At 66.1% G+C, this 55563-nt stretch carries 56 protein-coding genes (2 of these 56 running past the window's edge); 31 read left to right on the forward strand and 25 right to left on the reverse strand.

Going from position 1 to position 55563, the window contains the following annotated elements:
- The 3 genes from PRN20_RS17130 to PRN20_RS17140 form a co-directional block, all read left to right on the forward strand.
- Positions 1-529 carry the 3' portion of a ThuA domain-containing protein gene (locus PRN20_RS17130; protein WP_273958817.1) on the forward strand. Its footprint begins 242 nt before the window's first position, so the window shows 529 of its 771 coding nt (coding positions 243-771); its start codon lies beyond the left edge, outside the window; it ends in the stop codon at positions 527-529.
- A gap of 66 nt (positions 530-595) precedes the next feature.
- Entirely contained in the window at positions 596-1642 is a 1047-nt protein-coding gene (locus PRN20_RS17135; RefSeq protein ID WP_273958819.1) for a Gfo/Idh/MocA family protein, read from the forward strand.
- Between the two features lie 65 nt (positions 1643-1707).
- A complete protein-coding gene (locus PRN20_RS17140; RefSeq protein WP_273958820.1) occupies positions 1708-2757 on the forward strand; it encodes a Gfo/Idh/MocA family protein in 1050 nt (349 codons plus the stop codon).
- A 783-nt stretch (positions 2758-3540) separates the two neighbouring features.
- Here the strand turns inward: PRN20_RS17140 and PRN20_RS17145 are convergent.
- The 4 genes from PRN20_RS17145 to PRN20_RS17160 all read right to left on the reverse strand — a co-directional run bounded on the left by PRN20_RS17145 (position 3541) and on the right by PRN20_RS17160 (position 8497).
- Entirely contained in the window at positions 3541-5046 is a 1506-nt protein-coding gene (locus tag PRN20_RS17145) for a DEAD/DEAH box helicase (protein WP_273958822.1), read from the reverse strand.
- 968 nt (positions 5047-6014) lie between these two features.
- Positions 6015-6812, reverse strand: a complete 798-nt coding sequence (locus tag PRN20_RS17150) for a molybdopterin-dependent oxidoreductase (protein ID WP_273958824.1) — start codon at positions 6810-6812, stop codon at positions 6015-6017.
- Positions 6809-7687, reverse strand: a complete 879-nt coding sequence (locus PRN20_RS17155) for a cytochrome b/b6 domain-containing protein (RefSeq protein WP_273958825.1) — start codon at positions 7685-7687, stop codon at positions 6809-6811. Before PRN20_RS17155 ends, PRN20_RS17150 begins: the two co-directional genes overlap by 4 nt.
- Positions 7688-7843: 156 nt before the next feature.
- On the reverse strand, positions 7844-8497 hold the full coding sequence (locus PRN20_RS17160) for a ThuA domain-containing protein (protein WP_273958826.1): 654 nt from the start codon (positions 8495-8497) through the stop codon (positions 7844-7846).
- Between the two features lie 232 nt (positions 8498-8729).
- On the opposite strand from PRN20_RS17160, the gene PRN20_RS17165 reads away from it, so the two are divergent.
- The gene (locus PRN20_RS17165; RefSeq protein ID WP_273958827.1) at positions 8730-10586 is read left to right on the forward strand and encodes a bifunctional metallophosphatase/5'-nucleotidase; all 1857 of its coding nucleotides are present in this window, start codon (positions 8730-8732) and stop codon (positions 10584-10586) included.
- 107 nt (positions 10587-10693) lie between these two features.
- On the opposite strand, the gene PRN20_RS17170 is transcribed toward PRN20_RS17165, so the two are convergent.
- The 3 genes from PRN20_RS17170 to PRN20_RS17180 all read right to left on the reverse strand — a co-directional run bounded on the left by PRN20_RS17170 (position 10694) and on the right by PRN20_RS17180 (position 12275).
- Complete coding sequence (locus PRN20_RS17170; RefSeq protein WP_273958828.1) at positions 10694-11209, reverse strand: GNAT family N-acetyltransferase; 516 nt, start codon at positions 11207-11209, stop codon at positions 10694-10696.
- Between the two features lie 4 nt (positions 11210-11213).
- On the reverse strand, positions 11214-11465 hold the full coding sequence (locus PRN20_RS17175) for a GlsB/YeaQ/YmgE family stress response membrane protein (RefSeq protein ID WP_273958829.1): 252 nt from the start codon (positions 11463-11465) through the stop codon (positions 11214-11216).
- 96 nt (positions 11466-11561) lie between these two features.
- A complete protein-coding gene (locus tag PRN20_RS17180; RefSeq protein WP_273958830.1) occupies positions 11562-12275 on the reverse strand; it encodes an intradiol ring-cleavage dioxygenase in 714 nt (237 codons plus the stop codon).
- A gap of 350 nt (positions 12276-12625) precedes the next feature.
- Here PRN20_RS17180 and PRN20_RS17185 point away from each other — a divergent pair, with 350 nt between their 5' ends.
- Positions 12626-12754, forward strand: coding sequence for a hypothetical protein (locus PRN20_RS17185; protein ID WP_273958831.1), 129 nt, complete (start codon positions 12626-12628; stop codon positions 12752-12754).
- On the opposite strand, the gene PRN20_RS17190 is transcribed toward PRN20_RS17185, so the two are convergent.
- From PRN20_RS17190 to PRN20_RS17205, 4 genes are all read right to left on the reverse strand, one after another.
- Complete coding sequence (locus PRN20_RS17190; RefSeq protein ID WP_273958832.1) at positions 12747-13370, reverse strand: nucleoside deaminase; 624 nt, start codon at positions 13368-13370, stop codon at positions 12747-12749. The genes PRN20_RS17185 and PRN20_RS17190 overlap by 8 nt on opposite strands.
- Before the next feature lie 54 nt (positions 13371-13424).
- On the reverse strand, positions 13425-14213 hold the full coding sequence (locus PRN20_RS17195) for an META domain-containing protein (protein ID WP_273958833.1): 789 nt from the start codon (positions 14211-14213) through the stop codon (positions 13425-13427).
- An 89-nt stretch (positions 14214-14302) separates the two neighbouring features.
- Complete coding sequence (locus PRN20_RS17200; protein ID WP_273958834.1) at positions 14303-14806, reverse strand: ureidoglycolate lyase; 504 nt, start codon at positions 14804-14806, stop codon at positions 14303-14305.
- 86 nt (positions 14807-14892) lie between these two features.
- Positions 14893-15327, reverse strand: coding sequence for a cupin domain-containing protein (locus tag PRN20_RS17205; RefSeq protein WP_273959050.1), 435 nt, complete (start codon positions 15325-15327; stop codon positions 14893-14895).
- Between the two features lie 146 nt (positions 15328-15473).
- On the opposite strand from PRN20_RS17205, the gene PRN20_RS17210 reads away from it, so the two are divergent.
- Positions 15474-15803, forward strand: coding sequence for a hypothetical protein (locus PRN20_RS17210; protein ID WP_273958835.1), 330 nt, complete (start codon positions 15474-15476; stop codon positions 15801-15803).
- Between the two features lie 24 nt (positions 15804-15827).
- Here the strand turns inward: PRN20_RS17210 and PRN20_RS17215 are convergent, their stop codons facing one another.
- Positions 15828-16649: a bifunctional allantoicase/(S)-ureidoglycine aminohydrolase gene (locus PRN20_RS17215; protein ID WP_273958836.1), complete on the reverse strand. Its 822-nt coding sequence runs from the start codon at positions 16647-16649 to the stop codon at positions 15828-15830.
- Positions 16650-16721: 72 nt separating this feature from the next.
- Positions 16722-17054: an ArsR/SmtB family transcription factor gene (locus PRN20_RS17220; RefSeq protein ID WP_273958837.1), complete on the reverse strand. Its 333-nt coding sequence runs from the start codon at positions 17052-17054 to the stop codon at positions 16722-16724.
- Between the two features lie 49 nt (positions 17055-17103).
- On the opposite strand from PRN20_RS17220, the gene PRN20_RS17225 reads away from it, so the two are divergent.
- From PRN20_RS17225 to PRN20_RS17240, 4 genes are all read left to right on the forward strand, one after another.
- Positions 17104-17562 (forward strand): SRPBCC family protein, encoded by a 459-nt coding sequence (locus PRN20_RS17225; protein WP_273958838.1) that lies wholly within the window; start codon positions 17104-17106, stop codon positions 17560-17562.
- 69 nt (positions 17563-17631) lie between these two features.
- The gene (locus tag PRN20_RS17230; RefSeq protein WP_273958839.1) at positions 17632-17826 is read left to right on the forward strand and encodes a hypothetical protein; all 195 of its coding nucleotides are present in this window, start codon (positions 17632-17634) and stop codon (positions 17824-17826) included.
- A gap of 3 nt (positions 17827-17829) precedes the next feature.
- Complete coding sequence (locus PRN20_RS17235) at positions 17830-18042, forward strand: hypothetical protein (protein ID WP_273958840.1); 213 nt, start codon at positions 17830-17832, stop codon at positions 18040-18042.
- Positions 18043-18136: 94 nt separating this feature from the next.
- Positions 18137-18490 (forward strand): putative quinol monooxygenase, encoded by a 354-nt coding sequence (locus PRN20_RS17240; protein ID WP_273958841.1) that lies wholly within the window; start codon positions 18137-18139, stop codon positions 18488-18490.
- A 175-nt stretch (positions 18491-18665) separates the two neighbouring features.
- Here the strand turns inward: PRN20_RS17240 and rsgA are convergent, their stop codons facing one another.
- From rsgA to puuE, 7 genes are all read right to left on the reverse strand, one after another.
- The gene (rsgA, locus tag PRN20_RS17245) at positions 18666-19739 is read right to left on the reverse strand and encodes a ribosome small subunit-dependent GTPase A (protein ID WP_273958842.1); all 1074 of its coding nucleotides are present in this window, start codon (positions 19737-19739) and stop codon (positions 18666-18668) included.
- Positions 19740-20050: 311 nt separating this feature from the next.
- Positions 20051-20767: a DNA alkylation repair protein gene (locus PRN20_RS17250; protein ID WP_273958843.1), complete on the reverse strand. Its 717-nt coding sequence runs from the start codon at positions 20765-20767 to the stop codon at positions 20051-20053.
- A 4-nt stretch (positions 20768-20771) separates the two neighbouring features.
- On the reverse strand, positions 20772-21344 hold the full coding sequence (locus tag PRN20_RS17255; protein ID WP_273958844.1) for an SRPBCC family protein: 573 nt from the start codon (positions 21342-21344) through the stop codon (positions 20772-20774).
- Positions 21345-21432: 88 nt separating this feature from the next.
- A complete protein-coding gene (locus PRN20_RS17260) occupies positions 21433-21894 on the reverse strand; it encodes a VOC family protein (RefSeq protein WP_273958845.1) in 462 nt (153 codons plus the stop codon).
- Between the two features lie 102 nt (positions 21895-21996).
- Positions 21997-22479: an SRPBCC family protein gene (locus tag PRN20_RS17265; protein WP_273958846.1), complete on the reverse strand. Its 483-nt coding sequence runs from the start codon at positions 22477-22479 to the stop codon at positions 21997-21999.
- 11 nt (positions 22480-22490) lie between these two features.
- Positions 22491-22847 (reverse strand): ArsR/SmtB family transcription factor, encoded by a 357-nt coding sequence (locus PRN20_RS17270; RefSeq protein WP_273958847.1) that lies wholly within the window; start codon positions 22845-22847, stop codon positions 22491-22493.
- A 220-nt stretch (positions 22848-23067) separates the two neighbouring features.
- Positions 23068-24483, reverse strand: a complete 1416-nt coding sequence (gene puuE, locus PRN20_RS17275; protein WP_273958848.1) for an allantoinase PuuE — start codon at positions 24481-24483, stop codon at positions 23068-23070.
- A gap of 209 nt (positions 24484-24692) precedes the next feature.
- Between puuE and uraH the strand changes: the two genes are divergently transcribed.
- The 13 genes from uraH (at position 24693) to PRN20_RS17340 (ending at position 40456) form a co-directional block, all read left to right on the forward strand.
- Positions 24693-25049: a hydroxyisourate hydrolase gene (gene uraH / locus PRN20_RS17280; RefSeq protein ID WP_273958849.1), complete on the forward strand. Its 357-nt coding sequence runs from the start codon at positions 24693-24695 to the stop codon at positions 25047-25049.
- The gene (gene xdhA / locus PRN20_RS17285) at positions 25046-26512 is read left to right on the forward strand and encodes a xanthine dehydrogenase small subunit (RefSeq protein ID WP_443112589.1); all 1467 of its coding nucleotides are present in this window, start codon (positions 25046-25048) and stop codon (positions 26510-26512) included. Before uraH ends, xdhA begins: the two co-directional genes overlap by 4 nt.
- Positions 26509-28836, forward strand: coding sequence for a xanthine dehydrogenase molybdopterin binding subunit (gene xdhB / locus PRN20_RS17290; protein ID WP_273958851.1), 2328 nt, complete (start codon positions 26509-26511; stop codon positions 28834-28836). Before xdhA ends, xdhB begins: the two co-directional genes overlap by 4 nt.
- 147 nt (positions 28837-28983) lie before the next feature.
- Positions 28984-29856: a xanthine dehydrogenase accessory protein XdhC gene (gene xdhC / locus PRN20_RS17295; protein ID WP_273958852.1), complete on the forward strand. Its 873-nt coding sequence runs from the start codon at positions 28984-28986 to the stop codon at positions 29854-29856.
- The gene (locus PRN20_RS17300) at positions 29846-31408 is read left to right on the forward strand and encodes an ABC transporter ATP-binding protein (protein ID WP_273958853.1); all 1563 of its coding nucleotides are present in this window, start codon (positions 29846-29848) and stop codon (positions 31406-31408) included. Before xdhC ends, PRN20_RS17300 begins: the two co-directional genes overlap by 11 nt.
- The gene (locus tag PRN20_RS17305; RefSeq protein ID WP_273958854.1) at positions 31392-32474 is read left to right on the forward strand and encodes an ABC transporter permease; all 1083 of its coding nucleotides are present in this window, start codon (positions 31392-31394) and stop codon (positions 32472-32474) included. The genes PRN20_RS17300 and PRN20_RS17305 overlap by 17 nt, the downstream gene beginning before the upstream one ends.
- The gene (locus PRN20_RS17310; protein WP_273958855.1) at positions 32471-33400 is read left to right on the forward strand and encodes an ABC transporter permease; all 930 of its coding nucleotides are present in this window, start codon (positions 32471-32473) and stop codon (positions 33398-33400) included. Before PRN20_RS17305 ends, PRN20_RS17310 begins: the two co-directional genes overlap by 4 nt.
- Positions 33401-33449: 49 nt before the next feature.
- Positions 33450-34532: a BMP family ABC transporter substrate-binding protein gene (locus PRN20_RS17315; protein WP_273958856.1), complete on the forward strand. Its 1083-nt coding sequence runs from the start codon at positions 33450-33452 to the stop codon at positions 34530-34532.
- 201 nt (positions 34533-34733) lie between these two features.
- Positions 34734-35954, forward strand: a complete 1221-nt coding sequence (locus tag PRN20_RS17320) for a urate hydroxylase PuuD (RefSeq protein ID WP_273958857.1) — start codon at positions 34734-34736, stop codon at positions 35952-35954.
- A 2-nt stretch (positions 35955-35956) separates the two neighbouring features.
- Complete coding sequence (guaD, locus tag PRN20_RS17325) at positions 35957-37249, forward strand: guanine deaminase (RefSeq protein WP_443112590.1); 1293 nt, start codon at positions 35957-35959, stop codon at positions 37247-37249.
- 179 nt (positions 37250-37428) lie between these two features.
- Complete coding sequence (locus PRN20_RS17330; RefSeq protein ID WP_273958859.1) at positions 37429-39588, forward strand: malate synthase G; 2160 nt, start codon at positions 37429-37431, stop codon at positions 39586-39588.
- Between the two features lie 125 nt (positions 39589-39713).
- Positions 39714-40031 carry a hypothetical protein gene (locus PRN20_RS17335; RefSeq protein WP_273958860.1) on the forward strand — a complete coding sequence of 106 codons (318 nt, stop codon included), beginning with the start codon at positions 39714-39716 and terminating at the stop codon, positions 40029-40031.
- A 110-nt stretch (positions 40032-40141) separates the two neighbouring features.
- Positions 40142-40456: a hypothetical protein gene (locus tag PRN20_RS17340; RefSeq protein ID WP_273958861.1), complete on the forward strand. Its 315-nt coding sequence runs from the start codon at positions 40142-40144 to the stop codon at positions 40454-40456.
- Position 40457: 1 nt separating this feature from the next.
- Here the strand turns inward: PRN20_RS17340 and PRN20_RS17345 are convergent, their stop codons facing one another.
- Positions 40458-42101 carry a CocE/NonD family hydrolase gene (locus PRN20_RS17345; protein ID WP_273958862.1) on the reverse strand — a complete coding sequence of 548 codons (1644 nt, stop codon included), beginning with the start codon at positions 42099-42101 and terminating at the stop codon, positions 40458-40460.
- Entirely contained in the window at positions 42098-43810 is a 1713-nt protein-coding gene (gene ade / locus PRN20_RS17350; protein WP_273958863.1) for an adenine deaminase, read from the reverse strand. The genes PRN20_RS17345 and ade overlap by 4 nt, the downstream gene beginning before the upstream one ends.
- Positions 43811-43931: 121 nt before the next feature.
- Between ade and PRN20_RS17355 the strand changes: the two genes are divergently transcribed.
- Together PRN20_RS17355 and PRN20_RS17360 are read left to right on the forward strand one after the other, a co-directional pair.
- Positions 43932-44108 carry a hypothetical protein gene (locus PRN20_RS17355; protein ID WP_273958864.1) on the forward strand — a complete coding sequence of 59 codons (177 nt, stop codon included), beginning with the start codon at positions 43932-43934 and terminating at the stop codon, positions 44106-44108.
- Positions 44109-44122: 14 nt separating this feature from the next.
- Positions 44123-45112, forward strand: a complete 990-nt coding sequence (locus tag PRN20_RS17360) for a DNA topoisomerase IB (RefSeq protein ID WP_273958865.1) — start codon at positions 44123-44125, stop codon at positions 45110-45112.
- A 2-nt stretch (positions 45113-45114) separates the two neighbouring features.
- Here PRN20_RS17360 and PRN20_RS17365 read toward each other — a convergent pair whose 3' ends face one another.
- From PRN20_RS17365 to PRN20_RS17375, 3 genes are all read right to left on the reverse strand, one after another.
- Complete coding sequence (locus tag PRN20_RS17365) at positions 45115-46560, reverse strand: diguanylate cyclase domain-containing protein (protein WP_273958866.1); 1446 nt, start codon at positions 46558-46560, stop codon at positions 45115-45117.
- A gap of 88 nt (positions 46561-46648) precedes the next feature.
- On the reverse strand, positions 46649-48841 hold the full coding sequence (locus tag PRN20_RS17370) for a putative bifunctional diguanylate cyclase/phosphodiesterase (protein WP_273958867.1): 2193 nt from the start codon (positions 48839-48841) through the stop codon (positions 46649-46651).
- A gap of 79 nt (positions 48842-48920) precedes the next feature.
- Positions 48921-50165 (reverse strand): ROK family transcriptional regulator, encoded by a 1245-nt coding sequence (locus PRN20_RS17375; RefSeq protein WP_273958868.1) that lies wholly within the window; start codon positions 50163-50165, stop codon positions 48921-48923.
- Positions 50166-50485: 320 nt separating this feature from the next.
- Between PRN20_RS17375 and PRN20_RS17380 the strand changes: the two genes are divergently transcribed.
- From PRN20_RS17380 to PRN20_RS17405, 6 genes are all read left to right on the forward strand, one after another.
- Positions 50486-51505 (forward strand): sugar ABC transporter substrate-binding protein, encoded by a 1020-nt coding sequence (locus PRN20_RS17380; protein WP_273958869.1) that lies wholly within the window; start codon positions 50486-50488, stop codon positions 51503-51505.
- A 95-nt stretch (positions 51506-51600) separates the two neighbouring features.
- Positions 51601-52716: an ABC transporter permease gene (locus PRN20_RS17385; RefSeq protein ID WP_273958870.1), complete on the forward strand. Its 1116-nt coding sequence runs from the start codon at positions 51601-51603 to the stop codon at positions 52714-52716.
- Positions 52713-53576: an ATP-binding cassette domain-containing protein gene (locus tag PRN20_RS17390; RefSeq protein WP_273958871.1), complete on the forward strand. Its 864-nt coding sequence runs from the start codon at positions 52713-52715 to the stop codon at positions 53574-53576. Before PRN20_RS17385 ends, PRN20_RS17390 begins: the two co-directional genes overlap by 4 nt.
- A complete protein-coding gene (locus PRN20_RS17395) occupies positions 53573-54622 on the forward strand; it encodes an NAD(P)-dependent alcohol dehydrogenase (protein WP_273958872.1) in 1050 nt (349 codons plus the stop codon). The genes PRN20_RS17390 and PRN20_RS17395 overlap by 4 nt, the downstream gene beginning before the upstream one ends.
- On the forward strand, positions 54622-54927 hold the full coding sequence (locus PRN20_RS17400) for a hypothetical protein (RefSeq protein ID WP_273958873.1): 306 nt from the start codon (positions 54622-54624) through the stop codon (positions 54925-54927). Before PRN20_RS17395 ends, PRN20_RS17400 begins: the two co-directional genes overlap by 1 nt.
- An 11-nt stretch (positions 54928-54938) precedes the next feature.
- On the forward strand, positions 54939-55563 hold the 5' portion of the coding sequence (locus tag PRN20_RS17405; RefSeq protein ID WP_273958874.1) for an SDR family NAD(P)-dependent oxidoreductase. 158 nt of this gene lie beyond the right edge of the window; 625 of the gene's 783 nt are visible here — the first part of the coding sequence; its start codon is at positions 54939-54941; its stop codon lies off the right edge, out of view.

Raw genomic sequence — 55563 nt, forward strand, 5'->3', positions numbered from 1 at the left:
GATCGTCGAGCGCGTGGTGCAGCGCGTGTGGGAAGGCATGGGCCTGATCGTGCTCCACTCGGGCCACCATTCGAAGGTGTTCAAGCGCCTGATGGGCACGCCGGCGAACCTGCACTGGCGCGAGGCCGGTGAGCGTGAGCGCATCTGGGTGGTGAACCCGGGTCACCCGATCGCCAAGGGTCTGCCAGCCTATTTCGAGCTCGAGACCGAAGAGATGTACGGCGAGCCCTTCTCGGTGCCGGAGCCGCTCGAGACCGTGTTCGTCTCGTGGTTCCAGGGTGGCGAAGTGTTCCGCTCGGGCCTCACCTATCGCCGTGGCGCTGGCAACATCTTCTACTTCCGCCCCGGCCACGAGACCTATCCGACCTATCACGACAAGACGGTCGGCCAGGTGCTACGCAACGCGGTGAACTGGGCCTACAACGCAGAGAACCACAGCCACCTGCTGAAGGCTCCGAACCGCCCGGTCGAGAAGTCGATCGAGCCTCTGGTCGAGCGCGGCGCCAAGCTGACGCACCATCCGAAGTGATCTAGTATCCCGGGGCCGCCGACCAGGTGGCCCCATTCCCTACTGCCTCACGGACAACTGACAGAAATGCGCCTGCTCATTCTCGGCACCGGCCGGATGGCCAACAGCCATGCCAAGGCCTTCCAGACCATCGAGGGCGTCGAGATGGTGGGCGCGGTGGATACGATCCCCGAGAACCTCGCGACGTTCTGCGACACCTACGGGATCAAGAACCGCTTCGCCTCGATCGAGGAGGCGTTGGCCTGGGGCGAGTTCGATGCGGTGGACAACATCACGCCGGACTCGATCCACCACGGCACGACACTGAAGGCTCTCGCTGCCGGCAAGCACGTGTTCTGCGAGAAGCCGCTGGCGCCGAACCATGCGCTAGCCATGGAGATGGTGGAGGCTGCCGAGAAGTCGGGCCTCATCAACATGGTGAACCTCACCTACCGGAACGTTGCCGAACTCCACAAGGCGCGGGAGCTGATCGCTTCGGGGGTGATCGGCGAGGTCAAGCACATCGAGGCGAGCTACCTGCAGCACTGGCTGGCACTGCGCGATTTCAACGATCCGGCGAGCCTGTCGGGCACGTGGCTGTGGCGGCTGAGCAAGGGGCACGGGTCGAACGGGACTGTGGGTGATATCGGCATCCACATTCTCGACTTCACCACCTTCGCCATCGGCCAGCCGATCGTTGCGATGAACAGCCGGCTGCAGACGTTCACGAAGGTGCCGGGCGACAAGATCGGCGAGTATGTGCTCGACGCCAATGACAGCTTCATCATCTCGGCAGAATTCGGCAACGGCGCCATCGGGACGATTCACTCGTCGCGCTGGGCCTCGGGCCATTCCAACGACCAGCGGCTGCGCGTCTACGGCAACAAGGGCGGGCTGGAGCTGAGCCACGGCCATTGGGGCTCGCTGCTGCGCGTGTGCGCCGGCGAGGACGTCGCGACCTCGACCTGGCGCGAAGTGAAGGCCGAGCCGGTCAAGACCAACTACCAGCGCTTCGTCGAGGCGGTGCAGACGGGCCAGCAGCAGGACCCGGATTTCCGCCATGCGGCGGGGCTGCAGAAGATCCTCGATCTGGCGCTGATCGCCGATCTCGATCGCAAGGAACACCTGGTCTAGCCGGGCGCGGCCGGACCCATGAACGACAGGGCGTCTCCCCGCCCGAGCATTGAAGGAAGAACACGATGCGTATGCTTATCCTCGGCACCGGCGGCATGGCCGCGCAGCACGCCAAGCACTTCGCCGCCATCGACGGCGTGAAGGTAGTGGCCGGCGTGGACGTCGATCCCAACCGGCTCGAGAAGTTCAACACCACCCACAACATTCCCAACGGCTTCGCGTCGCTCGATGCGGCGCTGGCCTGGGGCGCGTTCGATGCGGTGGCGAACGTGACGCCGGACTCGGTGCACCACACGACCTCGATTGCGGCGCTGAAGGCCGGCAAGCACGTGTTCTGCGAGAAGCCGCTGGCGACCGACGCCAGCAAGGCGTTCGAGATGGTGGACGTGGCCGAGAAATCCGGCCTGATCAACATGGTCAACCTCACCTACCGGAACGTGGCGCAGTTGCAGCGGGCCCGTGAGATCGTGCTGTCGGGCGCGATCGGCACGGTTCGCCATGTCGAGGCGAGCTACCTGCAGAGCTGGCTGGTGTCGAAGGCGTGGGGCGACTGGCGGACGGAGTCGCAGTGGCTGTGGCGCCTCTCCAAGAAGCACGGCTCGAACGGCGTGCTCGGCGACATCGGCGTGCACATCCTCGATTTCGCTTCGTACGGCTCGGGCCTCGACGTCGACCACGTGTTCGCGCGTTTGAAGACCTTCGACAAGGCGCCGGGCAACAAGATCGGCGAGTACGACCTCGATGCCAATGACAGCTTCACCATGGCGGTCGACTTCGACAATGGCGCGCTGGGCGTGATCCATGCCAGCCGCTGGGCGACCGGCCACATGAACGAGCTGCGCCTGCGCGTCTATGGCGACAAGGGCGGCGTCGAGGTGCAGCACCGGCACGACTGGTCCAAGCTCCGCGTCGCGACGGGCGAGGACGTCGAGACCGGCACCTGGAAGGAAGTGGAAGTGCCGGCGGTGCCGACGAACTACCAGCGCTTCGCCGAGGCTGTGAAGACCGGCAAGATGCAGGAGCCGAGCTTCCGCCACGCCGCCGAGCTGCAGAAGGTGCTCGATCTCGCGACGGTGTCCGAGCTCGAGCGCAAGGAACTTGCGGTCGCGGAGTAAGCGGCTGCGGTGCAGGCCGCGCCATCGCGTGGGTCCCCGGGTCAAGCCCGGGGATGACGGTGGGTGGAGTGGCGAGGACGGTGCGAGGCTGATGCAAGTCTGCGGGCAATATGCGCGGTGCTCGCAACATTCGCGCCGTTATTCGCGGGCTTGACGCGGACCCATCTCTCCGCCGGTGTTGGCTGCGCGTTGGGTCGCTGCTTTCGCAGCGATGACAGCCGGTGGGTGTGGCGCGGTTTTGCGTGCGCCAAGCACCGTACACCAAGCAAACTGATGCATCCGACAGCCACGCGGCTCCGGAGCTCTCTCAAAGAGCGCATCTCCCCTTGTTGGAGAGATGAAGCGGGACCGGCGAGGCGATCGCCCTCGCGGTGCGAACCGGCTCAGACTTGGGCCTGGATGATGCGACCATCACCACCCGGCCTGCTGCACAAACCACTCGCCACGATCTCGCTTTGGTGCAGCGGATGGGGGGAGGATAGGCCGGGTGGTCGTGCGTGGGGATAAGTCTGTGGGTGAGGCGTGCGTGCTGCGGGGAGTGAGCGTGTGGCGCACCCCCTCTTCACCTCCCCCGTCCAGGGGGAGGTGAAGAGGGTGGCCCGCCGCGTAGCTCGTGCGGGTGGAGAGATGGGTCCGCGGGTCGAGCCCGCGGATGACGGAGCTTCTGCTGCTCCTGCCGCGGTTGTGGCCCGCCTCGCAACTAACACCGGCCAAGCCCCTCATCACCGTCATCCCCGGGCTTGACCCGGGGACCGATGCGATGGCGCGGCACGTAGCGGCAGGTCAGACCGCGGCTTCGGTGCGGCGCGTCTTGGCGGCGTCTTTCTGCTTCTTGTTCCAGCGCGGCTTGTCGGACTTGGCGGGGGCTGCGCCGGTGGGCCTTTCCCACCAGCCGGGGGCGGTGGCTGCGGCACCACCGTTGCGGGAAACGTTGCCGCCCTTGTTCTCGCCACCACGGACCTGCTGGGCGTTAACGCCGCGGCTGGGCTGGTTGCCGCCCCGGCCTTCAATGATCGCGGCCTTGCGGGCGCCGGAGAAGTGCTTGCCGGCATTGGCGTGCTTGCGCGGGGCGTCGGCGCGCCGCGGCTGCTGTTGCTGCTTGCTGGCACGCTGGATCGGCTGCTTAACCACCTCGGAGGCCGGGATGGCTTCGCCGCCGGCGCCCTTGAGCTCGCCCGAGATGGGGAGCGTGCGGCGGATCAGGCGCTCGACGTCGCGCAGCTTCGAACGCTCGGTGCCGTCGCAGAGCGTGATGGCTGCGCCGGACGCGCCGTTTCGGCCGGTGCGGCCGATGCGGTGCACGTAGTTCTCGGCGTCGTCGGGCAGCTCGAAGTTGATCACGTGCGTGATGTTCTGCACGTCGATGCCGCGGGCGGCGATGTCGGTGGCGACGAGCAGGCGCACCTCACCCGAGGAGAAGCCCTTGAGGGCAGCCTGGCGGGCATTGTTCGACTTGTTGCCGTGGATGGCCGCGGCGTTGTGGCCGTCGATGACGAGGTTCTTGGCGACGCGGTCGGCGCCGTGCTTGGTGCGCGAGAAGATGATGACGCGGCTGAGGGCCGGGTCCTTCAACAGGTCGTTGAGGACGGTGCGCTTTTCCTTGGCGCCGGCGAGGATGACGCGCTGGTCGATGGTGCCGACGGTCTGGGCCGGCGGATTGGCCTCGACGCGGACCGGATCGTTGAGCAGGCCCTTGGCGAGATCGGCGATCTCGGGCGCCATGGTGGCGGAGAACATCGCGGTCTGGCGGCGCGGGCCGATGGCGGCGGCGATCTGCTTGACGGCGTTGATGAAGCCCATGTCGAGCATGCGGTCGGCTTCATCGAGCACGAGCCAGCGTGTCTCGGTCAGGCGAAGCTTCTTGTCGTCGATGAGATCCTTGAGGCGGCCGGGCGTGGCGATCACCACGTCGACGCCGCGGGCGATCTTCTGGATCTGGCCACCGCGCGAGGCGCCGCCCAGGACCAGGACGGTCGAGATCTTGGCACCGGCGAGCTTGTGCAGCACTTCGTCGATCTGCACCGCGAGTTCACGGGTGGGAGCGAGGATGAGCGCACGGGTCGTCATCGGGTTGGGCCGGCCCTTGAGCTCGGCGAGGCCGGCGAGGATCGGCAGGCCGAAAGCCGCGGTCTTGCCCGAGCCGGTCTGGGCGATGCCCATGATGTCGCGGCGCTCGAGCTGGGGCGGAATGGCCTTGGCCTGGATCGGCGTCGGCGTGTCGAACCCGGCAGCGGTAAGCGCGCTCACAAGCTGCGCAGAGAGGCCGAGTTCGGAGAATGAGGTTGTCAAATCAGCGTTCTTTCAATGGCGTGCCGGCCAAACGACACGCGTGGCGCGCCGCGGACCCCACGGGTCGGGCGCAGATCAATCGATGCAATGGCGACGGGATTGCCGCACGGTTGCGCTCTGTTCCCGGTGTTCCCGCTCGAGGCGGGGGACGTTTCCGGGGCACTTCGCCGCTCACCGTTCTTGGCCAGTAAGAAGAGAAGTCCATCGCCGCATTGGGGCGAATGGGGTGGGATATGGGGGAAATCGGCGGATTTGGCAAGTGCGGGGCAGGTATGCATGGCGTTCTCCAGGCGCAGGACTGATTGCCCGACAGCCACCTGGCCCCGGGTTTTGCAGCAGTCGGGCGGGGACCGGCGCGGTTTCCGGCCACGCGGGTAGTCCGCAGATGAACGGCCGTCGCCGCGCCGGTGCCAAGCGAGGTGGAGTTGGACCTGAGGGGACCAAGAAGCGTGCCCCCATCGCTCCTCTCGTCTGCATTGCTGCATCGGAGCCGGGATGGGCGGCCGGGTGTCAGCCCCAAAAGCCCGCCATGGGACGACTCCCATGACCCTCGATATCCGCCACCGTTCGTTCGTCGCGAGCGCCGCCCCGTGGAGGACGAGCGGGATAATACGATGGCGGCAGGGGTAGGAGGACAAGATTGGTGCGAGCGGCCGGGGCACGGGGGAGGCGAGCGTCGGATGGGTCCCCGGGTCAAGCCCGGGGATGACGGTGGATGGAAGGACGATGAAAGGGTGAAGGGCGCCGGGGATGGTAGATCGACAGGGGTGGCTGCGGCGGTGCTGGCGGTCTAGTAGGCGGTCCAGCCGCCGGAAGTTGCAACCGCAGTCAGGGCAATTCCCTTCAGAACGTCCCTGCGCTCCATTTGCCGCGCTCCGGATGTGTCGGGATCACGTCGCTCCAGGCCCAGCGCTGTCAACGGATGCCCTCGACAGTCGGGATCGTTCGATGGGGTTTCGAACGAACGACTAGATGCCGCCGTACCAGTCGTAGCCGTGGTCTTCCCAGTAGCCGCCCTGGCCGAGGCCGTATGGGGTGAGGCTGTCGGTGAGCTCGATGGTGTGGACGTATTTGGGCTGCTTGTAGCCGAGGGCGCGTTCGATGCGGATGCGGATGGGGGCGCCGTTCTCGACGGGGAGAGGGGTGTTGTTGAGGCCGTAGGCGGCGATGGTCTGGGGGTGGAAGGCGTCGATGAGGTCGGAACTCGTGTAGTAGGGCTCGGGGGCGGAGAGGCCGCCGCCCATCATGTCGTAGCAGTGATAGACGACGAACTTCGCGGCCGGCTTCACTTTTGCCTCGTCGAGCAGGCGGCTGAGCGGCACGCCGGTCCACTTGGCGATGCAGCTCCAGCCCTCGACGCAATCGTGGCGGGTGATCTGGGTGCGCGACGGCATGTTGGCGAGTTCGGTGAGCGAATACTCCTTGGGCGTCTCGACGAGGCCGGTGATGCGGAGGCGGTAGGCCTGCCAGTTGCCGGCGATGAGGTCGCGGTAAAGCTCGACGTTCTGGCGTGGGTCGGTGGAGCCGTTGGGGCGCTGGCCCTGGCGGATTTCGCTCTCGGAGAATTCCCGGGCCATGGCCTGCTGGCCGACGAGGGCGCGCTGGGCGGCGTAGGTCAGCGAGTTGGCGCGCTCGAGAAAATCGCGCACCGGGTCGTTGCGCTGGCCGAGGAAATCGAACTGGTCGCAGCCGCTGAGGATCAGCGAGGCGCCGGAGGCGGCGCCGAGGCCGAGGAGCCGGCGGCGGTTGAGGATGAGGCGGCTCATTCGGCCTTCCCCTTCGTAGGTGCGTCAGGCTTCGTGCCGGGGCTGGTGCGGTAATAGCCTGTTATCATGGAGCGCAGCTCGTTGATGGGACCGGCGAGAACGACCATGGCGACATGGGCGACGAAGAACAGGACCAGCAGCACCATGACGACGAAGTGGATGGTGCGCGCGGTCTGGCGGCCGCCGAAGAGATCGACCAGCCAGGGCCAGCCGGCATTCATGGTCGGGGACATGGTGAGCCCGGTGAGGATGATCAGCGGGAAGAGCACGAAGAATACGCCGAAATAGGCGAGCTTCTGCAAGGGGTTGTAGGTGCGCCCGTGGTGGAAGCGGAAGCGGATGTGGTCCCAGATGTCGCGCGGCAGGTCGCGCAGGTCGCGCGGCTTCAGGATGACATCGCGCCAGAGGTGGCCGTTGAGGAGGCTGGCGACGAGCCAGACAGCGAGGGTGCCGACGAGCACCCAGGCGAAGAAGAAGTGGACGACGCGGCCGGTGGCGAGATCGCGGAAAGAGGGGATGGTGGCCCAACCGGGGAAGCCGACGAAATTGGTCCGGCCGCGCAGCTCGCTCATGCCGAGGACGCCCGTGGTGTCGAACTTCTGGCCGAAGATGGTGGTGAAGCCGCGCGGGCCGGCGTCGGTGTTCTCGGCGCCGATGCGGAGGACGGCATTGTCGTAGGCGAAGCCGGATTCCTGGCCGATGTAGAGGGCAGGGTGGGCGTTCCAGATCTGCAGGCCCGAGAGCAGCAGGAAGAACAGGGCGATCACCCAAACCCAATGGGTGATGCGGGTGAGGATCGCCTGACGGTAGATCAGGGGGCCTCTCGGCCGGGCCGGGCGTTCCCCGGCTTCGCCGGAATCGGTGATGCTCGCCATCGTTTCCCCCTGGCAGTCATGGAGGAAGAACGGCACCGTTTCCGGCGAAGTTTCAAGTCACCAATCGCGCACGCGGACGTGAGCGGGGCCAGTGGGCGCCGATGGACCCCCACCCCTGGCCCCTCCCCTCAGGGGGGAGGGGGGCTGAAGGGCAAATCAGGCCTCGGCGCGGGCGGCCCAGTTGATGCCGCGGCGGAGGATGGTGGCCATGTGCGGGTTCTCGAACTCGGTGGCGCGGTGGCCCAGGGTCGAGTGGAACACCTTGCCGGCGCCGTACTGGCGCTTCCACACCACCGGCATGACGACGCCTGCCGTCCACGGCGCGTGCTGGCCGGAGAAGGTGGTGGTGGCGAGAACTTCGACCGAGGGGTCCATGTGCATGTAGTATTGCTCGGACGTGTAGGGGAACGAGGCGGGGATGCCCTGCATGATCGGGTCTTCCGCCCTGGTCACGTCGACCGTGTAGTCGATGATGTTGCCCGGATGAGCGACCCACTGGCCGCCGACGACGAACTGGTACTCGACGGCGTCGCGGAAGGCGTCGCTCATGCCGCCGTGGTGACCGGCAAGGCCGACCCCACCTTCGATGGCCTTGACGAGATTGGCCAGCGGTTCCTTGTCGATCTTGCTCATGGTGTAGATCGGGATGATGAGGCTGAGATCGTGGATGGCGGGGTCGGCGAACACGGCGAGGTCGGTCTCGACGCGGACGGAATAGCCGTCCTCGTGCAGCCAGCGCCGGTAGATCGCCGCGCACTCCTCCGGATCGTGACCGTTCCAACCGCCCCAGATGATCAAAGCGCTGCGCATGAAAGACTCCCGCACCCAAAAACGGGGCGGAGAGTATCCGAACCTTAGCGCCATGGAAGCCCCAAAGCGGTGCCGCACGCCCTTCCGCTCACCGGCATTCTATAGTTAACTCCCTCATCCACTGGGGTTGCGGACGACGGCCAGGGGCATATCCGATGCTTGTAAGACCGGCGTTGCAAAGCAGTGCGAGAAGGGTTCGGGCCAACCGGATTCCAAGCAAAGGACAGGGATAATGAAGAAGCTCATGCTCGGCGCCTCGGCGCTGGCGCTCACCGTGGGATTCGCGGGAGCAGCGCAGGCCGAATTCTCGCTCACGATCCTCCACATCAACGATTTCCACTCGCGATTCGAGTCGATCACCGGCACGGACTCGACCTGTAACGCCGAGGGCGAGGAGAAGGGCGAGTGCTTCGGCGGCATCGCCCGGCTCAAGACGGCGATCGACGCCGAGCGCGAAGCTGCCAAGGCCGCCGGAGAGAACTCGGTGCTGCTGTCGGCGGGCGACGAGTTCCAGGGCTCGCTGTTCTACACGCACTACAAGTCGGAGATCGTGGCCGACTTCATGAACGACATGGGCTTCGACGTCGTGGCCACGGGCAACCACGAGTTCGACGACGGCCCGGGCGAGTTCGCCAAGTTCCTCGCGGCGGCCGAGTTCCCGATCATCGGCGGTAACTTCGATACGACCAAGGATCCGGACCTCAAGGGCCTGCCGCCGGGGGTGATCGTGCTCAACATTGCCGGCGAGAAGGTCGGCGTGATCGGTGCGACGACCGAGGAGACGCCCGAGATTGCTTCGTCGGGCCCCAATGTCGCGTTCCAGAGCGTCACAGAATACGTGAAGGGCGCAGTCGGCGGCCTCGAGTCCGCCGGGATCAACAAGATCATCGTGCTGAGCCATATCGGGTACACGGTCGACCAGGAGTTGGCCAAGGCCGTACCGGGCATCGACGTGATCGTGGGCGGGCACTCGCACACCTTCCTCGGCACCGGCGAGGGCGAGGCGGGCCCGTATCCGACGCTGGTCAAGAACCCGGACGGCGTGGACGTTCCGATCGTGCAGGCCGGCCAGTACGGCAAGGTGCTGGGCGAACTGAAGGTCACGTGGGACGACGACGGCAAGGTCATCTCGGCGGCTGGCGCACCGATCCTGCTCGACAAGACGGTGACGCCGGACCAGGGCTTCATCGATCGCGTCGCAGAACTGGGCAAGCCGCTCGAGGCGCTGAAGGCCGAAGTGATCGGCAACGCCACCGAAGCCATCCAGGGCGACCGCAACGTCTGCCGCGTCATGGAATGCTCGATGGGCAACCTCGTCGCCGATGCCCAGCTCGACCGCGTGGCCGACCAGGGCATCAGCATCTCGATCGCCAACTCGGGCGGCCTGCGCGCTTCGATCGACGCGGGTGAGATCACCATGGGCGAAGTGCTCACGGTCCTGCCGTTCTCGAACACGCTCGCAACCTTCCAGATCACGGGTGCCGATATCGTCGCTTCGCTCGAGAACGGCGTGAGCCAGATCGAGGATGTGGCAGGGCGCTTCCCGCAGGTGGCGGGGCTCAAGTACACGTTCGACAAGTCCAAGCCGGTCGGCGAGCGCATCAGCGACGTGCTGGTGAAGGACGGGGACAAGTGGGTGGCGATCGACCCAGCCAAGACCTACGGCGTCGTGACCAACAACTACGTGCGTGGTGGCGGTGACGGCTATGCGCTGTTCGGCTCGAACGCGGTGAACCCTTACGACTTTGGGCCGCCGCTCGAGAAGGTGCTGGCCGACTACATCGCCAAGCTGGGCGGCGACTACGCGCCGTACACCGACGGCCGCATCACCGATGCCTCGCCGGCCGAGCCGGCCGCAGAAGCCGCTCCGGCCGAGGCTCCGGCGGCTGCACCGGCTGCGGCACCGGCCGCGACTGAAGCTCCGGCCGCGGCGCCTGCCGCTGAGGCTCCCGCCGCTGCGCCGGCAACCGAGGCTCCAGCCATGGCTCCGGCGGCGGACGCACCTGCCATGGCTCCGGCAATGGATGCTCCGGCGATGGCGCCTGCGACTGAAGCTCCGGCTGCTACTCCGGCTGCTACGACGCCGTAAGGGCAGGGGGCGGGACGCCCCCTCCACCGGCTTCGCCGGTCCCCCTCCCCCGTTGCACGGGGGAGGATCAAGAAGGAGAGAGGGCGCCTGGGGCGCCCTTTTTCGTTTCAGCGTTCGAAGAGGACGACCTTGTCTTCAGCGTAGGTGGTACGGGCGAACTCCTTGAAGCCGAGGCGACCGGCGACCCGCATCGAGGCGAGGTTGTCGACGTTGATGAGGCAGGTCATGCGCCGGCCCGGGAAGGTCCTGCCGGCCCAGTCGATGGCGGCCTGCATGGCTTCGGTGGCATAGCCCCAGCCCTGGGCCGATGGCATCAGGGCCCAGCCGGCCTCGAGCGTGCCCTCAAGTGGGGGATCGATGATCCGGCGCGCTTCGTGGAAGCCGGCTTCGCCGACTATGTGGCCCGACTCCTTCTCGATCACGGCGAAGAAGCCGAAGCCGAGATGCGCCCAGCCGCCGGCGCGGCTGAGGAAGCGCTGCCAGGACTGCTCGCGGGAGAAGACGCGCCCGCCGATGAAGTGGACGACATCCGGGTCGGCCCACATGGCGGCAAAGCTATCGAAATCCGCCGGCGTGTAGCCGCGCAGGATCAGCCGCTCGGTCTCGATGGTCGGGATGTTCATGGTGTCAGCGCGGGTTGGCGAGCTGGCGCCAGATGAGGAGGACGATGATCGAGCCCACGATGGCGCCGAAGAAGCCGGCGGGCTGGCCGGCCTGATACCACCCGATCGCCTGGCCCAGCCAGGTGGCCAGCAGCGCGCCCACGATGCCGAGCACCGTGGTCAGAATGAAGCCGCGCGGTTTGGGGTCCCCCGGCGTGATCAGCTTGGCGATGATCCCGGTAATGAACCCAATGATGATGGCGCCGAGAATGCCCATAAGCCCCTCCGATTCCTCGGCACGATAGATGGACCCGGGCGCAATGCGTTGCAAGCCGGGGACGGCGCGTATGGAGATGGCTTTCGGGCCGCGGCGCTATCCGGCCGCTCCCACGCCGATGATCATCGCGGCCTGGTAGTGCTCGTCGCCCAGAGGGCTGACCGAGGCGACGGAGGCCTGGGTGGCCTGGATGGCGATGCGGTCGTTGGTGTTCATCACGGCGCGATCGGCGCCGTGGGCGAGGTAGGGTCCGACCGTCTGATAGATCTGCTGGCTCAGGTCGTCGGGGAAGAAGATCTGGCCGACCAGGACGCTCGCCTGATCGAGGAAGACCTTGAAGTGGATGTGGGTGGTGCGGCCGGGGTACCAGCCGGGATAGATGGTTGCGAACTCGACGACGCCGTCGGCACCGGCGAACTGGGTGCCGCGCAGGAACGTTGCGCCGGTGGCATCGACGCCGCCCGGCTGGTTGGGGTAGCCGGAATACTGCCCGTCGGCGTTGCAGTGCCAGATATCGACGCGGGCGCCTTCGATGGGCTTGCAGGCTGCATCGACGACCTGGAGGCGCACGGTGGTCGGCGCGCCCTTCTGGGTGCCCTCGGTGATATCCGAGCGCTCCAGTTTCGGGTCGAAATAGTAGGGGCCCTCGGTGGTCTCGGGGGTGATGACGCACACGTCGGCGCCGGTGATGAGCGAGGTCGTGCCCGCGCCGGCCTGCTGGGCGAAGGCGGCCCGGCTCATCAGCATGCCGCCGGCGGCGGTGACGGCGACGAGGCGAAGCGCGGCTCGGCGGGTGAGGTCGGTCTGCATCGGCGGTCTCCTTGTGGGTCTCTACACTGGGTAAACCGGCGCCGGGAGGATGTCGCATTACAACCTGGAGAGCTGCATCAAGGCTTGGAAATTGGCAGGGGCCGGCGAACCTGAACGGCAGATAAATGCCCAATTCCGGGAACGTTCAATCGCGATGCCGCATTGTCGCCCCCAAGATGAACCGGCGGAAACGCCAAATGAACGCCTAAGGGGGCGGGAAAAATGATCAAGCTGGCACTGATTGCCCTGTTCGTGATGTCAATGGCGACGCTCACCATCGCCGCTTCGGCCCTGCCCGTCGAAACGAGCCCTGCCGTAGAATCCGCCAACCTCGGCTGAGCCGGGTGGCCATGAGCTCCGAGCCGGGGCGCCGACCCAAACCGATCGGCACGACAACGCAGATCGTGCTGCTTGTCCTCTTTGCCACTGCGCTGGCCGTCCTGGCATTCGCGGCGGCCAGCATCGTCAGCTTCAGCTGAGCGGAATGCCCTTCTTGCCCTTGTCGGCCTGATACGTCACCGACAGATCGTTGTAGGCGGCGTTGAGGTCGTCGACGCGCGCCACCAGCCGCTCCTTGGACGAGCGGTCCATGCCGGCGATCATGCGCTGGAGGTCGTGCGCCTCGAAGAACGCGTTCTTGCGATTGTAGAGCGGGCGGTCGGCCGGGACGTAGCCGCGGTCGGGATCGGGCACGGCGTAGACTTCCTTGAGGATGCGGATGTCGTGCGGGATACCGAAGGCGTCCCGCGTCTCCTCGTAGCTGAACAGATAGTAGAAGTTATCGAAGCCGCCCCAGGTAATGCCCGAGAGGCAAAGCGAGCAGGGCTCGTGGGTGGCGAGGAACAGGCAATCGCGCGGGGCAGGGCGCGTCTCGGTAGGCAGCTCGTAGAAGCGCTTGATGGCGTGCATCTCGCCGTGCCAGAGCGGGTTCTCGGTCTCGTTGTTGGTTTCGCCGACGACGAGCGACAGGTCGGATTTCCTCAGGATCGCCGCGCCGAACAGCTTGTTGCCCCCGGAGACGCCACGCTGCGTCAGCGGCAGCAGGTCGTGCTCGATGACATCGAGCAGGCGCGAAACGAGGTCAGGCGTATCCATGGGAGTCTCCGGTTCGTCCGGCCGAGCGTGGCGGCATCGCCGTGGCCGCGTCAACTAGAACCGCGACTTCTCCAGCCGGGCGAGTTCGGCGCCGCTGCTATCGGCGAGCACCAGCGTCTCGCCGTCGAGGCGCCAGGAGCGCGTGGCGGCGAGGGCCTTGAAGAAGCTGTCCTCCTGCTGCGTCGCGTCGTCGGAGAGGCAGGCCACGCGGGTCGCCGCGACTGCGCTGAAGGCAATCCGCTGGGCATGGATCTCGGCCTGAGCGAACCAGGAGTTGCAGCCGCCGCGGCCGCCGGCGCGCTTGTCGGAGGCGATGCTGAGGGAGGAGACGATGGTACGGGGAACCGGCTTGCCACCGATGACCCGGGCCTGCCAGGTGATGTTGAGGATCGGGGGCTCGACAACGGCCGGCTCGGGCGCCGCGGCGGTCTCATCGGGCGTGGTATCGACGCGGGCGACACGGCCGACGATGATCTCGATCTCGTCGCCGGGGGCGAGAGGATCGACGGCGTAGGGCGTGGCGGTGCGGAACCAGGCGATGCCGTCGGCCCCGGCGATCTCGGCCTCGAGGGCGTAGCTGTGGCCGGGGAGGACGACGCTGTCCTCGAAGTTGAGGGTGAAGGTCAGGGGAACCTGGGTGCCGGGCCCATCGATCAGGGCGGTGGCCGAAACGCGCGGTTGGGCAGGCGTGGCGAGGTCGATGAGCGATACGGTCAGCTGGGCGCCGGGCTGAAGCGCGATGCGTTCGCGGTAGGTGATATCACCAGTTATGGTGACCTTGTCTGCCAAGGCCGGGCTTGCAAGTGCGAGCACCAGAAGAATGCTCGCCAGACCAATACGCATCACCAGCCTCCAAGCCTTACGCAGAACTGCAGTCCTTATGGAAGATATGCAACGGCGAGACGACGGTCACCCTCCAAGCCGATAAAATCTCAGTTGAATTCGATGATCAGGTAGGGCTCGGGGAAGAAGTACTCCTCGAGGTTGTTGCCGTCGCCCCCACGGTCGACGATCAGGAAGTCCGATGTCTCGCCCAGCGGGGTCAGGACGGCGTGCCAGGTGTTCATCGCCATGTTGATGCCCTGGCCCGGCGCCGCCAGGAATGCGCGGGGACGGCCGGGGATGCCGCCTTCGTCCGGTGCGACGATCGACAGGAAGGGCCGCTGCGACAGGGGGTAGAACGCCTGGCTGCCGAGCGGGTGGCGCTCGACCATTTTCAGCGTCAGCGGCAAGGCGTAGGGCTGGCCGCGGGCGATGGAGATAAGCGGGCGGGCATGGACGCCGCCGAGTTCGACCCGCGCGAGATCGTGATAGCGCTCGGTCATGCCCCCGTTGATCGGATAGTGGTGCGCTCCCTCGGTCTCGATGACCTGCCCGAACGGGGCGTAGGCATCGCGGGTCAGGGGTTCGATGAAGATCGTGCGGCTGGCTGTCATCTCGACTCTCGGTTGATGAACCGGAACTTAGCCGATGTGCCGCCTGGCGAAAGCTTCCTCGACGCCAGGCAACGGTTGATGCGGGACTATTTGTCCGCGGGCGGATCCACCTTCACGGTGTTGGCGCTGGTGCCACCGCCCATGTAGACCGCGACCAGCTTCATCGGGACCGTGCCGGTGTTGGTGCCGTTGTGCGACCAGCCGACGGCCTCGAGCACGGCTTCGCCGGCCTTGTAGGTCTTCTTGCCCTTCTCGCCGTAATCGACCGTCAGCTCGCCTTCGAGAATGTAGGCGAAGAGCGGCACCTCGTGCTCGTGCCAGCCGGTTTCCCCGCCGGGCGGGACGGTGACGATGGCGGAAGTGACGTTGGGTGTGCCCTCGGGATAAGCGAGGGGGCGGCCAAGAACATCGCTGCCGCCCTGGACGAGCGGCGTCAGCAGGTTCTGGTACGCCTGCGGCGTCAGGTCCTCGGCCATTGTCGCGGTGCTGACGAGCACCAGCGGAACGAGCAGTCCGAGCATTTTCACGTTGTTGAGCCTCCCTCGCCGGGCCTGTCGCCGGCGCGCCAAGTTGCGGCCTGGACGACGGGATCGCAAGAGAGCCGCGTCATTTGCATTGAAACCAAAAGCGAAGATTTGCGTTCAAGGCTCGCTAGTTAGGAGCACAAATGCACAACGCTATCGAAACCCTGTCGCCCCCGATCTCGAAGGCAGCCCAGGTCCGCCGCGCGATCATCGAGAAGCTCCGGCCCTACGTGGGCTATGTCGAAGGCTGGCAACTGCGCCTCGCCTACCTCAAGGCACAGCTCGGCTCGAGCTATGCGACGCGCGAGGAGCGCGAACTGGCGGCCGGTCGACTTGATGAACTGAGGAGCGAAATCGAGGTCAGCCGCCAGCGGTTCCTCGCGGAAGCGGAGCTTTGGCCGCGGCACGATCGTATCGACGACGTGCAACGATCGATGGACCGGTTGCTGTCGCAGATCGCGGTTGCGAGATAGTTGGCCCCCGGGGCCGGCCGACCACTAGAGGGTCAGCTTCATGTGCCGGTTGACGTCCTTGTAGAGCAGGTAGCGGAAGCGCTGCGGACCGGCGTAGCAGGCCTGCGGGCAGAAGGCGCGCAGCCACATGAAATCGCCGGCCTCGACTTCCACCCAGTCACGGTTGAGCCGGTAGACGGCCTTGCCTTCGAGCACGTAGAGCCCGTGCTCCATGACGTGCGTCTCCTCGAAGGGGATGACGGCGCCGGGCTCGAGCGTGACGATGTTGACGTGCATGTCGTGGCGGACATCCGCCGGGTCGACGAAGCGCGTGGTACCCCAGGTGTTCCCGGTGTCGGGCATCCAGATGATCGGTTCGTCCTGCTCGTTGGCGACGAAGGCGGCCGGGATTTCGATCCCGTCGACGACTTCGTAGCGCTTGCGGATCCAGTGGAAGCGGACGGGTGCCTGCGATGCGTTCGTGAAGGTCCAGGCTGAGCCGGGCGGCAGGAAGGCGTAGCCGCCGGGCTTGAGCGTGTGCGCCTTGCCGTCGATCGTGACGACGGCCTGGCCCTCGACCACGAACAGCACGCCCTCGGCCTCGGTATCGGGCTCGGGCCGCTGGCTGCCGCCGCCGGGAAACACTTCCATGATGTACTGCGAGAAAGTCTCGGAGAAGCCCGACATGGGCCGGGCGATCACCCAGGCGCGCGTATCCTTCCAGTGCGGCAGGTAGCTCGTGACGATGTCGCGCATCACCCCGTGCGGGATCAGCGCATAGGACTCGGTGAAGACGGCGCGGCCGGTGTGAAGGGCGGCCTGGGAGGGAAGGCCCGCGATGGGGCTGGCATAGGTGGTCGGAGCCATGGAGCGACGCTGTGACGATGGATGACACGCCGTCTTAGCGCGAAAGAGCGAGCCCGGACAGGGCCCAACGGCTCAATCGGCGCTCCCTTCGAGACCGGTCTTGAGCTTCAGCAGGCCCTGGGCGGCATAGGCGGCATAGCTGCCGATCCAGCGCTGGTGCAGGGCCTGGATGGGGAGGGCGTTGAGGTGGTTCCAGCGCTCGCGGCCGTCTCGGCGGACGATCACCAGATCGGCCTCCTCGAGCACCTTGAGGTGCTGCATCACGGTGCAGCGGTCGAGCTCGGGAAAGGCCTCGCAGAGGGTGCCGGTGGTGGCCGGGCGATCCTTCAGCGCATCAAGGATGCGGCGGCGCAGGCGGTTGCCCAAAGCCTTGAAAACCCTGTCGTCTTCGTCCTCGCTTGACATGTTATATTTTTATAACATAATCGGGCGGAACGCAAGGAGGAACAATGAGATGGATGTGAAGCTGAAGGTATCCGGCAGGATTGCGAAGCCCGTGCACGAGGTGTTCGAGGCGGTGGCCGATCCGGGGCAGCTCTCGGGCTATTTCACCACCGGCGGCGCCGAGGGCAGGCTCGAGACGGGATCGACCGTGACCTGGGACTTTGCCGACTTCCCCGGTGCGTTCCCCGTGAAGGTGGTCGAGGTGATCAAGGACAAGCGGATCGTCCTCAACTGGGGCGCGGCGGAAGGGGCGGGGATCGACCCGAGCGGCGACACGACCGTGACGATGACATTCGAGGCGCTGGAGGACGGGCGCACGCTCGTGACCATCACCGAGACGGGCTGGGGCGAGACGCAGAAGGGCCTCGACAGCGCCATCGGCAACACCGAGGGCTGGACCGGCATGTTGTGCGCCATGAAGGCCTTCCTCGAACACGGCATCAACCTGCGCGAGGGCTTCTACCGGTAGCAGGAGCGTGATCGAAGGCGATCGGTTCGGGTCAGAAAAACTTTAGAATTAGGGTGCAGACTCAGCCACATGGCTACTCATGTGCACCCCGAACCGAATCGCCCGCTGATCGATCCGCACCAGTTCGAAGAAGCTGGCCGTGCGTTCCGCCATTGGCTCGACCGGCTGGTTGGCCATGCGCCTCCGACGGAAGATACCTCGATCGCCTGGGAAGACGGCGAACCGCACGAGGATCGGCCGGACCACGTCCCGCCCGGCCACTGACGGATGGACTGGCTCCGCGACTTCCAGCAGTCGTTCCGTGAGCCGGTTTATGGGTTTCTATCCTATTCCTGGCCCTTCATCGCAGGCGCGATCCTGATCGCACTGGGCTGGTACGTCGCAAGCGTCACGCAGCGACGCCGCCGTGGTGGCGCAAACGCCGATGCCGCGTCCGATATGGACGGCGATGGCGGCGGCGATGGTGGAGGGGGCGACTAGCCCGCAGCCTTCGAAAATGCGCAGGCGCTCCGGGAACACTCGGAGCGCGCGTCGATTCTGCCTCGCAGCACCCGCGAGACGGAAGGGAACGAGCATGGACGAGATCAAGGGCATCGCCCGGGCCAGAATTCACCCCGGCAGGCTGGACGACTATAAGCGCCTCTGTGCCGAGGCCATGGAGATCGTCCGGACCAGGGACCGGGGCACGCTCCAGTACGAGATCTACTTCAACCACGACGAGACGGAGGCGATAACGTTCGAGCGCTATCGCGACATCGACGCAGCGATCGAGCACTTCGCCAATATCGGCCACCTGATGGAGCCGTTGCTGGCGATGGCGACGGTCACGGGCGAGGTGCTGGGGACGCCCAGTCCGAAGATGCAGCTGGGGGACGGGGAGCCGAAGCTGTTCACGCCGTGGCTGGTGTTGGGGGAGCCGGGGGATTGATGGGCGATTTCGCCCTCGCGGTTTTTTTGAGCTGGTCGGATATCCAGCCCGCGGCACACCCCCTCCGAGCTTCGCTAGGCAGCGGAGCTGCCAAGCTGCGCTTGCCTCCCCCGTCAAGGGGGAGGTGGGGCTGGTGCATTTGGCTGGATGGTAAGGCTGCCAGCCAGCTCCTCGCTCATTCGAACCGTTTGCGGCGTTTCATCTCGGCTCGATGCTGTTTGTTGCGCTGCACCCGAACTCTGCGACCTTCGGCCTGAGCCCTGGGGTCGTCCTTGTTGTTCTGGAACTCCAGTTCGCGTTGCAGTTTGCCATAGGCCTTCCAGCGGGCGGCATCGAGGGCGCCGGTGGCCAGGGCGGCGGCGATGGCGCAGCCGGGTTCGGTATCATGTCCGCAATCGTGGAAGCGGCATTGCCCGGCGAGCGCCTCGATATCGGCGAAGGCAGTGGACACGCCACCGCCTGCTTCCCACAGGCCAAGCTCTCGCATGCCGGGCGTATCGAGTATCAGTGCCCCCCAGGGGAGCAGGACAAGCTCACGGTGGGTGGTCGTGTGGCGGCCGCGGGCATCGTCCTCCCGGATCGCCTGAGTGGCCATGTGCGCCTTGCCGGCCAGTGCGTTGACCAGCGTCGATTTGCCGACGCCGGAACTGCCGAGCAGCACGGCCGTGCGACCGGGCTTGAGGTAGGCGCGGAGTTCGTCGAGTCCCGCGCCGGTTACCGCCGATACGGCGAGGACGGGAGCGCCCATGGCCACCGCTTCGATCTCGCCTATGATTGCCTCGGCGTCGATACCCATGTCGGCCTTGGTCAGAACGATGATCGGGTCGACACCGTTCTCCCAGGCAGTGGCAAGGTAGCGTTCGAGCCTGCGGGGATTGAGATCGGCGTTCAGCGAGGCGGCAAGCAGCGCCACGTCGACATTGGCGGCTACGACCTGGCCGCGCGCGGCACCCGGGCCGCTGGCGCGGCGAACGAAGCTGCTGGTGCGGGGCAGCAGGTGCTGGATGACGGCACTGCCCTCGGCGGGCCGTGCCTTCACCGCGACCCAGTCGCCGGCAACGGGATAGGCGCCGTCCTCGGCGTCGTAAGCAAGCTTGCCTGCCAGCGTGGCAGAAAGCTCCCCCAATTCTGTCGCGATCTCATAGAGACCGCGTTGCTGGACGATAACTCGCGCCGGGATGAGACCGTCGGCGGCATGGATGGCAAATTGGTGCTGAAGCGCATCGCTCCAGCCGAACTGTTCGAGCAAGATGGAATTCCTTGGATCAGGGCCATGAAGGCGCCGGCCGGAATTCCGTTTGTGGGAAAGCTACGCGGCGGCGCGACGGGAGGCAGTTCGCACAATGACAGTCATTGGACACCTCCTCCGTTGCGCGGCGATTGGCATGCTAGCTCGCAGTTCGGGCGCGTGTCAAACGCCTGTGCTGCTGTGCTTCGCCGGTGACATCCAGCCCGGATCGCACCCCCTCCGAGCTTCGCCAGGCAGCGGAGCAGCCAAGCTGCGCTTGCCTCCCCATCAAGGGGGAGGTGGGGCCGGCGCATTTGGTTGGGTTGAGCGCCCTACTTCTTCCCCATCGCCAGGTACTTCGCCCGCTCGTCCGGCTGGTAGTGCTCGAGGGCGTTGCGCAGCATGATGCGGGGCATGGTCGCGGCGTGGGTGTCGAGGAAGGCGGTGAGTTGCTGGCGGTCGGAGATGGAGCGGAGCATCCAGCCGGTGGCCTTGTGGACCAGGTCTTCCGGGTCGTTCTTCAGGATCTCGGCGATGGCGAAGGTGTCGGCATAGTCCTTGCGGCGCATGAAGGCGAAGGTGGCGAGGATGGCGGTGCGGCGTTCCCACATGCTCCCGGACTTCGCCAGCCGGTAGAGGACGTCGCGCGGGCGCTCGACGAGGTGCGGGCCGACGACATGGTAGGCGGCGAGATCGACCAGGTCCCAGTTGTTGATGCGGTCGTGGCGGCGCAGGTAGAGCTCAAAGAGCTCCTGCCGGCGCTCGGGACTGGTCTTCTTCGCCTGGTACTGCTTGGCCACGATGCTCATGGCGGCGGCGCGGGCTTCGTGGATGTCGGATTCCATCAGCCGCTCGATCTCGACGGGCGGGAGCTGGATCATCTCCTTGGCGAGGTTGAAGACGTGGCCCATGCGGACGCCGATGAAGCGGTCGCCATGGGCATACTCGCCCTCGCCGAACTTGAAGTAGCGCTGGTACTTCTGCAGCTCCTCGTCCGACTGCATCTCGTGCAGGCGGACGAGGACGGTGTCGGCGGTGAGCTTGGTCATGGCCTCACTCTGCTAGGCTCCGGCCGAGCTTGTCGAGGGTCTGTTCGAGGCCCATCTCGCTCATCTGCAGCATGAATTCCGACGTGGTCGTGTTCTCGACGATTCGGAGCTCGGTCTTGCCGTCCTTCGGCGTCAGGGTGAGCACGGTGACGACATCGCGCGGGAATTCGGGTGGCAGGTTGTGGACGGCCGGATCGAGCAGCTCGCCGGTGGGTCCGGAGAGGTTCTGGACGTATTCGAGCCGTTCGTGCGGGACGACCTTCGAGTAGACCCAGGTCATCCAGATGTCGACGCCGTCAGGGCCGCGCATGGCGACCAGCGAGGTGCCGCCTTCGCAGACATCCATCTTCGCGGCGGGGGCGTCGTAGCCTTCGGGGCCCCACCAGCCCATGACGCCGGCGTCGGTGGTGAGGGCGGTCCAGACCGTCTCAGGGCCCGCGTCATAGAGGCGGGTGACGACGATGTCCTTGGTGACGAGTTCAGTCATGGCGGACACTCCCTTGGTTGCTTCGCCGATGGCAGAAAAGGGCAGGGCGGAAACTATCACGGCGGCGAGCAGCAGGCTCGAGCGATGCATTCTCTCCTCCGGGGATCGGGCAAGCCGGTGCCGGCCGCGCTGGAGGCGCGGGGCGACGGCTTGCGATTTGTGGAGATGCGGGGGCCGGTCAGCCGCCGGCGTAGGCCTTCTCGATGTCGGCGACGATGATCTTCTTCATCTGGAACATGGCCTGCTGCGCGCGGCCGGATGCGGCCTTGTCCCTGGTATCCCAGATCAGGTCGATCAGCCGCTCGGGCACGATCTGCCAGCTGAGCCCGTACTTGTCCTTGAGCCAGCCGCACATGGATTCCTCGCCGCCATTGGCCGTGAGGGTGTTCCAGAAGAAGTCGACCTCGGCCTGGTCCTTGCAGTCGACGACGAAGGAGACGGCTTCGGTGAACTTGAAGTTGTCGCCGCCATTGAGGGCCATGAATTCCTGGTCCTTGAGGCGGAAGTTCATGGTGAGCACCCTTCCATCGGGATAGTGCTGCACGTCGCGGATCTCGGCATCCTTGAAGGTGTCGACATAGAAACGGACCATCTCCTCGATGCGGTCGTCGATCCACAGGCAGGGCATGATCTTGGGCATAGCTGTTCTCCTCGCGTGGGTTGAGTTGTCCCGTTCCCCGAAGCGGAATGCATCGGCGGCGGGTTGGTCGCAGTTGCAGTCGGTGCCCGGGAGCGGGCTGGCCTAGTAGGCCGGCATTTCGGCCAGAAGCTCTTCGAGGCGCTTGAAGCCCGTCTCCATGCCGTCGGCCATCGGCGTGGCCCTGGCGCCGTCGCGGGCTTCCTTGGTGGGATAGAGGATCGTCACGACCGAGGTGGTGACGCCGGCCTTTTCGGCGAGGCGGTTGGTGACGATGGTCTGGCCGCCGGTCCAGTCCTGGTCGTAGAGTTCGCTGGTCTTGATCCAGTCGGGGCGGGTGATCTCGAGGACCTCGCCGCCAGAGCCCATCTCGAAGCCATTCGGGCTGCGGGTGACGAAGCGCCATTTGCCGCCGACGCGGGCGTCGAACTCGCAGGTGACGAAGGTCCAGTCGGCAAAGCCGAGCCAGCGCTTGATCAGGGCCGGGACAGTCCAGCAGTCGAAGACGAGGTCCACCGGGGCGCGGAAGGTGCGGGTGACCTCGATCTCGCGATCCGAGGGCAGGGCAATGGTCAGCGGGGGCATCATGGCGTGTCTCCTCAGTTCTTCTTGTCGCCCTTGGGGGCGAAGCGCTGCAGTTCATCGAGCAGGGTGTCGAGCCGCTGGTAGCTGTGCTCCCAGAAGCGGCGGTAGTTTTCGAGCCAGCCGACGGCCTCGGCCATGGGCGCGGCCTCGATGCGCACGGGCCGGCGCTGGGCATCCTTGCCGCGCGAGACGAGGCCAGCGTTCTCGAGCACCTTCAGGTGCTTGGAGATGGCGGGCTGGCTCATGTTGAAGGGGGTGACAAGCTCGTTCACGGTGGCTTCGCCCTCGGCCAGGCGCGCGAGGATGGCGCGGCGCGTGGGGTCGGCGAGGGCCGCGAAGGTGACATCGAGCTGGGAGTCGGGCGCAGGCATTTTGCATAACTCGTCGTTTCTATAACTCAATGGTTATAGAATGGGCGAGGGAGTGTCAAGGGGGGGCGATGGCGGCGCGGAAAACGTACCCCCACCCCTGTCCCCTCCCGCAAGGGGGAGGGAGACGCTCTCACGAGTGCTGGTGTTTTGATCTCCCTCCCGCTTGCGGGGAGGGGAGCCGGGTGGGGGATTCTGTCCGTGCCGAACCCTGCCTTACGGGTCAGTGCAGGATCTGACGGATGCGGAGTTCGGCGATGCGTTCCACCTGCTTGCAGGCGGTGGCGAATTCCTGTTCGCGGGAGTTGGCGAGGCGCTTCTCGAAGGCGGCCATGATCTGGGCCTTGGTGTTGTCGCGGACGGCGATGATGAAGGGGAAGCCGAACTTGTCGACATACTCCCGGTTCATGATGCCGAAGGCCTCGCGCTCGGCGTCGGTGAGGGCGTCGAGGCCGGCGGAGGCCTGCTCGGCTTCCGAGGCCGAGGTCAGGCGCCTGGCGGCGGCGAGCTTGCCGGCGAGGTCGGGGTGGGCCTTGAGGACGCCGAGGCGTTCCTCATCGGTGGCGGAACGGAAAACCTGGCACATGAGGGCGTGAAGGCCGGTGGCGGTGTCGTGGGCCGGACCCATCTCACGCTTGAAGGTGCGCTCGGCCACCCACTCGGAGTGCTCGAAGACATTGCCGAAGAGCAGGGCGAAGTCGGCGTAGGCGAGTTGGGAAGGGACGATCTCGGGCTTCTCGTAAGGGTGGGTCCGCAGCCAGTGCCGGGCGATGTCGATGCGGCTGGCGATCCAGACCTTGTCCTTGCCCAGGATGTAGTCGACGAAGCGCTGGAGGCCGGCGAAGCGGCCGGGCATGCCGACGAGGCGGCAGTGGAGGCCCACCGACATCATCTTGGGCGAACCGGCCTCGCCCTCGGCCCACAGGACATCGAACGTGTCCTTGAGCATCTGGAAGAACTCCTCGCCATTTGCGAAGCCCGATGCGGTGGTGAAGCGCATGTCGTTGGTGGCGAGCGAGTAGGGGATGATCAGCTGTGGCGCACCCATGTGCTCGCGGTAGTAGGGCAGGTCGTCGTCATAGGTGTCCGAGATGTAGATAAAGCCGCCTTCCTCGCTGGCGAGGTCCACCGTGTTCACGGAGGTGCGGCCGCAATACCAGCCGATGGGCCGGGTGCCGACCACTTCGGTGTGCAGCTTGATCGCGGCGTGGAGGTCCTCGCGCTCGTGCTCGATGTCGTAGTCGCGGTAGTCGATCCACTTGAGGCCGTGGCTGGCGATTTCCCAGCCGGCGTCGAGCATGGCCCTGACCTGCTCCGGGCTCCGCTCCAGGGCGGTGGCGACGCCATAGACGGTGATGGGCAGGCCGAGCCTGGTGAAGAAGCGGTGCAGGCGCCAGAAGCCGGCCCGGGCGCCGTACTCGTACATCGACTCGACGTTCCAGTGGCGCTTGCCGGGCCAGGGAACGGCGCCGATCACGTCGACGAGGAAAGCCTCGGAGGCGGCGTCGCCGTGCAGGATGTTGTTCTCGCCGCCCTCTTCGTAGTTGAGCACGAACTGGACCGCGACATTGGCGCCGCCGGGCCATTGCGCATCGGGAGGATTCGGACCGTAGCCCAGCAGGTTGCGGGGATAACGCATGGCAGCACCTCGTCTATTGGCCGGCGGAGTATCACCACCCGGCGGGGGGAGAGGCAAGGCCGGGAAAAATGGACCAGTTGGTAAAAATTCGCGCGCATCCCTCTTGGAACCCGGGCGAATATGCTCAATAGTCGGGCAATCACGAATAGTGCCTCCATGGCAAGCGGCGGCCACAGGGGCAGCCCGGGGCAGGGCAAAGGAACTACAGTATGGCGGGTCCCGCACGCCTGACGACGCACGTACTCGACACGATGCATGGCAAGCCGGCCGTTGGGATGCGGTTCGACCTTGCCATGGTACATGGCGACCACACGCACCATATTCTGTCAGGACACACCAATGCCGATGGGCGGGCCGACCGGCCGCTGCTCGAGGGCGACAGCTTCCACCTGGGCGGCTATGAGCTGATCTTCCATGTGGGGCAGTATTTCGAGCGGCTCGGCGTGGAGCTCGAGACCCCGTTCCTCGACACGGTGCCCGTGCGTTTCGTGATGAGCGAGGAGGCGCATTATCATGTGCCGCTGCTCGTCTCGCCGTACGGCTATTCGACCTACCGGGGAAGCTGATGACTGAAGTCCGAGGCCAGTTGCGCTTCATCCTCAATGACAGGGACGTGGTGCTGGACAACCTTCCGGCGACGCGAACGCTGCTTGATTTCCTGCGGCTCGACCGGCGGATGACGGGCTCCAAGGAAGGGTGTGCCGAGGGCGACTGCGGCGCCTGCACCGTGCTGGTGGGACGGCTGAAGCGCGGCCAGCTGGTCTACGAGACAGTCAATGCCTGCATCTGCTTCGTCGGCTCGCTCGATGCGACGCATGTGGTGACGGTCGAGCACCTGTCGGCGGCCAACGGGCCGCTGCATCCGGTGCAGCAGGCGATGGTCGATCATCACGGCAGCCAGTGCGGGTTCTGCACGCCGGGCATCGTGATGTCGCTCTATGGCATGTGGATGCAGAACGCCGATCCGTCAGTGAACGATATCGAGGTGGCGCTGCAGGGGAACCTCTGCCGCTGCACCGGGTACGCGCCGATCATCAAGGCCGGCAAATCAATCTCCGCCTATGGCACGGTGGTTGCCGATCCGCTCATCGTGGAACGGCAGTCGATCAAGGCTCGGCTTCAGGCGCTCAAGGACGGCAAGCGTGTCGAACTGGGCGAGGACAAGGACCGCGTGATCGTTCCGGCCTCGTCCGACGACCTCGCCGAGGTCTATGCTGCCAATCCGACGGGGACGCTGGTTGCGGGCGCAACGGACGTCGGCCTATGGGTCACCAAGTTCATGCGCGACATCGGGCCGATGATCTTCATCGGCGACATCGCGGATCTCCACGGCATCGGGGAAGTGGATGGTGCGCTGCGCATCGGCGCGGCCGTGACCTATTCCGACGCCGAAGCCGCGATCACCTCGCGCTACCCGCAGCTTGCGACGTTCTGGAGCCGCATCGGCGGCCAGCAGGTGCGCAATGCGGGGACGATCGGCGCCAATATCGCGAACGGCTCGCCGATCGGCGACACGCCACCGCCGCTGATCGTGCTGGGGGCATCGATCACGCTCAGGAAGGGCGATGTCCGGCGCGAGGTGAAGCTCGAGGATTTCTTCATCGCCTATGGCAAGCAGGATCGGCAGCCCGGCGAGTTCGTCGAGGCGGTGACGATCCCGCCCCTGGGCGAGGGCGAGCAGTTCGCCTGCTACAAGATCACCAAGCGGCGGGACGAGGACATCTCCTCGGTCTGCGGTGCCTTCCGCGTGAAGGTCGAGGCGGGCGCAGTGGCTGACGTCTGCATCGCCTTCGGCGGCATGGCGGCGACGCCGAAGCGTGCGAAGACGGTTGAGGCGGCCTTGCTGGGCAAGCCGTGGACCGCGGCCACGGTCGAGGCGGCGCTCTCCGCCTACGCCGAGGACTACCAGCCGATCACGGACATGCGCGCGTCGGCCGAATATCGAATGGTTTCGGCGCAGAACCTGCTCCGCCGTTTCCTGCTCGAGACGACGGGCGAAGGTGAGCGGCTGGTGAGGGAGGTGGCATGAACAAGCAGAGCGCCATCACCGCTCCCGGCGTCTTGCACGAGCCGCTGGTCCATGACAGTGCGGCAAAGCATGTGTCGGGGCGGGCCGAGTATATCGACGACATCGACGAGCCGTCGGGGACGCTGCATGCCTATCTCGCGCTGAGCGAGCGCGCCCATGCCGAGATCGCCTCGATGGACCTCACGGCCGTGCGCGCGGCGCCGGGTGTCGTCGACGTGGTCACGGCAGACGATATCCCGGGGGAGAATGACATCTCCTCGACGCACCTCCACGACGAGCCGGTCTTTGCGACGACCAAGGTCGAGTACTGGGGCCAACCGCTCTTTGCGGTGGTGGCGGAGACGCGGGAAGCGGCGCGGCGGGCGAGCCGCCTGGCGCGCATCGAGTATCGCGACCTGCCGCACCAGACCGATGTCGATGCGGCGCGGGCCAACGGCAACAGGCTGGTGACGGCACCCCTGAAGCTCGAGCGCGGCGATGTCGCGGCCGGGCTTGCCAAGGCGCAGAGGCGGCTCAAGGGTTCGATGCTGATCGGCGGGCAGGAGCACTTCTACCTCGAGGGGCAGATATCCCTCGCGGTGCCGGGCGAGGACGACGACGTAACGGTCTACGCCTCGACGCAGCACCCCAGCGAAATCCAGCTGATGGTCGGCCACGTGCTCGGTGTCGAGATGCATGCGGTGACGGTGAACGTGCGCCGCATGGGAGGTGGCTTCGGCGGCAAGGAAACGCAGGGGAACCTCTATGCGGTGGTAGCGGCGCTGGCCGCCAAGAAGCTCCACCGCGCCATCAAGCTGCGGCCCGACCGGGACGACGATTTCCAGACCACCGGCAAGCGCCACGATTTCCGCGTCGACTACGAGGTCGGCTATGACGACGACGGGCGCATCCAGGCGGTCGATGCCGTCTATGCGGCGCGTGCCGGATGGTCGGCGGACCTGTCGGGGCCGGTGACGGACCGGGCGCTGTTCCACTGCGACAACGCCTATTGGTATCCGGCGGTGCGGGCGCGGTCGGAGCCGTTCTATACCAATACCTGCTCGAACACGGCGTTCCGCGGTTTCGGCGGCCCGCAGGGCATGGTCGGCTGCGAGCGCTGGATCGAGGACATCGCCTATGCGCTGGGCCGGGATCCGCTCGAGATTCGCAAGGCCAACTTCTACGGCACCGACACCAACAACATCACGCCCTACCACCAGACGGTGACAGACAACGTCATCCACCGCGTGGTGGAGGAACTCGAGGCGAGTGCCGACTACCAGGCGCGGCGCGAGGCGGTGATCGCGTTCAACCGGACCAGCAAGGTTCTCAAGAAGGGTATCGCGCTGACGCCGGTGAAGTTCGGCATCAGCTTTACCGCCACCTGGTACAATCAGGCGGGTGCGCTGGTGCACGTCTATCGCGACGGCTCGATCCACCTGAGCCACGGCGGCACCGAGATGGGGCAGGGCCTCTACATCAAGGTGGCGCAGGTGGTGGCGGACGAGTTCCAGGTGCCGCTGGCCTCGGTGAAGATCAACGCGACGACGACGGGCAAGGTGCCCAATACGTCGGCCACGGCGGCTTCGTCGGGCACGGACCTGAATGGCGCGGCGGCAGCCGACGCCTGCCGGCAGATCAAGGCGCGGCTCGTCGCCCATGCGGCGCGGGTTTACGAGGTGAGCGAGGCCGAGGTGACGTTCGAGCCGGGCGGCGTGCGCTGCGGGCAGAAGTTCGTGACCTTCGCAGAGCTGGTGGCCTCGGCATACGTGGGCCGCGTGCAGCTTTCGGCGGCTGGTTTCTACAAGACGCCGCGCATCCATTGGGACCGGGCGGCCGGGCGCGGCGATCCGTTCTACTACTTCGCCTATGGCGCCTCGTGCTCTGAGGTGACGATCGACACGCTCACCGGCGAATACCAGGTGGACCGCGTCGACATCCTCCATGACGTGGGCAAATCTCTGAACCCGGCCATCGACAAGGGCCAGGTGGAGGGCGGTTTCATCCAGGGGATGGGGTGGCTGACCACCGAGGAGCTGTGGTGGGACGGCAAGGGCCAACTGCGGACGCATGCCCCCTCGACCTACAAGATCCCGCTCGCCTCGGACGTGCCGCCGATCTTCAACGTGACGCTCGCGGAGTGGAGCGTGAACAAGGAAGCCACAATCGGCCGCAGCAAGGCCGTGGGCGAGCCGCCGCTGATGCTGGCGATCTCGGTGGTCGAGGCGCTGTCGATGGCGGTGGCTTCGGTGGCCGAGTACCGGGTAGCGCCGCAGCTCGATACGCCGGTGACGCCCGAGCGGGTGCTGATGGGGGTCGAGCGGATGCGGAAGGCGCGAGGCTGAGATGGCGGTGCGCGGGGCTCCCCCCTCATCCGCCCTTCGGGCACCTTCTCCCACAAGGGGAGAAGGCCACCCCGCCGACATTACAGTCGGGCCTTCTCCCTTGATGGGAGAAGGTGGGCGAAGCCCGGATGAGGGTGAGGCAGCACGATGAGCCTCTCCGCCACGATCCTCCGCACTTTCCTTGCCGGCAATCCCGCGGCCATCGTCGCCGAACTGACGCAGGTGCGCGGATCGTCGCCGCGCGAGGCCGGGGCGTTCATGTTGATCTCGGCGGAGCGGCAGGTCGGCACGATCGGGGGCGGGGCGCTCGAGTACATGGTGATCGACCGGGCGCGGCAGGTGCTGCGCATTGGGGAGGCGGGGGACAGCCTCGATATCCCGCTGGGGCCCGAGATCGGGCAGTGCTGCGGCGGGCGCGTGGACGTTGCGCTGCGGCGGCTGACGCCGGAGATTGCCGCGGCGCTGGTTCAGCGACTCGCGGCTGAGGAGGCTGCGCGGCCGCATGTCTATCTGTTCGGCGCGGGGCATGTCGGGCATGCGCTGGCGCGTGCGTTGGCGCCGCTGCCGCTCAGGGTACATGTCGTCGATACGCGGCCGGATGAGCTGGTTGACCTGCCCGAGGCAGTGGAGCAGCACGCCGTGCCCATGCCGGAGGCGGTGGTTCGCTCGGCGCCGCGGGGTAGCGCCTATGTCATCCTAACCCACGATCACGCGCTCGATTTCCTGATCGGCGCCGAGGCGTTGCAGCGCGGTGACGCGCCTTATGTCGGCATGGTCGGCTCGAAGACGAAGCGGGCGCGATTCCGTTCCTGGTACCTCGGCGAAGGGTACCCTGCGGGGCCGCTCGACGGGCTGGTGCTGCCCATTGGCGGCAGGGCCTTCCCCAAAGGGCTTGGGGACAAGCGTCCGGAAGTCATCGCCGCGCTGGCGGCCGCCGAGATAATGATCCACATTGGTCGCCGGGAAGCTTCAGTCGCAGAGCCGGTTTCGACTCAGTCGGGAGCCGTCGTTGGAGACTAGCCTCATCCCCCGCCTCGAACTGGTCGGCATCACCAAGCGCTTTCCGGGCGTGCTGGCCAATGACAATGTCGGCTTCTCCGTGAAGCCGGGCGAAATCCACGCTCTGCTCGGCGAGAACGGGGCGGGCAAATCCACCCTGGTCAAGATGATCTACGGGATCATGCAGCCCGATGCCGGCGAGATCCGGTGGAACGGGCAGCGGGTGGTCGTGCACAATCCCAAGGCCGCGCGGAAGCTGGGCGTGGGCATGGTGTTCCAGCATTTCAGCCTGTTCGAGGCGATGACGGTGCTCGAGAACATCGCGCTCGGCCTCGACAGCAAGGTGCCGGCGCGCGACCTCGAGGCCAGGGTGCGCGAGGTGTTGAAGCAATACGGGCTGCAGCTCGATCCGCACCGGACCGTGTCGACGCTGTCGGTGGGCGAGCGCCAGCGCATCGAGATCGTGCGCGCACTGCTGCTCAACCCGAGCCTGCTCATCATGGACGAGCCGACCTCGGTGCTGACGCCGCAGGAGGTGGACCAGCTGTTCGTCGTGCTGCGCCAGCTGGCGCGGGAAGGCTGCTCGATCCTCTACATTTCGCACAAGCTGCACGAGATAAAGGCGCTGTGCGATACGGCGACGATCCTGAGGGGCGGCAAGGTCGTTGCGACCTGCGATCCGAAGGTCGAGACCTCGCGCTCGATGGCCGAGAAGATGATCGGCGCTGGGCTCAAGGACGTGAAGAAGGCGCCGGGCCGCTCGTTCGGGGGCGACAAGTTCGTGGTCGAGGGGCTCACGGTGCCGAGGACCGAGGCGTTCGGGACGGGGCTCGACAGCATCTCGTTCACGGTGCGGGCGGGGGAGATTTTCGGCATCGCGGGCGTGGCGGGGAACGGGCAATCCGAGCTGCTGCTGGCGCTCGACGGTGAGGTGCAGGTGCAGCCCGAAGCGATCCGCATCGAGGGCAAGGCGGCGGGGGAACTCTCGCCGAACGCTCGGCGGCGGCTGGGGCTCTGCGCGGTGCCGGAGGAGCGGAACGGGCACGCTGCCATCGGGGACTTCACGCTCGCGGACAACAGTGTGCTGACGGCTCGCAACCGGTTGGGGATGGTGACGGGCGGGCTGATCCGCGCAGGGGCAGCCAAGACCTACACGGGCAAGGTGATCGCCGATTTCGCGGTGAAGGCGCTAGGGCCGGGGTCGACGGCGGGTTCGCTGTCGGGTGGGAACCTGCAAAAGTTCATCATGGGTCGCGAGATCCTGCAGAAGCCGAGCGTCCTGGTGGTGAGCCAGCCGACCTGGGGCGTCGATGCGGGCGCGGCAGCGGCGATCCACCAGTCGATCGTCGAGCTGGCGCAGACGGGAACGGCTGTGGTGATCATCAGCCAGGACCTCGACGAACTGCTGGCGCTCTGCGACACGCTGGCGGTGATCAACGGCGGGCGGCTCAGCGCGCCGATGCGGGTGGGCGAAGTCTCGATCGAAGAGATCGGGCTGTTGATGGGCGGTATCCACGGCACAGCCGCGGAAACGCATATCGTGCCGGGGGAGCGCGATGCAGTTCCAGCTTGAGAAACGTCCGGCGCCCAGCCGGACCATGCGGATCGTGACGCCGTTTGCGGCCGTGGCGCTGACCATGGTGCTGGGCGCGATCGTGTTCACGCTGCTCGGCTATGACGGGCTGGCGGCGGTGCGCGAGATATTCTTCACGCCGCTGACCAATTCCTACAAGTGGCAGGACCTGGCGGTGAAGGCGACGCCGCTGGTGATCATTGCGGTGGGGCTGTCCGTCAGCTACCGGGCCAATGTCTGGAACATCGGCGCCGAGGGGCAGTACATCGTCGGCGCCATCGCCGGTACCGGGGTCGGGCTGCTCACCCATACGATGACGGGACCGTGGATCTTCCCGCTGATGCTGCTTGCGGGCATTGCCGGCGGGGCGGCCTATGCGGCGATCCCGGCGTTCCTCAGGACGCAGTTCAAGGTCAACGAGATCCTGACCACGCTGATGCTGACCTACGTGTCGGTGCAACTGCTCAACTACCTGGTGTTCGGGCCGTGGAAGAGCCCGACCTCGATGGGGCAGCCGCAGACGGTGCTGTTCTCGGCCGACCAGTCGCAGCCCTACATCATCCCCGGCACGATCGTGCAGGTGGGGACGCCGATCGCGATCGTGGTGGCGCTGCTCGTCTGGTTCGTGATGTCCCGCTCGGTGTTCGGGTTCCAGGTGCGCGCGGTGGGTGCGTCGCCGGCGGCAGCGCGGTATGGCGGGTTCTCGGCCAACCGGACCGTGTGGCTGGCGCTGCTGGTGAGCGGCGGGCTTGCCGGGCTCGCCGGCATTCTCGAGGCAACCGGGCCGTTCGGGCGGCTCGTGCCGCAGTTTCCGACCAATTACGGGTTCACGGCCATCATCGTCGCCTTCCTCGGGCGGCTGCATCCGCTGGGCGTCCTGATCGCGGGCACGGCGCTCGCCATCACTTTCGTGGGTGGCGAGGTGGCGCAGACGACGATCCAGCTGCCGTTCGCGGCCGTGGGCATCTTCCAGGCGATGATGCTGTTCCTGCTGCTCGCGGGCGATATCTTCGTGCGGTACCGCTTCAAGCGGAGTGTCCCTGAAGCGACGAGGGCGGCGGCATGACACTCGACCTCATCATTCCCATCATCATCACGCTGGTCGGCGCCTCGACGCCGATCCTCCTCGCCGGTCTCGGCGAACTGGTGGCGGAAAAGAGCGGCGTGCTCAACCTCGGCGTCGAGGGCATGATGCTGATCGGCGCGGTGATCACCGTGGCCGTGGTGCTGCTCACCGGCAACCACTGGCTGGCGATCGTCTGCGCGGCCGGTGCGTCCGCGGCAGCGGCCCTGATCTTCGGGTTCCTGACGCTGTCGCTCTCGGCCAACCAGGTCGCGACCGGGCTGGCGCTCACGATCTTCGGCACCGGATTCTCGGCCCTGTTCGGCCAGCCCTATACGGGCAAGGCCGTGCCGCTGTTCCGCTCGCCGTTCCCACCGGAGCTGGCGGCCGATCCGGTCTGGCGCGTGGTCTTCGGCTATTCGCCGCTGGTCTACTTCTCGCTGATCATGGTGGTGGCGGTGTGGTGGTTCCTGCAGCGGACGCGTGCGGGGCTGATCCTGCGCGCCGTGGGCGAGAACGACCTTTCGGCACATTCCATCGGCTATTCGGTGATCGGCGTGCGCTACCTTGCGGTGGCGTTCGGCGGGGCCATGGCGGGCATCGCGGGGAGTTGCTTCCCCCTGATCCTCACTCCGCAATGGGTCGAGCGGCTGACCACGGGGCGCGGCTGGATCGCGCTGGCGCTGGTGGTGTTCGCGGCGTGGCGGCCGTTCCGGCTGCTGGCGGGCGCGTATCTGTTCGGCCTCGTGATGACGCTCGAGGTCTATGCCAAGGCAGCCGGCGGCGGGTTCCGCGTGCTGCCATCCGAGCTCTGGGCGGCCTTGCCCTACCTCGCAACAATTCTGGTGCTAGTGCTGATTTCCATGCGGCGCGGCGGCAGCTCCAGTGCACCGGCCTGCCTCGGCAAGCCGTTCCTTCCAACGGGCTAGCAGCAGGGAAAGCCGGCCCGAACGACAACTCGTCATGCAGGAGAGACAGATGACAGTTCTGAACAGACGCACTCTGATCAAGATTGGTGGCGCCGCCGCGGCGCTTCCGCTGGTCGGCGGGCGCGCATTCGCCCAGGAGAAGCTCAAGGTCGGCTTCGTGCTGATCGGCACGCCGGACGACAACGGCTGGAACTTCGGCCACGACACTGGCCGCAAGTACATGCTGGACCAGATCGGTGCCGACAAGGTCGAGACCACCGTGGTGACCAACGTGGCCGAGGGTCCGGACAGCGAGCGCGTGTTCCGCGAACTGGCCCAGCAGGGCCACAAGCTGATCTACGCAACCAGCTTCGGCTATGGCGACTACGTGCACAAAGTCGCCAAGCAGTTCCCGGATGTGAAGTTCGAGTGGGCCACCGGCAATTCCACTGCGCCGAACGTCTCGCTCTACAACGCCAAGTTCCACGAGGGCCGCGCGGTCCTCGGCACGATCGCCGGCATGATGACCAAGACCAACACGCTCGCCTATATCGGGTCGTTCCCGATTCCCGAGGTGCGGATGGGCATCAACGCCTTCGCGATCGCCGCGCGGAAGGTGAACCCCGAGGTCAAGGTCAAGGTCGTCTATGTCGACAGCTGGTTCGACCCGGCCAAGGAAGCCGACGCGGCTCGTGCCCTGATCGACCAGGGCGTCGACGTCATCACCCAGCACACCGATGGGCCGGCGGCCCTGCAGGTGGCCGAGGAACGCGGCATCGTCGGCGGTTTCGGCCAGGGCGCGGACATGAGCGCCTTCGCGCCCAAGGCGCATCTCACCGCGATCATCGACAACTGGGGCCCGCACTACGTGAAGTCCGTGCAGTCGGTCCTCGACGGCACCTGGGTCGAAGGCAGCGTCTGGGACGGTATCGCCTCGGGTGAGGTCGAGATCGGCAAGTACAACGAGAAAATCCCGGCCGACGTGGTCGCTGCTGCCGAGAAGGTGAAGAACGACATCGCCGCCGGCACGCTCCACCCGTTCGCAGGCCCGATCAAGGACAATGCCGGCGCCGAGCGTGTCGCGGCGGGTGACGTGATCGACGACGGCGAGTTCTGGGCTGTCGACTGGTACGCCGAAGGCGTCGAGGCGTAAGCTTCGTATCCAACACGAGGGGCGGGCGCGAGTCCGCCTCTTTTCACGGCTGGCTGGTGCGGGGGGCTGCCCCTCACCCCGGCCCTCTCCCCCGGAGGGGCGAGGGGGCGATGTGGCACTGTCCGTGCAAAGTGCGTTCCCTCGCCCCTCCGGGGATAGGGAGTGAGACCCGAGTGGCGTGACCAGAGGACGACTGAAGCGATGACCGACTACGCGATCTTCTGGGAATGGCTGAGCTTTGCGGTGCGCTGGACGCACGTGGTGACGGCCATCGCCTGGATCGGCTCGAGCTTCTATTTCATCGCGCTCGACCTGGGCCTCAGGAAGACGCCGAGCCTGCCGCCGCTGGCGCATGGCGAGGAGTGGCAGGTGCATGGGGGCGGCTTCTACCACATCCAGAAGTACCTGGTGGCACCGGAGTTCCTGCCCGAGCACCTGACCTGGTTCAAGTGGGAGAGCTACTTCACCTGGCTGAGCGGATTCTGCCTGCTGGTGGTCGTCTACTATGTGGGCGCGGACCTCTACCTCATCGACCGGAATGTGCTGGACGTGCCCAACTGGGTGGCGATCTTCATTTCGCTGGGCTCGATCGGGCTGGGCTGGCTGCTCTACGATACGCTCTGCAAGTCGCCCTTGGGGAACTCGACCTATGGGCTGATGGGGGTGCTGTTCCTGATCCTCGTCGCCATGGCCTGGGCCTACACGCAGGTCTTCACCGGCCGGGCGGCGATGCTGCACATGGGGGCGTTCACGGCGACGATCATGAGCGCCAACGTGTTCATGGTCATCATCCCCAACCAGAAGATCGTGGTGGCGGACCTCAAGGCCGGGCGGGTGCCCGACGCCAAGTACGGCAAGATCGCCAAGCAGCGGAGCCTGCATAACAACTACCTGACGCTGCCGGTCATTTTCTTTATGCTTTCAAGCCACTACCCGCTCGCATTCGCGACGGAGTGGAACTGGCTGATCGCGGCGCTGATTTTCCTCGAGGGCGTGCTGATCCGGCACTTCTTCAACACGCGCCACGCGCGCAAGGGCAACCCGACCTGGACCTGGGCCGCGGCCATCGTGATCTTCCTGATGATCGCGTGGCTGTCGAGTGGACCGAAGCTGCCGACCGGCGCCGAGACGGTGCCGTCGCCGCAGGCCGCGGTGCTGATGCAGAGCCCGCATTTCGAGGCGGCGAGCAATGCCGTGCTCGCCCGCTGCTCGATGTGCCACACCGCCGAGCCGGTGTGGGAGGGGGTCGTCGAGGCACCCAAGAACGTAATCCTCGACAATCCTGTGGCGATCGCCAACCGTGCTCACGATGTCGCTATCCAGTCGGGCTACTCGCACGCGATGCCACCGGGTAATGTTACGGAGATGACCGACGAGGAGCGTGCCGTGATCGTTGCGTGGTTCCGCGAGGGTGGCAAGTGAGCATGAAGATCCTGCGCGGGCGGGTGCTGACCTTCGTCAGCGAGCCGCAGGCGCGCGACGACCATGGCTCGTACCGCTACATCGAAGACGGCGCCGTCGAGATCGAGAACGGCAGGATCGTCAGGGTGGGGGCGTTCGAAGGGGCGCATGCCCCGGACGCCCGGATCATCGACCACCGGCCGCACCTGATCCTGCCCGGGTTCATCGACCCGCACATCCATTTCCCGCAGATGCAGGTGATCGGCGCCTATGCCGGGGCGCTGCTCGAGTGGCTGAACACGTACACGTTCGTCGAGGAGCAGCGGTTTGCGGACGGGGCGCATGCCGAGCGCATCGCGTCGCGGTTCTTCGACGAGCTGATCCGGCATGGGACGACCACTGCGGCAGCTTATTGCTCGGTGCATCCGCAATCGGTCGATGCCTTTTTCGGCGAGGCCGAGAAGCGCGAGATGCTGATGGTGGGCGGCAAGGTGATGATGGATCGCAACGCCCCGCCGGGCCTCTGCGACACGCCGCAATCGGGCTATGACGACACCAAGGCCGGGATTGAGAAGTGGCACGGGCGGGGCAGGGCGCACTACGCCATCACGCCGCGCTTCGCCATCACCTCTACGCATGAGCAGATGGCGATGGCGGAGGCGCTGGCCAAGGAATTTCCGGACCTCCACATTCAGACGCATGTGAGCGAGAACCTCGCCGAGATCGCCTATGCCAACGAGCTCTATCCGAACTTCGGCGACTATGTCGGTATCTACGAGAAGTACCACCTGCTCGGCCCGAAGACGCTGCTGGGGCACTGCATCCACCTGACGCATCGCGAGACCGAGGTGCTGTCCGAGACGAAGTCGGTGGCGGTGTTCTGCCCGACCTCGAACCTGTTCATCGGCTCGGGGCTGTTCGACTACGACCGCCAGCACGAGCGCGGCGTGCGGATCGCTACGGCTACCGACGTCGGTGGCGGCAGTTCGTACTCGATGCTGCGGACGATGGACGAGGGCTACAAGGTGATGCAGTTGAGGGGGCAACGGCTGACACCGCTCCGCTCCTTCTACCACATGACGCTGGGCAACGCCCGGGCGATGAGCCTCGAGGACCGGATCGGCTCGATCGCGCCCGGGATGGAGGCCGACATCGTGGTGCTGAACTCCGGCGCGACGCCGCAGATGAAGCTCCGGATGGAGACCGTGGATACGCTGGAGCAGGAGCTGTTCCTGTTGCAGACCTGCGGCGACGACCGGGCAGTGGTCGAGACCTATGTGATGGGCAAGCCGATGAAATCGGCACTGCCGGCCTGATCCGAAGGTAGCGCGGTTAGCGCCTTTGGGGGATTGCGCCCGGGCATGAAAACGGTGATGCCGGGGGCGCGTGGGATTGTCTGGCGACGGACTATCGCCTCCCTCCACCCTTGTGGGGAAGGGGTTCTCCCCTCAAGGGGGAGGGGAGCAGACGAGTTGGATGAGCGAAGGAAGCGAATATGGCTGACTACATCGAGAAATCGGGCCTCAAGGTCGATCGGCTGCTGGTCGATTTCGTCGAGAAGGAAGCCATCCCGGGGACGGGTGTGACGCCCGAGCAGTTCTGGGGCGGGTTCGCCGGGCTGGTGCGCGAGTTCGCGCCGAAGAACCGGGAGTTCCTCGCGATCCGCGATCGGATCCAGACACAGATCGACGACTGGCACAAGGCGAACGGGCCGGTTGCGGCCGATCCGGACAAGTACCAGTCTTTCCTCAGGGAGATCGGCTATATCGTTGCCGAACCTGCGGATTTCACCATCGAGACGAGCGGGCTCGATCCCGAGATCACATCGATCTGCGGGCCGCAACTGGTGGTGCCGGTATCGAATGCGCGCTACGCGCTGAACGCGGCCAACGCGCGCTGGGGCAGCCTCTACGACGCGCTTTACGGCACCGACGCGATTTCACGCGAGGGCGAATTGGCGCCGGGCAAGGGCTTCAATGCGAAGCGGGCGGCCGCAGTGGTCGAGCGGGCCGCGGACTTCCTCGACGAGGCCTTCCCGCTGGCTTCGGGCAGCCATCGGCACGTCACCGGCTATCATGTCGTGAAGGATGGCGAGCGCCGGAGCTTCGTCGTCGATACGGCGGCCGGCCGTGTTGGGCTGAAGAACCCGGCGCAGTTCGCCGGCTATGGCGGCACGCAGGAGCGCGGCGAACTGGTACTGCGTCACAACGGGCTCCATGTCGTTCTGGTGATCGATCCCGCGAGCACCATCGGTGCGTCGCACAAGGCGGGGCTGGCCGATGTGGTGATCGAGTCGGCGCTGACCACGATCCAGGACTGCGAGGACTCGGTTGCGGCGGTGGATGCCGAAGACAAGGTCGGAGTTTATCGCAACTGGCTCGGGCTGATGAACGGCACGCTCGAGGAGACGTTCGAGAAGGGCGGGAAGCAGATGACCCGCAAGCTCAATGCCGACCGGCAGTACAAGGATGTCGCCGGGCTGCCGCTGGTGCTGAAGGGCAGGTCGCTGCTGCTGGTGCGCAATGTCGGGCACCTGATGACGACGAAGGCAGTGCTCGATCCGGCCGGGCAGCCGATCGGCGAAGGGCTGATGGATGCGGCGGTGACGGCGCTGTGCGCGATGAGCGACAAGGTCAACTCGACGACCGGGGCGATCTATGTCGTGAAGCCGAAGATGCACGGGCCGGACGAAGTGCAGTTCGCCTGCGATATCTTCGCGGCGGTCGAGAAGATGCTGGGGCTCAAGCCCGAGACCATCAAGATCGGCATCATGGACGAGGAACGGCGGACGTCCGCCAACCTCAAGGCAGCGATCCATGCGGCGCGTCGCCGGGTGTTCTTCATCAATACCGGCTTCCTCGATCGCACCGGCGACGAGATCCACACCTCGATGCTGGCCGGGCCGGTACTGCGCAAGGACGATGTGAAGGCCGAGAAGTGGATCCAGTCCTACGAGGACCGGAACGTGCTGATCGGGCTTGCGGCCGGATTCTCCGGACGAGCGCAGATCGGCAAGGGCATGTGGGCGCGGCCGGACGACATGGCGGCAATGCTGGCATCCAAGGCGGCCCATCCGAATGCGGGCGCCAACACGGCCTGGGTGCCGTCGCCGACGGCGGCGACGCTGCATGCGCTGCACTATCACCAGATCAACGTGTTCGAGGCGCAGCAGCGGCGCCATAACCAGGCGACGCCGGGGCTGGACGAGCTGTTCTCGATGCCGGTGCTCGACAGGAGCACGCTCGACAAGGCGCAGATCCTGCGCGAGCTCGACAACAATGCGCAGGGCATCCTCGGCTACGTGGTGCGCTGGGTGGACCAGGGCGTCGGCTGCTCCAAGGTGCCTGATATCAACAATGTCGGGCTGATGGAGGATCGCGCGACCTGCCGTATCTCCTCGCAGGCAGTGGCCAACTGGCTGATGCACGGGTTGGTCAGCGAAGCCGAGGTTCGGGCGGCTTTCGAGAAGATGGCGGCGGTGGTCGACGGGCAGAATGCCGACGATCCGCTCTATGTGCCGATGGCGGGGAAGTTCGACACTTCGATCGCCTACCAGGCGGCGCTGGACCTCGCGCTCGAGGGTGCGACGCAGCCGTCGGGCTACACCGAGCCCATCCTTCACGCGGCGCGCGAGAAGGTGAAAGCGGGCGCCTGATCGGCCTCACGTCCGCAAGGTTCCACGGGTCACGTTGTTTTGCGACGGGGCAACCATGCCCCGCTCCCCTCGTTCCGAGAGCAGGCCAAGCAGGGCCTCAACGACAAGAACGTAGGAGACAAACCATGACTCGTTCCCTGATTTCTGCCCTGGCACTCACTGGTGCGATGCTGTTCGCCGGTCCGGCCTTTGCGCAGACCGTGGTCGGCGGTGCGACCGTCTCGGCGGAAGACCTGCCCAAGGTGCAGGCGGCGTGCGACACGCTGGCCGCCAAGGAGCAGGTTGATACCGGCGTGACGGCCGACACGCAGGCTTCGACCGAGACCAGCACTGACGCGTCGGCCGGCGATACCGATGCCGGTATGGACGCGGCCACGACCACCAGCATCGACCTGGCGCTGCTGACCTACCAGTCCTGCAAGGACGCGGGCCTCGTGCAGTAACAGTCTCCCGGACTGCGATGAAAGGGCGCGGTGGCAACGCCGCGCCTTTTGCGTTACCGGCCATGACGCCGGGAGGGGAGGGCGCTATGATCTGCACTGGAGATCGTCGAATGAAGCAAATTCTCGTTGTGGCGCTGATGCTTGGTCTGGCCCTGCCGGCGGTGGCGCAGACCTCGATCAAAGGGGTTGAGCTGTCGCCGGCGGATGCCACGCGCGTCGACCGACAGTGCGACGCGTTGCGTTTTCGCATGGGCACGTCGCTGGTGAACAATCCTTCGGAGGAGCCGGCGCCGGGAGAGTCGGTGGCCGATCCATCCAGCCACTGGGCGAATGGGGCTGATGGTGTCGATGAGGCGCTGACGCGCCTCAACCTGTCGCAACTGTCGATCCAGGATTGCCGCAGGGCCGGGTTCTACGACAACTAGCTCAGGCCCTGTCGAGTTCGACCACGGGCAAGTGGATGGCGCTGGGATGGGCGGGGTCGTGGAAGACTTCGATGTCCGCGGCGACCAGTGTCGTCGCCTCGCCGAGCGGCTCGTCGGTGCCGGTGTTGCGGGCATAGCGGGGGTGGGCACCGCTGGCGACCACGACGCGCAGCCGGTGGTTGCGCTGGAACGTGTGGGCGGCCGCATGCATGCGGAAGCTCAGTTTCCAGATGTCGTCGGGCACCGCCGGATCGCCGGAGGTCTTGCGCAGGAAACCGTCGCAGACATTGGTCGAGACGCCGTTCTCGTCGACGTCAGAGAGGCGGACGAAGAAGTCGGTGTTCGGCAGGCTCGAGCGCGCATAGAGCGCGATGCGGACCTGGCCGAGAATGGTGACGGCGTTGAACAGCGGCTCCGAGGTATAGACCAAGAGATCGGACCGTGACTCGAGCGTAGCCTGATCGACGGGGCCGGCGCCCTTGAAGGCGAACATGGCGCCGCCGATGGCCGGGGTCGGGTCGCGGGGGTCATAGGTGTAGGTGTCGGGCGGCGAGGCGCGCACGGGACGCTGGGACAGGATCTTGTCCGGATGGAGCTGCCAGATCTGGCTCTCGGGCTCGATCGGGGGATAGCGGTCGAACTCGCGCCACTGGTTCTCGCCGGAAACCCAGAGGCGGACGGGTGGCTGGCGCAGGTTCGAGGTGTCGCCCAAAAGCTTGGCATCCATCCATTCGAGCGTCTGCCTGACGCTCTCCATCTGCAGGTCCGGGCTGACATGGGTCCAGGGGCCGATGGTGAGGTGTGGTTCCTGGCCGGCATCGACCATCACGGAGTAGTCGCGCAGCAGCTGGTCGAGCATGAAGTCGTACCAGCCCGAGGTGAAGCTGGTGGGCGGGGTGCGCGCGCCGATGCGGTGGGTGTGGTCGAGCTTGTGCCAGAAGGCATCGTTGCCGATGGCCTCCTTCATCCACTGCCGCCAGAACGGCACGACGCGGCCGGTGACGCGCTTGTCGGCGTCGCGCAGCGGCAGTTTCATGGTGGCGCTGAGCGTCGTGCGCTCGATGCCGCCGGTGAACATGCGCTGCGCGGTACGGATGGGGTTGCCCTTGATGCCCTCGACCGTCTGGATCCAGCTGAGCCAAAGTCCCACCGCCAACCCGCCACCGGGGAAGACGATGGATTCGAACTCGGCGCTGGTGACCTTGATGGCCATGGCGGATTTCTTGGGCAGGGCATCGCAGATGGCCCACTGAGCGTAGCCCAGATAGCTCGGGCCCGAGGTGCCGAGGCGGCCGTCGAACCAGGGCTGGGCCTTGATCCAGTCGATGGTGGCGAGACCATCCTCGCGCTCGTGCCCGAAGGGATCGAACACCCCCTCCGACTTGTCGGTGCCGCGGCAGGCCTGCAGCACGACCTGATAGCCGCGCTCGGCGTAGACCTCGCCTATCGTGGCGAAGCCGGAGAGCCCGTAGGGTTCGCGCATCAGGATAGTGGGGTGCCGTCCGGGCAGCTTGGGGGCGAAATGTTCGGTGACGAGCGTGACGCCGTCATACATGGGCACGCGGATGCCCCGCGTGCGCACGATGCCGCATTTGCGCTTGGGCAGCTTGTACAGATCAGCCAGGAACCGGCTTGCGATGCTCATGTGACGAAGTCGAACTTGTCCACGTCGAACAATCCACGGTCGGTCATCTTGAGGTGCGGGATAACGGGCAAAGCGAGGAATGCGACCTGCAGGAAGGGCTCGGGCAGCGTGCAGCCGAGCGCAAAGGCAGCCTCGCGCAGGCGATGCAGTTTCTCGGCCACCTGCTCGAAGCTCAGGGTGCTCATCAGACCGGCGATCGGCAGGGCGAGCTCGGCCGTCACCTTGCCGCCGTCGGCCACGGCGAAGCCGCCGCCGAGTTCGATCAGCCGGTTCACCGCCACCGCCATGTCGATGTCGCTGACGCCGACGACCGTGATGTTGTGGCTATCGTGGCCGACCGAGGAGGCAATCGCGCCGCGCTTGAGGCCGAAGCCCTTGGTGAAGCTCAGCGCGACATTACCGTTGATGCCGTGGCGTTCGATCACGCCGATCTTGATGACGTCGTTCTCGATGTCGGGGAGCGTCCCCTTGTCGGAGACCTCCAGTACCGCCGTCTCGCGGTAGGTGATGATCAGCCCGGGGCGGACGGCGATGACCGGGGTCTCGTTCTGGCGCGGATTGGGCGGGACGGTGAAGGTGGAGGCGCCGACGCGACTGGCCTTCATCGAGGAGAGGCCGACGGCCGGCACAAGTTGGCGCCGCTCGAACAGTTCGGGGCGAACGAGGCGGCCGGCAGACACCACTTCGGCGACCTGGCAGCCTTCGAGGTCATCGAGCAGGACGATGTCGGCGCGGTAGCCGGGGGCAACGAGGCCGCGGTCCTTGAGCCCGAAGATGCGGGCGGCCGAATGCGAGGCGGCGCGGTAGACGTGATGCAGCGGCCGGCCGCGCGCGATCAGGCGCCGGATCGATGAGTCGAGGTGGCCTTCCTCGAGGATATCGAGCGGGTTGCGATCGTCGGTGCAGAGCGCGACATAGGCCGAGGTATCGGCGTCGAGGATTTCGGCGAGGGCATCGAGGTCCTTGGAGACGGAGCCCTCGCGGATGAGGATGGCCATCCCTTTCTGCAGCTTCTCGCGCGCCTCGACGGCGGTGGTTGCCTCGTGGTCGGTGCGAATGCCGGCGGCGAGATAGCCGTTGAGCTTGAGGTCGCTGAGCAGCGGAGCATGGCCGTCGATATGGCCGCCCTGGAAGGCGACGAGCTTGGCGATGATTCCGGGATCGCCCGCCAGGACGCCGGGGAAGTTCATCATCTCGGCGAGGCCGATGACCTGGGGGTGGCCGCGGAATTTCTCGAGGTCGGCGATCTCCAGGCGCGCGCCCGACGTCTCGTGCTGGGTCGCCGGAACGCAGGAGCTGAGGTTGACCCGGATATCCATCACCGCGCGCTCGGCGCACTCGAGGAAGTAGCGGATGCCGTCGGCACCGAGCACGTTGGCGATCTCGTGCGGGTCGCAGATCACGGTGGTGACGCCATGCGGCAGCACGCAGCGCTCGAACTCGAAAGGGGTGACCAGCGAGGACTCGATATGCAGGTGCGTATCGATGAAGCCTGGGACGACGTAGCGGTTGTCGCCTTCGATCAGCTGCCTGCCGTTGTAGTAGCCGTAGGTGCCGACGATGCGGTCGGCGACGATGGCGATGTCGGTATGGGTGATGGTGCCCGAGATCACATCGAGCAGGCGGACGTTCTTGATCACGACATCGGCGGGCTCTTCGCCGGCACCGGCCTTGATCATGCGGGTGAGGAGTTCGGGCGAGATGGTCATGAAACGGCCGCGGTCAACATGCGCCAGCGTCAGTCAGCGCAGGCGCCCGGTCAAGTGGGGACGGAACCAGCGGGGTGACGAGGCGTTGGTTTTTCACGTTCGTCCTTAAGCGAGTAGCACCATGAAGACCTACGATGCCCACAAGTCGACCACCGAGGTTCGCCAGGGTAGTCATCGCCTCACGAACTTCTGGGTGCTGGTCTGGTCCATTACGGGAGTGATCGTGGCATTTGCCCTGATCTACCTGATCTTCTTCGTGTTCAACTCACCGCCGCCCGGGACCACGACCGGCGTCTGAATGCGATGGCGAGATTGAAGCGCGTCGGACGCGACGATCTCACGATTCGTCGCGTCCGCCATGGTCGTGGGTTTGGCCTCAGGGATGCCGAAGGCGCGCCCATCCGCGATGCCGAATTGTACGAGCGCGTCCGGACACTGGGCATACCGCCGGCGTGGACCGACGTCCGCATTGCCACGGCGCAGAATGCGCATATCCAGGCAGTGGGAAGCGACGCGGCGGGGCGGCTTCAGTATATCTACCATCCGGACTGGGAGGCGCGGCGCACGCGCAGGAAGCAGCAGCAGCTTGGGACGCTGACGGCGGCCCTGTCACGCATCCGCCGCCGTGTCCGCGAGGACCTGAGGGCCGAGGCGGGCAGCAAGGAACTGGCGCTGGCGCTGAGTGTGGCGCTCATCGATCGCACGGCGATGCGGGTGGGCCGTGAGCGGTATCTCGATGCGCATGGCACGCGCGGAGCCGGCACGCTGTTCAGCCGTGATGTCGCGGTACATGGCGACGAGGTGGTCATCAGCTTTCCCGCCAAGAGCGGCAAGACGGCGAGCTATCGGCTTGCGGATGCCCAGCTTGCGGAGGCGGTCGGCAAGGTGAAGTCGATCCCGGGCAAGCGGCTGCTGATGTATCGGGGCGAGGATGGGGTGGCGAGGCCGCTCAGGACCGATGACATCAACCGGTACCTGCGGGAAATCGCCGGCGTGCCGGTTACAGCCAAGGATTTCCGGACCATGCATGCAAGCGCGCTGGCCGCCGAGGCGCTGGCCAGGCTCGAGCCAGGTGAGAGCCCGCCGGCACGGAAGCGGCAGATGGCGGCCGTCACCAGGCAGGTTGCGGCGTTCCTCCAGAACACGCCGGCGATCTGTCGGTCGAGCTACATCGCGCCGTGCCTCTACGCCCTGTTCGACAAGGGGCGGCTCGGGGAGATGTGGCTGGCAGGGGGCGACGGCGCTGCCGGCATCCGGCAGCGCGAGGTGAGGCTGGCAGCGGTGCTGGCCGAGGCCGGCTAGCGTCAGCCGGCTTCGCGGGCGCCTTCCTCCGGCTGCAGCTCGTCGTAGAGCCGGAAGGTATTGCGGCCCGATTCCTTGGCCTGGTAGAGCGCGAAGTCGGCGCGGGCCGGCAGGTCGAGCCCGTCGTTGGCCGAGTTGCGGGCAAGGGCGACGCCGATCGAGACGCCGATGCGGACATCGGTGCCGGCCAGCTTGTAGGGCTCGGAGACGCGCGAGATGATCGTCTCGGAGAGCCGGCTCGACTCGCTCACCGTCTTGATGGCGCCCTGGAGGATGACGAACTCGTCGCCGCCGAGGCGGGCAAGCGTGTCCGTGTCGCCGAGCAGGGCATTGATGCGGCCGGAGACCTGCCGGAGCAGTTCGTCGCCGGCTTCATGGCCGAGCGTGTCGTTGACGTGCTTGAACCGATCGAGATCGAGCGCGAGCAATGCCACGGGGTCGCCGCCGGGGCTGAGGCGCTCGAGCGCCTGGGTCAGCCGCTGCTGGAACATGGCGCGGTTGGCGAGGCCGGTCAGCGGGTCGTGCAGGGCCTGGTGCTCGGCGCGGGCGCGTTCGGCCTCGAGCTGGGCCGACGAGCGGCGGAGGCTGCGCATCAGCAGCGCAATGACGATGCCGGCAACGAGGAGGGCGGCGCCCATGGCGGGAGCCGTCTCGGTGAGGAGCAGCGAGCCGGGCCGGTCGGGCTGCCACTTGAACCAGGCGATCGGCGTGCCGGCGAGGTTGCTGAGCGGGTAGACCGCCTCGTTGGCGGCGGCGGTCGCATTGGTGTCGAAGCGGGCCCCATCGATCAGGTACTGACCCATGAGCTGTTCGGCCACCGCGCCGTCGAGGAAGCGGGCGACGACATGATAGCGCGCCTCGGTCGGGGGCACGTCGAGCTCGTCCGACCAGGAGAGGATTGGCACGGCGCCGATCAGGGCCGGCTGGCCACCAATCATGACGAGGTCGGTTGCGCTGGGAACATCGGCGAAGCCGTTGTTGTAGGAGTCGATGGCAGCATCGCCGTCGACGCCACGCAGCCGGTCGAGCAGGCCCGCGAAGGCGGCGCGATCGGTCTCGAACGTATCGGCGGCCACGGCTCCGCCATCACGCATGGCGTAGACGGGCTTCAGGTCGTGATCGAGCACGTAGATGCGGTTGTGGGCATGGTCGTTGTAGATGCCCTGGCCCAGGTTCTCATCGATCCACTCGAGGTCGCCGTCGCGGACGGCGGTCACCGCGTCGTCCCAGGCGGTCGCATCCTGGCCGGCGGTGGCGACGTAGTCCCACTCCTGTTTGAGGATGTGTTCGACGAGCCGCATCTGGCGCTGGAGCGCCCGGTCGTCGCTCTTTGACGCCGACCACAGGACGAAGCCAGTCGCAGTGCCGGCTGTCACCAGCACGGCCACCATCACCGGGATCAGGACCTTGAACGAGAACTGCCAGCCGGATCGCCGCTCGGTGCGCATTCTGAGCCCCCAAACTCAAACTGTTGTCGCGGCAACTTAGGGGGCGTTCGCGAAAGTGGCGTTAGCTGGGCTGGTTAAGGGAAAGTACTCAGGCGACCCGCGAAGTCGCCTGGCTTGCCTCCCTCAGGCGCACTTCGATGTCGCCCACGGTCAGCGGCGCGGAAAAGAGGTAGCCCTGGAACGTGTCGCAGCCCATGGCCAGCAGGGCCTCGTACTGTTCCCGCGTCTCGACGCCTTCGGCGGTGACCTCGATGCCGAGTGCTCGTGCCAGCGTCACAAGCGCCTGGACGATGGCGTCGGTGCCGTTCGAGGTCATCAGCTGGCTGACGAAGGAGCGGTCGATCTTGATGCGGTCGACGGGGTAGCGCTGGAGGTAGTTGAGCGAGGAATAGCCGGTGCCGAAATCATCGAGCGCAATGCGGATGCCGGCCTCGCGAAAGGCGCGGATGGCTCCCGCCACGACGGTCTCGTCCTCGATGAGGATGCTCTCGGTGATCTCCATTTCGAGGTCGGCCGGGTTCATGCCTGTTTCGGCGAGTATGGCGAAGACGCGATCGGGGAAGGTCGGGTTGCGCAGCTGGGCGGGCGAAATGTTGACGGCGATGTTCCGGCCAGGCCAGCGCGCGCCGAACTGGGCGGCACGCCGCAGGACGAACTCGCCCAACTGTTCGATGAGGCCGCTGCTCTCGGCCACGCCGATGAAGCGCGCCGGGGGGATGTCGCCGACCCGCGGGTTGGTCCAGCGTATCAGGGCCTCGGCGCCGATGATGTTGCCGTCGCTGTCGCAGAGCGGCTGGTAGGCGACCCAGAGCTGACCCGGTACGCGCAGGGCCTCGCGCAGGTCGGCCTCAACTGAATGGCGGCTCTGCACGACCTCGCCCATGGCCTCGCGATAGACGGCGGAGCGATTGCGGCCGGCGGATTTGGCCTCGTAGAGGGCGATGTCGGCCTTGCGGCTCAATTCGTGGCTGTCGATCTCATCGTCGGCGATGACGATGCCGATGGAAACGCCGACGAAGGCCTCGCTGCCCTGGATGCGGAAGGGACGACCGATAGCCTCGATGATGCGGTGGGCGAGGGCGGTAACCTCGACCTGGCCGGCGAATGACGAGTGCAGGATGGCGAACTCGTCGCCGCCCAGCCGCGCCAGCACGTCACCGGGTTCGATCACGTCGCGCAGCCGATCCGCCACGGCGCAGATCAGGTCGTCGCCGGCGCTGTGGCCCAGCGTGTCGTTGACCTGCTTGAAGCGATCGAGGTCAAGCATGAGCAGCGCCAGGGGAGCATCACGCGGGGTCTGGGTGCTGAGGCGGGCGTCGAACAGGCGGTCGAAGCTCAGCCGATTCAGGAGGCCGGTCAGCGGATCGTGGCCCGCCTGGCGTTCCGCCTCGATGCGGCGATGCTCGAGGGCATTGAGGGCACGGCGCAACCGACTGGCGAGGGCAGCGAGAAGCAGCGCGACCACGGCGAAGGTGGCGGCAAGCGCCGGTCCGGTGCGGCCGAGCAGTTCGGCCCCCGGGCGGTAGGGGATCCATTCGAAGAACGCGATGATGCGGCCGGCGCGGTTGGCGATGGGCATGACGCTGAGATCGGCACCCGCCGCTGGATTGGTAGTGAAGCGGCCGACCTCGGTCATGTAGCGCTGCATCATGCGCAGTTCGTAGTCGAGTTCGAGCCGGACGACGGAGATGAGCACGGCCTCACGACCGGGGCGCTGGCCGATGTTGCCGGTGTCGGAGACGATCGGAATGGCGCTGATGATGACCGGCAGGCCGTCGATGAGAGCGTAGTCGGCGATATGGGGCGGTGTATCGAGGTAGCCGCTCGCTGCCACACGGCGCACTTCGGCAACTATGGGCTCGATCAGCTCGCGACGCGTCTCGAACGCCCGGTCCATCTGCTGGACCGTAACCCCGTCATGCGCGACGTAGACGACCTCGTCATTGGCCGAGATCACGTAGCTCTCGTCGTGTCCGAAATAGGTGTAGGTCCAGCTTCCGATGTTGAACGCGAGCCACTCCATGTCGCGGTCGCGGGCGGCGACAACGGCATCATCCCAAACGGCGGCGCTTTCCTGGTCGCGGGGGACGGCGTCGAGCTGCAGCTTGACCGCCTGTGCGATCCGGACGCGTTGGCGCTCGGACGCGCTCTGGTCGATCTCATGGGCCGACCAGAAGAGGAAGCCCGCCAGCACAGCAGCGGCCAGGGCGACGACCACGACGACTGCTGCCAGCACCAGCATCGAAATCGTTCGGCGAAGCTTCGTTCGGGTGCTGGTCATGGAACCTGCCGGGCGGAGACTGGTGCAGTCTGCCCGGCAAGCTTTGCGAACTGGTTACCCTGATCGTTGCGGCAGGGGCTTAGGCATTGTCCTTGAAGAGCACTTCACGGTCCTGCGTGAAGTTAGCGAGCAGCGGCAGCGATGCTCCGCCCATGGCCCGCGCCGCATTGCCGATGCTGCCCGGCAGCAGCCGGAAGGGCGAGAGGCCCTGCCGGTTGATCGCCGCGATCGCGGCCTCGGTTCGTTCGATGACGCGGGATCGCACATGGGTCGGGAACGCGCCGTCGATGAGTACGGTTTCGACGTCGATCACGGCGATGGCGGCGACGATCGCGTAGGCGAGGCTCTGCGCCACTTCGTCGATCCACTCGTCGAGCACCGGGCCGAGGTCGTTGCCCCAGTCGTCCGGCGATTGCCACAGCACCTCGGGGTTGCGGCCCTGGGCGACGAGCTTGCGCTCGAGCGTGTAGATCGAGGCAACGTTCATCAGCTGCGGGGTGCGGCCCGGCCGTACGACTTGTCCCGGATCCTGCGCCGGCATCGAGCCGAGGGCACCGGCATTCTGGGTGCGGCCGGGGAAGAGGTGGCCGTCCAGCACCAGCCCGCCACCGATGAACGAGCCGATGAAGACGTAGAGATAGTCGGAATAGTCGGCGCCGTGGCCGAACATCAGCTCAGCGGCACATGCGGCGGTGATGTCGTTCGCGAAATAGACCGGCCAGGAGCAGAGTTCGGCGATCATGGCGCGGACGTCGACCTGCCGCCAGGCATCGATCTCGGCGGCGGGAGCGCCGATCTCCTCGTGCCAGGTCCACATCTCGTAGGGCGCGGCAATGCCGACGCCGGAGATTCGGGCGGCGAGGTGCGCGGGCAGGTCGGCGAGCATGTTCTCGATGCCCTCGCGGGCGAAGCGGCGCACGCCGTCGGGCGTGGGGTAGGGGTAGGTCTTGTGCTGCAGCTTCAGGATCTCACCGGTGAAGCTGATGAGGTACAGGTCGACGCTGCGCCGGCCGATCTTCAATCCAAAGCTCAGCGCCCCCTCGGGGTTGAGCGAGTAGGGGACCAGCGGCTGGCCGACCTTGCCACGCAGCGGGTTGCCCCGCAGCAGCAGGCCGTCGGCCTCGAGCGCATTGGTGATGATCGAGATGGTCTGGGGCGAGAGCCCCGTCATGCGCGCCATGTCGGCCTTGGGCAGGTCGCCATGGCGGCGGATCAGGGAGAGCACGAGACGTTCGTTGTAGAGGCGCACGCCGGTCTGATTGGTGCCGCGCGTGGCTGCCCCGGGCTTCAGTCCGGCATCTCTCGCTCCTGCGCCGGTGGCCACTGGTCGCGACCTCCTCTCGATTGCATCGGTTGACAAGTTCCGTTCCTCCGTCGTGGCGGAAAAAGGCCACGGCGAAGCCGAATATGCAATCGACTACACGGGGTTCCTATCCCCTCCCGAACTAAAGGATCATCCCCAGGCACCCAGCATGTCAATTAATAAATCAAGTGGACTAATTTATTGACAGTCCGCGGAGCTTGCGCTGTTATCGCTGTTGGCCGGGGGAGGACTGCGTGCATGGCACGCCGGCCCTTGCCTCTTGTCTGCGTTGCCGGAGCCAACTGGCAGCCGGGCAGGTTTTGCAACAACGGGAGGAGTTTATGGGAAGACTCGGTTTTCTGAAGACGACGCTTGCCTGTGCCATTGCCGTTGCAGGCTTCGCCGGGAGCGCCTTCGCCCAGGAGGTCACGGTCGGACTGATCACCAAGACCGAAACCAATCCGTTCTTCGTCAAGATGCGTGAGGGCGCCGAAGCCAAGGCCAAGGAGCTCGGCGCCAAGCTGATCTCCTGCGCCGGCAAGTTCGACGGCGACAATGACGGCCAGGTGGCCTGCATCGAGAACCTGATCTCGGCCGGCGCCAAGGGCTTTGCCATCGTGCCTTCGGACTCCAAGGCCATCGTGCCGACCATCCAGAAGGCGCGTGATGCCGGCCTGAAGGTGATCGTGCTCGATACGCCGCTTGATCCGATGGACGCCGCCGACGCGACCTTTGCCACCGACAATCGCAAGGCGGGTGAACTCATCGGCAAGTGGGCCGCCGGAACGCTGGGTGACAAGGCCAAGGACGCTTCGATCGTGTTCCTCGACCTCGCCACCAACCAGCCGACGGTGGACTACCTGCGCGACCAGGGCTTCATGGCCGGCTTCGGCATCGACGTGAAGGACCCCAACAAATACGGCGACGAGGACGATCCACGCATCTGCACGCACGAAATCAGCCAGGGCGACCAGGAAAAGGGCCGCACTGCGATGGAGAACGCGTTGCAGAAGTGCCCGAACGTCAACGTGGTCTACACCATCAACGAGCCGGCAGCCGCCGGTGCGTGGGAAGCGCTGAAGGCGGTGGGCAAGGATGACGGCTCGGTGCTGATCGTCTCGATCGACGGCGGCTGCCCGGGCGTTGCCAACGTCGAGTCGGGCGTCATCGGCGCGACCAGCCAGCAGTATCCGCTGAAGATGGCCGCGATGGCGCTCGACGCGATCGTCTCGGGCACGCTGCCCGCGATCGATCCGGAGGTCGGCTTCCTCGATACCGGCGCGTCGCTCATCACGGCCAAGCCGGTCGACGGCGTGCCGTCGATCTCGGTCGAAGAAGGCAAGAGTCTCTGCTGGGGCTGATCGCTTCAAAGCGTGCCGCGCAGCGACTAATTTCGAGAGGTCGAGGGGACGCCTCATTGGCGTCCCCTTGCTTAACCCCGGGAGGAGGACACGGGATGAGCGACGACGCAGTGGGTTCGACCAAGGCCGAGAGCGGGCTGGCGGGTGCGGATCAGTCGGTGGCGAGCTTCGAGGAAGACCGCCCGAGTATCGTCCGGCGGCTGCAGGGCATACTGCACGAGTATCCCACGCTGATCCCGCTGATCGTGCTGATGGTCGGCGTCATCATCTTCGCTCTCGCCGCTCCGGGCAAATTCCTGTCGCCGCTGAACCTATCGGTGGTGCTGCAGCAGGTGACGATCGTTGCAATCCTCGCCATGGCGCAGACGCTGGTGATCCTGACCGCGGGTATCGACCTTTCGGTCGGGTTGATCATGATCCTGTGTTCGGTCGTGATGGGACGGACGGCCGTGGTTTATGGCGTGCCGGTCTACATAGCATTTCCGCTCGGTCTCCTGGCCGGCTTTGCCTGCGGACTGCTCAACGGGCTGATCATCACCAAGCTGAAGCTGCCGCCGTTCATCGTGACTTTGGGTACGTGGAGCATCTTCGGGGCGCTCAACACGTTCTACTCGAACTCCGAGACGATCCGGGCCGTGGACATGGAGGCGGCGGCGCCGTTCCTCCTATGGCTCGGCAAGCTGTTCAAGCTCTACGACATCGGGCTGTTCTTCGGGCTCGACCTGCCGTGGCTGAGAGGGTGGGTGGTCACCTACGGCTCGTTGCTGATGATCGCGCTGGCTATCGTCCTCTCCTACATCCTCCGACGCACGGCGTTCGGACGGCATGTCTATGCGACGGGCGACGACCCGGATTCCGCCCGGCTCTCGGGCATCAACACCGACCGGGTGCTGATCGCGGTCTACGCGCTGGCGGGCCTCATCTGCGCGATCGCGGCCTGGGTGCTGATCGGGCGCATCGGTGGAGTGAGCCCGCAGGCCGGGCAAACCGCCAACCTCGACTCGATCACCGCCGTGGTGATCGGCGGAACGAGCCTGTTCGGCGGACGCGGCTCGATCATCGGCACATTGTTCGGGGCGCTGATCGTGGGCGTGTTCCGGAACGGGTTGGCGCTCTCGGGTCTCGCGCTGCTGTGGCAGGACTTCGCGGTGGGCGTGCTCATCATCGTCGCGGTGACTATCGACCAGTGGATCAGAAAGATATCGGCATGAGCGACCTGACCAGCATGGGTGTGCCGTCCGGCAACGCCGGGGACATCGTCCTCGAGGGCAGGGGCCTCAACAAGCGCTATGGCCGCGTGGTCGCGCTCGACAACGCCGACTTCGACCTCCGCCGCAACGAGATCCTGGCGGTCATCGGCGACAACGGTGCCGGCAAGTCGACGCTGATCAAGGCGCTGTGCGGTGCGGTGATCCCGGACAGCGGTGAGATCCTGCTCGACGGTCAGCCGGTGCACTTCAAATCGCCCATGGACGCCCGCAACGCCGGCATCGAGACGGTGTACCAGAACCTCGCGCTGAGCCCGGCGCTGTCGATTGCCGACAACATGTTCCTTGGCCGGGAGCTCAGGAGACCGGGCTGGACCGGGCAATGGCTGCGCCGGCTCGATCGGACCAAGATGGCGCGGATCGCGCGCGAGAAACTCAACGAACTGGGCCTGCTCACCATCCAGAACATCCACCAGTCGGTGGAGACGCTGTCGGGCGGCCAGCGACAGGGTGTGGCGGTGGCCCGGGCGGCGGCGTTCGGGTCGCGCGTCGTCATCATGGACGAGCCCACGGCGGCACTAGGCGTCAAGGAAAGCCGGCGTGTGCTCGAGCTCATGATGGACGTAAAGCGGCGCGGCTTGCCGATCGTCCTGATCTCGCACAACATGCCGCATGTGTTCGAGGTGGCGGACCGTATCCACATCCACCGGCTCGGCAGGCGCATCGCGATCATCGATCCCAAGAAGTTCTCGATGTCGGATGCCGTGGCGATCATGACCGGGGCAATGAAGCCACCGGCCGAGGGCGCCACCGGGCCTACGCATCACTACAAGGTCGGCGAAGAGATCCCCCAGGTACAATGACGAAAATGCGCGCTCTCGTGCTGGAGAAACAGCACGAACTCACACTCCGTGACATCGATCTGCCGATGGACGTCGGTCCCGGCATGGTGAAGGTCAAGCTGCACACGGTCGGCGTCTGCGGCTCCGATGTGCACTACTACACCCACGGCCGGATCGGGCCTTTCGTGGTCAACGCCCCCATGGTGCTTGGTCACGAGGCGGCCGGCACCGTGGTCGAGGTCGGGGCAGGGGTGACCAACCTCAAGGTCGGCGACCGGGTGTGCATGGAGCCCGGCGTCCCCGATCCGAACTCGCGAGCCTCGCGGCTGGGGATGTACAATATCGATCCGGCGGTGACCTTCTGGGCAACGCCGCCGATCCACGGGGTGCTGACGCCCTTCGTCGTGCATCCGGCCAACTACACCTTCAAGCTGCCGGACAACGTGAGTTTTGCCGAGGGAGCGATGGTCGAGCCTTTTGCCGTGGGCATGCAGGCGGCGACCAAGGCGAAGATCACGCCCGGTGACACGGCGATCGTGATGGGCGCGGGGCCTATCGGCACCATGGTGGCGCTGGCGGCGCTGGCCGGTGGTTGCGCACGGGTGATCATCACCGACCTCGCCCAGCCCAAGCTCGATATCGCGGCGAAGTACCAGGGCATCATCCCGGTCAACATCCGGGACAAGAAGCTCCTCGACGAGGTGAACAGGCTGACGGACAACTGGGGCGCCGACATCGTGTTCGAGTGCTCGGGTTCGCCCCGCGCCTGGCAGGGGATCGTCGACGTGGTCCGGCCGGGCGGGACGATCGTCGTGGTCGGGTTGCCGGTCGAGCCGGTGGATTTCGACATCGCCTCGCTGTCGGTGAAGGAAATCACCATCGCCTCGGTGTTCCGCTACGCCCACCAGTACGACCGGGCCATCGCGCTGATGGCGTCCGGCCGGGTGGACCTGAAGCCGCTGATTTCCGGGACGTTCAAGTTCGAGGACTCGATCAAGGCCTTCGACCGCGCGGTTGAAGGCCGACCGACGGATGTGAAGCTGCAGATATTGATGGAAGAGACCTGATGACCTCACCAGTACAAGTCGACATCGCCAGCCTGCGGGTGCAGCTGAACCAGCTGTTGAACCTCTTTGAGGAGCAGGGCGTCCGCACGGTGGCACTCGATGCCGACTTCTACTGGTCGGTCCCGTTGGGGAGCGAGTACATCGCCAAGGACGCGGACGCTCCCGAACTCCACGTCGGCAGTCTCGTGGACGATCTCGAGTTCCTCATCGGCATGGGCGAGGAGCCGGTCGCGCTCATGCTCTGCTACGCGGCTCCATTGCTGCACTACCTGGGGCAGCGGGCCAGCAACTACGGCGTCTTCTAGGGGGCGATCGGATGGATCTGGGTCTCAAAGGCAAGCTCGCCGTCATCACCGGCGGCAGTGTCGGCATTGGACTCGCGGTGGCAGAAGGCCTGGCGGCAGAGGGCGCCAGCGTGCTGATCACGGCACGCGGGCAGGAGCGGGTGCATGCCGAGGCGGCCCGGATCGGGGCCACGTGGGGCGTTGAGGCACACGGCGTCGCGGCGGACGTTGCGACCGCCCAGGGGTGCGCAAAGATCGTCACCGCCGCGGCGCAACTGGGCGGAGCGCACATCCTCATCAACAACGCCGGCACCGGTTCCAACGAGACGATCGCCGAGGCCGACGACGCCAAGTGGCAGTATTACTGGGACCTGCACGTGATGGCGGCGGTCCGGCTGGCGCGCGGACTGGTACCGCAGATGAAGATCCACAACTGGGGCGCCATCATCCATAACGCCTCGATCTGCGCCGTCCAGCCGCTCTGGTACGAGCCAATCTACAACACGACCAAGGCGGCGCTGATGATGTTCTCCAAGACCCTCGCCAACGAGGTCGTCGGGGACAACATCCGGGTCAACACCATCAATCCCGGTCTCGTCCTTACCCCGGACTGGATCAAGACGGCCAAGCAGCTTGCCGGCGAGGACGGATACGAGG

It is taken from the genome of Devosia sp. ZB163 (genome assembly GCF_028613635.1).
Taxonomy (GTDB): domain Bacteria; phylum Pseudomonadota; class Alphaproteobacteria; order Rhizobiales; family Devosiaceae; genus Devosia_A.

Excerpts from the sequence above, each read along its gene's own strand:
- PRN20_RS17255 (WP_273958844.1), bottom strand. The coding sequence starts at position 21,344 with ATGCATCGCTCGAGCCTGCTGCTCGCCGCCGTGATAGTTTCCGCCCTG.
- PRN20_RS17355 (WP_273958864.1), top strand. The coding sequence starts at position 43,932 with ATGAAGACCTACGATGCCCACAAGTCGACCACCGAGGTTCGCCAGGGT.
- PRN20_RS17250 (WP_273958843.1), bottom strand. The coding sequence starts at position 20,767 with ATGACCAAGCTCACCGCCGACACCGTCCTCGTCCGCCTGCACGAGATG.
- PRN20_RS17305 (WP_273958854.1), top strand. The coding sequence starts at position 31,392 with ATGCAGTTCCAGCTTGAGAAACGTCCGGCGCCCAGCCGGACCATGCGG.
- PRN20_RS17260 (WP_273958845.1), bottom strand. The coding sequence starts at position 21,894 with ATGCCCAAGATCATGCCCTGCCTGTGGATCGACGACCGCATCGAGGAG.
- PRN20_RS17140 (WP_273958820.1), top strand. The coding sequence starts at position 1,708 with ATGCGTATGCTTATCCTCGGCACCGGCGGCATGGCCGCGCAGCACGCC.
- PRN20_RS17265 (WP_273958846.1), bottom strand. The coding sequence starts at position 22,479 with ATGATGCCCCCGCTGACCATTGCCCTGCCCTCGGATCGCGAGATCGAG.
- PRN20_RS17270 (WP_273958847.1), bottom strand. The coding sequence starts at position 22,847 with ATGCCTGCGCCCGACTCCCAGCTCGATGTCACCTTCGCGGCCCTCGCC.
- PRN20_RS17210 (WP_273958835.1), top strand. The coding sequence starts at position 15,474 with ATGCACAACGCTATCGAAACCCTGTCGCCCCCGATCTCGAAGGCAGCC.
- PRN20_RS17310 (WP_273958855.1), top strand. The coding sequence starts at position 32,471 with ATGACACTCGACCTCATCATTCCCATCATCATCACGCTGGTCGGCGCC.
- PRN20_RS17345 (WP_273958862.1), bottom strand. The coding sequence starts at position 42,101 with ATGAGCATCGCAAGCCGGTTCCTGGCTGATCTGTACAAGCTGCCCAAG.
- PRN20_RS17395 (WP_273958872.1), top strand. The coding sequence starts at position 53,573 with ATGACGAAAATGCGCGCTCTCGTGCTGGAGAAACAGCACGAACTCACA.
- uraH (WP_273958849.1), top strand. The coding sequence starts at position 24,693 with ATGGCGGGTCCCGCACGCCTGACGACGCACGTACTCGACACGATGCAT.
- PRN20_RS17180 (WP_273958830.1), bottom strand. The coding sequence starts at position 12,275 with ATGCAGACCGACCTCACCCGCCGAGCCGCGCTTCGCCTCGTCGCCGTC.
- PRN20_RS17195 (WP_273958833.1), bottom strand. The coding sequence starts at position 14,213 with ATGCGTATTGGTCTGGCGAGCATTCTTCTGGTGCTCGCACTTGCAAGC.
- PRN20_RS17335 (WP_273958860.1), top strand. The coding sequence starts at position 39,714 with ATGACTCGTTCCCTGATTTCTGCCCTGGCACTCACTGGTGCGATGCTG.
- xdhB (WP_273958851.1), top strand. The coding sequence starts at position 26,509 with ATGAACAAGCAGAGCGCCATCACCGCTCCCGGCGTCTTGCACGAGCCG.
- PRN20_RS17330 (WP_273958859.1), top strand. The coding sequence starts at position 37,429 with ATGGCTGACTACATCGAGAAATCGGGCCTCAAGGTCGATCGGCTGCTG.
- PRN20_RS17200 (WP_273958834.1), bottom strand. The coding sequence starts at position 14,806 with ATGACAGCCAGCCGCACGATCTTCATCGAACCCCTGACCCGCGATGCC.
- PRN20_RS17315 (WP_273958856.1), top strand. The coding sequence starts at position 33,450 with ATGACAGTTCTGAACAGACGCACTCTGATCAAGATTGGTGGCGCCGCC.
- PRN20_RS17135 (WP_273958819.1), top strand. The coding sequence starts at position 596 with ATGCGCCTGCTCATTCTCGGCACCGGCCGGATGGCCAACAGCCATGCC.
- PRN20_RS17240 (WP_273958841.1), top strand. The coding sequence starts at position 18,137 with ATGGACGAGATCAAGGGCATCGCCCGGGCCAGAATTCACCCCGGCAGG.
- PRN20_RS17175 (WP_273958829.1), bottom strand. The coding sequence starts at position 11,465 with ATGGGCATTCTCGGCGCCATCATCATTGGGTTCATTACCGGGATCATC.
- ade (WP_273958863.1), bottom strand. The coding sequence starts at position 43,810 with ATGACCATCTCGCCCGAACTCCTCACCCGCATGATCAAGGCCGGTGCC.
- guaD (WP_443112590.1), top strand. The coding sequence starts at position 35,957 with ATGAAGATCCTGCGCGGGCGGGTGCTGACCTTCGTCAGCGAGCCGCAG.
- PRN20_RS17205 (WP_273959050.1), bottom strand. The coding sequence starts at position 15,327 with ATGCTCGGACTGCTCGTTCCGCTGGTGCTCGTCAGCACCGCGACAATG.
- puuE (WP_273958848.1), bottom strand. The coding sequence starts at position 24,483 with ATGCGTTATCCCCGCAACCTGCTGGGCTACGGTCCGAATCCTCCCGAT.
- PRN20_RS17215 (WP_273958836.1), bottom strand. The coding sequence starts at position 16,649 with ATGGCTCCGACCACCTATGCCAGCCCCATCGCGGGCCTTCCCTCCCAG.
- PRN20_RS17170 (WP_273958828.1), bottom strand. The coding sequence starts at position 11,209 with ATGAACATCCCGACCATCGAGACCGAGCGGCTGATCCTGCGCGGCTAC.
- xdhC (WP_273958852.1), top strand. The coding sequence starts at position 28,984 with ATGAGCCTCTCCGCCACGATCCTCCGCACTTTCCTTGCCGGCAATCCC.
- PRN20_RS17385 (WP_273958870.1), top strand. The coding sequence starts at position 51,601 with ATGAGCGACGACGCAGTGGGTTCGACCAAGGCCGAGAGCGGGCTGGCG.
- PRN20_RS17225 (WP_273958838.1), top strand. The coding sequence starts at position 17,104 with ATGGATGTGAAGCTGAAGGTATCCGGCAGGATTGCGAAGCCCGTGCAC.
- PRN20_RS17400 (WP_273958873.1), top strand. The coding sequence starts at position 54,622 with ATGACCTCACCAGTACAAGTCGACATCGCCAGCCTGCGGGTGCAGCTG.
- PRN20_RS17230 (WP_273958839.1), top strand. The coding sequence starts at position 17,632 with ATGGCTACTCATGTGCACCCCGAACCGAATCGCCCGCTGATCGATCCG.
- PRN20_RS17320 (WP_273958857.1), top strand. The coding sequence starts at position 34,734 with ATGACCGACTACGCGATCTTCTGGGAATGGCTGAGCTTTGCGGTGCGC.
- PRN20_RS17340 (WP_273958861.1), top strand. The coding sequence starts at position 40,142 with ATGAAGCAAATTCTCGTTGTGGCGCTGATGCTTGGTCTGGCCCTGCCG.
- PRN20_RS17390 (WP_273958871.1), top strand. The coding sequence starts at position 52,713 with ATGAGCGACCTGACCAGCATGGGTGTGCCGTCCGGCAACGCCGGGGAC.
- PRN20_RS17150 (WP_273958824.1), bottom strand. The coding sequence starts at position 6,812 with ATGAGCCGCCTCATCCTCAACCGCCGCCGGCTCCTCGGCCTCGGCGCC.
- PRN20_RS17165 (WP_273958827.1), top strand. The coding sequence starts at position 8,730 with ATGAAGAAGCTCATGCTCGGCGCCTCGGCGCTGGCGCTCACCGTGGGA.
- PRN20_RS17370 (WP_273958867.1), bottom strand. The coding sequence starts at position 48,841 with ATGACCAGCACCCGAACGAAGCTTCGCCGAACGATTTCGATGCTGGTG.
- PRN20_RS17220 (WP_273958837.1), bottom strand. The coding sequence starts at position 17,054 with ATGTCAAGCGAGGACGAAGACGACAGGGTTTTCAAGGCTTTGGGCAAC.
- PRN20_RS17365 (WP_273958866.1), bottom strand. The coding sequence starts at position 46,560 with ATGCGCACCGAGCGGCGATCCGGCTGGCAGTTCTCGTTCAAGGTCCTG.
- PRN20_RS17190 (WP_273958832.1), bottom strand. The coding sequence starts at position 13,370 with ATGGATACGCCTGACCTCGTTTCGCGCCTGCTCGATGTCATCGAGCAC.
- PRN20_RS17185 (WP_273958831.1), top strand. The coding sequence starts at position 12,626 with ATGAGCTCCGAGCCGGGGCGCCGACCCAAACCGATCGGCACGACAACG.
- PRN20_RS17155 (WP_273958825.1), bottom strand. The coding sequence starts at position 7,687 with ATGGCGAGCATCACCGATTCCGGCGAAGCCGGGGAACGCCCGGCCCGG.
- PRN20_RS17160 (WP_273958826.1), bottom strand. The coding sequence starts at position 8,497 with ATGCGCAGCGCTTTGATCATCTGGGGCGGTTGGAACGGTCACGATCCG.
- PRN20_RS17380 (WP_273958869.1), top strand. The coding sequence starts at position 50,486 with ATGGGAAGACTCGGTTTTCTGAAGACGACGCTTGCCTGTGCCATTGCC.
- PRN20_RS17235 (WP_273958840.1), top strand. The coding sequence starts at position 17,830 with ATGGACTGGCTCCGCGACTTCCAGCAGTCGTTCCGTGAGCCGGTTTAT.